Annotated in this window: 45 protein-coding genes, 1 tRNA gene and 1 pseudogene (2 of these 47 only partly in view); 27 read left to right on the top strand and 20 right to left on the bottom strand. The window is 54.5% G+C overall.

Annotated elements, in window-relative coordinates; translation table 11 throughout:
• The 6 genes and pseudogenes from ACH1XZ_RS01335 to ACH1XZ_RS01360 all read left to right on the top strand — a co-directional run.
• Positions 1–1108: the 3' portion of a diguanylate cyclase gene (locus ACH1XZ_RS01335; protein ID WP_395594019.1), read on the top strand. 674 nt of this gene lie to the left of the window's left edge; the window shows 1108 of its 1782 coding nt (coding positions 675–1782); its start codon lies beyond the left edge, outside the window; its stop codon occupies positions 1106–1108.
• 539 nt (positions 1109–1647) lie between these two features.
• Positions 1648–2568 carry an EamA family transporter gene (locus ACH1XZ_RS01340; RefSeq protein ID WP_395594020.1) on the top strand — a complete coding sequence of 307 codons (921 nt, stop codon included), beginning with the start codon at positions 1648–1650 and terminating at the stop codon, positions 2566–2568.
• Positions 2569–2705: 137 nt separating this feature from the next.
• Positions 2706–3956 carry an MFS transporter gene (locus ACH1XZ_RS01345; protein WP_395594021.1) on the top strand — a complete coding sequence of 417 codons (1251 nt, stop codon included), beginning with the start codon at positions 2706–2708 and terminating at the stop codon, positions 3954–3956.
• 514 nt (positions 3957–4470) lie between these two features.
• Positions 4471–5130, top strand: coding sequence for a DUF1345 domain-containing protein (locus tag ACH1XZ_RS01350; RefSeq protein WP_395594022.1), 660 nt, complete (start codon positions 4471–4473; stop codon positions 5128–5130).
• Positions 5131–5522: 392 nt separating this feature from the next.
• Positions 5523–5774, top strand: a pseudogene (locus ACH1XZ_RS01355) (SymE family type I addiction module toxin); the annotation flags it as partial.
• Between the two features lie 543 nt (positions 5775–6317).
• Positions 6318–6719: a hypothetical protein gene (locus ACH1XZ_RS01360; protein ID WP_395594023.1), complete on the top strand. Its 402-nt coding sequence runs from the start codon at positions 6318–6320 to the stop codon at positions 6717–6719.
• A gap of 26 nt (positions 6720–6745) precedes the next feature.
• Here ACH1XZ_RS01360 and ACH1XZ_RS01365 read toward each other — a convergent pair whose 3' ends face one another.
• The 3 genes from ACH1XZ_RS01365 to rbn form a co-directional block, all read right to left on the bottom strand.
• Entirely contained in the window at positions 6746–6874 is a 129-nt protein-coding gene (locus tag ACH1XZ_RS01365; RefSeq protein ID WP_395594024.1) for a hypothetical protein, read from the bottom strand.
• A gap of 55 nt (positions 6875–6929) precedes the next feature.
• Positions 6930–7925, bottom strand: coding sequence for a chemotaxis protein (locus ACH1XZ_RS01370; RefSeq protein ID WP_395594671.1), 996 nt, complete (start codon positions 7923–7925; stop codon positions 6930–6932).
• 65 nt (positions 7926–7990) lie between these two features.
• Positions 7991–8908: a ribonuclease BN gene (gene rbn / locus ACH1XZ_RS01375; RefSeq protein WP_395594025.1), complete on the bottom strand. Its 918-nt coding sequence runs from the start codon at positions 8906–8908 to the stop codon at positions 7991–7993.
• A gap of 46 nt (positions 8909–8954) precedes the next feature.
• Between rbn and ACH1XZ_RS01380 the strand changes: the two genes are divergently transcribed.
• The 9 genes from ACH1XZ_RS01380 (at position 8955) to ACH1XZ_RS01420 (ending at position 18574) form a co-directional block, all read left to right on the top strand.
• A complete protein-coding gene (locus ACH1XZ_RS01380; RefSeq protein ID WP_395594026.1) occupies positions 8955–9416 on the top strand; it encodes a GNAT family N-acetyltransferase in 462 nt (153 codons plus the stop codon).
• Positions 9417–9563: 147 nt separating this feature from the next.
• Complete coding sequence (menF, locus tag ACH1XZ_RS01385) at positions 9564–10856, top strand: isochorismate synthase MenF (protein ID WP_395594027.1); 1293 nt, start codon at positions 9564–9566, stop codon at positions 10854–10856.
• Positions 10857–10934: 78 nt separating this feature from the next.
• A complete protein-coding gene (menD, locus tag ACH1XZ_RS01390; RefSeq protein WP_395594028.1) occupies positions 10935–12605 on the top strand; it encodes a 2-succinyl-5-enolpyruvyl-6-hydroxy-3-cyclohexene-1-carboxylic-acid synthase in 1671 nt (556 codons plus the stop codon).
• Positions 12602–13366 (top strand): 2-succinyl-6-hydroxy-2,4-cyclohexadiene-1-carboxylate synthase, encoded by a 765-nt coding sequence (menH, locus tag ACH1XZ_RS01395; protein ID WP_395594029.1) that lies wholly within the window; start codon positions 12602–12604, stop codon positions 13364–13366. Before menD ends, menH begins: the two co-directional genes overlap by 4 nt.
• Before the next feature lie 8 nt (positions 13367–13374).
• Complete coding sequence (menB, locus tag ACH1XZ_RS01400) at positions 13375–14232, top strand: 1,4-dihydroxy-2-naphthoyl-CoA synthase (protein ID WP_395594030.1); 858 nt, start codon at positions 13375–13377, stop codon at positions 14230–14232.
• Complete coding sequence (menC, locus tag ACH1XZ_RS01405; protein WP_395594031.1) at positions 14232–15197, top strand: o-succinylbenzoate synthase; 966 nt, start codon at positions 14232–14234, stop codon at positions 15195–15197. The genes menB and menC overlap by 1 nt, the downstream gene beginning before the upstream one ends.
• Positions 15194–16555: an o-succinylbenzoate--CoA ligase gene (gene menE / locus ACH1XZ_RS01410; protein WP_395594032.1), complete on the top strand. Its 1362-nt coding sequence runs from the start codon at positions 15194–15196 to the stop codon at positions 16553–16555. Before menC ends, menE begins: the two co-directional genes overlap by 4 nt.
• A 176-nt stretch (positions 16556–16731) precedes the next feature.
• Positions 16732–17274 (top strand): YfaZ family outer membrane protein, encoded by a 543-nt coding sequence (locus tag ACH1XZ_RS01415; protein WP_395594033.1) that lies wholly within the window; start codon positions 16732–16734, stop codon positions 17272–17274.
• A 103-nt stretch (positions 17275–17377) separates the two neighbouring features.
• Entirely contained in the window at positions 17378–18574 is a 1197-nt protein-coding gene (locus tag ACH1XZ_RS01420) for a nicotinamide mononucleotide deamidase-related protein YfaY (RefSeq protein WP_395594034.1), read from the top strand.
• A gap of 84 nt (positions 18575–18658) precedes the next feature.
• Here ACH1XZ_RS01420 and glpC read toward each other — a convergent pair whose 3' ends face one another.
• The 7 genes from glpC to ubiG all read right to left on the bottom strand — a co-directional run bounded on the left by glpC (position 18659) and on the right by ubiG (position 28004).
• A complete protein-coding gene (gene glpC, locus ACH1XZ_RS01425; protein WP_395594035.1) occupies positions 18659–19855 on the bottom strand; it encodes an anaerobic glycerol-3-phosphate dehydrogenase subunit GlpC in 1197 nt (398 codons plus the stop codon).
• The gene (glpB, locus tag ACH1XZ_RS01430) at positions 19852–21111 is read right to left on the bottom strand and encodes a glycerol-3-phosphate dehydrogenase subunit GlpB (protein WP_395594036.1); all 1260 of its coding nucleotides are present in this window, start codon (positions 21109–21111) and stop codon (positions 19852–19854) included. Before glpB ends, glpC begins: the two co-directional genes overlap by 4 nt.
• Entirely contained in the window at positions 21101–22729 is a 1629-nt protein-coding gene (gene glpA, locus ACH1XZ_RS01435; RefSeq protein ID WP_395594037.1) for an anaerobic glycerol-3-phosphate dehydrogenase subunit A, read from the bottom strand. Before glpA ends, glpB begins: the two co-directional genes overlap by 11 nt.
• 262 nt (positions 22730–22991) lie before the next feature.
• On the bottom strand, positions 22992–23246 hold the full coding sequence (yfaE, locus tag ACH1XZ_RS01440; protein WP_035892620.1) for a class I ribonucleotide reductase maintenance protein YfaE: 255 nt from the start codon (positions 23244–23246) through the stop codon (positions 22992–22994).
• Entirely contained in the window at positions 23246–24376 is a 1131-nt protein-coding gene (gene nrdB / locus ACH1XZ_RS01445; RefSeq protein WP_035892621.1) for a class Ia ribonucleoside-diphosphate reductase subunit beta, read from the bottom strand. The genes yfaE and nrdB overlap by 1 nt, the downstream gene beginning before the upstream one ends.
• Positions 24377–24525: 149 nt before the next feature.
• Complete coding sequence (gene nrdA, locus ACH1XZ_RS01450) at positions 24526–26811, bottom strand: class 1a ribonucleoside-diphosphate reductase subunit alpha (RefSeq protein ID WP_035892622.1); 2286 nt, start codon at positions 26809–26811, stop codon at positions 24526–24528.
• 464 nt (positions 26812–27275) lie between these two features.
• The gene (gene ubiG / locus ACH1XZ_RS01455; protein ID WP_395594038.1) at positions 27276–28004 is read right to left on the bottom strand and encodes a bifunctional 2-polyprenyl-6-hydroxyphenol methylase/3-demethylubiquinol 3-O-methyltransferase UbiG; all 729 of its coding nucleotides are present in this window, start codon (positions 28002–28004) and stop codon (positions 27276–27278) included.
• 161 nt (positions 28005–28165) lie between these two features.
• On the opposite strand from ubiG, the gene gyrA reads away from it, so the two are divergent.
• Positions 28166–30802 (top strand): DNA topoisomerase (ATP-hydrolyzing) subunit A, encoded by a 2637-nt coding sequence (gene gyrA, locus ACH1XZ_RS01460; protein WP_395594039.1) that lies wholly within the window; start codon positions 28166–28168, stop codon positions 30800–30802.
• A gap of 204 nt (positions 30803–31006) precedes the next feature.
• A complete protein-coding gene (gene rcsC, locus ACH1XZ_RS01465; protein WP_395594040.1) occupies positions 31007–33850 on the top strand; it encodes a two-component system sensor histidine kinase RcsC in 2844 nt (947 codons plus the stop codon).
• A gap of 171 nt (positions 33851–34021) precedes the next feature.
• Here rcsC and rcsB read toward each other — a convergent pair whose 3' ends face one another.
• Both rcsB and rcsD read right to left on the bottom strand, forming a co-directional pair.
• Positions 34022–34672, bottom strand: coding sequence for a response regulator transcription factor RcsB (gene rcsB, locus ACH1XZ_RS01470; RefSeq protein ID WP_035892628.1), 651 nt, complete (start codon positions 34670–34672; stop codon positions 34022–34024).
• 15 nt (positions 34673–34687) lie between these two features.
• The gene (rcsD, locus tag ACH1XZ_RS01475; protein ID WP_395594041.1) at positions 34688–37363 is read right to left on the bottom strand and encodes a phosphotransferase RcsD; all 2676 of its coding nucleotides are present in this window, start codon (positions 37361–37363) and stop codon (positions 34688–34690) included.
• Between the two features lie 836 nt (positions 37364–38199).
• Here rcsD and ACH1XZ_RS01480 point away from each other — a divergent pair.
• From ACH1XZ_RS01480 to mgtE, 6 genes are all read left to right on the top strand, one after another.
• Positions 38200–39378 carry a porin OmpC gene (locus tag ACH1XZ_RS01480; protein ID WP_035892630.1) on the top strand — a complete coding sequence of 393 codons (1179 nt, stop codon included), beginning with the start codon at positions 38200–38202 and terminating at the stop codon, positions 39376–39378.
• 102 nt (positions 39379–39480) lie between these two features.
• Complete coding sequence (apbE, locus tag ACH1XZ_RS01485; RefSeq protein WP_395594042.1) at positions 39481–40533, top strand: FAD:protein FMN transferase ApbE; 1053 nt, start codon at positions 39481–39483, stop codon at positions 40531–40533.
• A 73-nt stretch (positions 40534–40606) separates the two neighbouring features.
• A complete protein-coding gene (gene ada, locus ACH1XZ_RS01490; protein WP_395594043.1) occupies positions 40607–41668 on the top strand; it encodes a bifunctional DNA-binding transcriptional regulator/O6-methylguanine-DNA methyltransferase Ada in 1062 nt (353 codons plus the stop codon).
• Positions 41668–42309 (top strand): DNA oxidative demethylase AlkB, encoded by a 642-nt coding sequence (gene alkB / locus ACH1XZ_RS01495; protein WP_395594044.1) that lies wholly within the window; start codon positions 41668–41670, stop codon positions 42307–42309. The genes ada and alkB overlap by 1 nt, the downstream gene beginning before the upstream one ends.
• 84 nt (positions 42310–42393) lie before the next feature.
• Positions 42394–44037 (top strand): multidrug ABC transporter permease/ATP-binding protein, encoded by a 1644-nt coding sequence (locus ACH1XZ_RS01500; RefSeq protein ID WP_395594045.1) that lies wholly within the window; start codon positions 42394–42396, stop codon positions 44035–44037.
• Positions 44038–44167: 130 nt separating this feature from the next.
• Positions 44168–45604: a magnesium transporter gene (mgtE, locus tag ACH1XZ_RS01505; RefSeq protein WP_395594046.1), complete on the top strand. Its 1437-nt coding sequence runs from the start codon at positions 44168–44170 to the stop codon at positions 45602–45604.
• On the opposite strand, the gene ACH1XZ_RS01510 is transcribed toward mgtE, so the two are convergent.
• Entirely contained in the window at positions 45567–46805 is a 1239-nt protein-coding gene (locus tag ACH1XZ_RS01510; protein WP_395594047.1) for a SulP family inorganic anion transporter, read from the bottom strand. The two genes, mgtE and ACH1XZ_RS01510, sit on opposite strands and share 38 nt — an antisense overlap.
• A 273-nt stretch (positions 46806–47078) precedes the next feature.
• Here ACH1XZ_RS01510 and mqo point away from each other — a divergent pair, with 273 nt between their 5' ends.
• Positions 47079–48731, top strand: coding sequence for a malate dehydrogenase (quinone) (gene mqo, locus ACH1XZ_RS01515; RefSeq protein ID WP_395594048.1), 1653 nt, complete (start codon positions 47079–47081; stop codon positions 48729–48731).
• A gap of 77 nt (positions 48732–48808) precedes the next feature.
• On the opposite strand, the gene eco is transcribed toward mqo, so the two are convergent.
• Complete coding sequence (gene eco / locus ACH1XZ_RS01520; RefSeq protein ID WP_395594049.1) at positions 48809–49300, bottom strand: serine protease inhibitor ecotin; 492 nt, start codon at positions 49298–49300, stop codon at positions 48809–48811.
• 172 nt (positions 49301–49472) lie between these two features.
• Between eco and ACH1XZ_RS01525 the strand changes: the two genes are divergently transcribed.
• The gene (locus tag ACH1XZ_RS01525) at positions 49473–49982 is read left to right on the top strand and encodes a phospholipase D family nuclease (protein ID WP_395594672.1); all 510 of its coding nucleotides are present in this window, start codon (positions 49473–49475) and stop codon (positions 49980–49982) included.
• Positions 49983–50019: 37 nt separating this feature from the next.
• On the opposite strand, the gene ACH1XZ_RS01530 is transcribed toward ACH1XZ_RS01525, so the two are convergent.
• From ACH1XZ_RS01530 to ACH1XZ_RS01555, 6 genes are all read right to left on the bottom strand, one after another.
• Positions 50020–51555 (bottom strand): DUF6056 family protein, encoded by a 1536-nt coding sequence (locus ACH1XZ_RS01530; RefSeq protein WP_395594050.1) that lies wholly within the window; start codon positions 51553–51555, stop codon positions 50020–50022.
• Positions 51556–51558: 3 nt separating this feature from the next.
• On the bottom strand, positions 51559–52506 hold the full coding sequence (locus ACH1XZ_RS01535) for a glycosyltransferase family 2 protein (protein WP_395594051.1): 948 nt from the start codon (positions 52504–52506) through the stop codon (positions 51559–51561).
• Positions 52506–52865: a GtrA family protein gene (locus ACH1XZ_RS01540; protein ID WP_395594052.1), complete on the bottom strand. Its 360-nt coding sequence runs from the start codon at positions 52863–52865 to the stop codon at positions 52506–52508. Before ACH1XZ_RS01540 ends, ACH1XZ_RS01535 begins: the two co-directional genes overlap by 1 nt.
• Before the next feature lie 417 nt (positions 52866–53282).
• Positions 53283–53359: transfer RNA gene (locus ACH1XZ_RS01545), tRNA-Pro, on the bottom strand.
• Positions 53360–53434: 75 nt separating this feature from the next.
• Positions 53435–55189, bottom strand: coding sequence for an LPS biosynthesis-modulating metalloenzyme YejM (gene yejM, locus ACH1XZ_RS01550; RefSeq protein WP_395594053.1), 1755 nt, complete (start codon positions 55187–55189; stop codon positions 53435–53437).
• A gap of 18 nt (positions 55190–55207) precedes the next feature.
• Positions 55208–55435: a YejL family protein gene (locus ACH1XZ_RS01555; protein ID WP_035892650.1), complete on the bottom strand. Its 228-nt coding sequence runs from the start codon at positions 55433–55435 to the stop codon at positions 55208–55210.
• 183 nt (positions 55436–55618) lie between these two features.
• On the opposite strand from ACH1XZ_RS01555, the gene yejK reads away from it, so the two are divergent.
• Positions 55619–56626: a nucleoid-associated protein YejK gene (yejK, locus tag ACH1XZ_RS01560; RefSeq protein WP_035892652.1), complete on the top strand. Its 1008-nt coding sequence runs from the start codon at positions 55619–55621 to the stop codon at positions 56624–56626.
• Positions 56627–56906: 280 nt separating this feature from the next.
• Positions 56907–57671: the start of a glycosyl hydrolase family 28 protein gene (locus ACH1XZ_RS01565; protein ID WP_395594054.1), read on the top strand. The gene runs 1203 nt beyond the window's last position; only the first 765 of its 1968 coding nucleotides appear in the window; the start codon lies at positions 56907–56909; its stop codon lies beyond the right edge, outside the window.

Raw genomic sequence — 57671 nt, forward strand, 5'->3', positions numbered from 1 at the left:
TCAGGACTACGCCGTGGATACGCCGAACTTTAAGCAGATTGATGAAATCGGCGACATGGCGCAGGCGATCCGCATCTTCCGCGAGAACGGCCTGGTGCGGCAGCAGCTTGAACGCCAGCGCGATGCCGACTGGGCGATACGTGAACTGCTGGCGCGCATGACCCAGCGTCTGCAGGGCTGCGAGTGCTTTGACGACGTGGTGAACGTGGCGGAACTCTTTGCCCCCAATATTGCGCCGGACGTCGCGGGAAGACTCTATATTCTCGACAAAGATCCGTGGCAGATGCGCTGCGTGGCTTCCTGGCTATCGCCCCAGGGCGAACCGACGCCGTTCCATCCGGACGAATGCTGGGCGGTGCGCCGTGGGCAGAGTCACCCGCCGGTTTACGGCGAGCCGGATATCGGCTGCTACCACCTCCCGGAATCGTGCCTCGACCATACGCTGTGCGTTCCGTTAATTGCCCAGGGCGAGGCCATCGGCCTGCTCTCCTTCCAGAACCTCAACGAAGAGACCACGCCTTCCCGGGCTTACCTGGAGCTAATGGCTGAAGCGCTCGGCCTGGCGTTAGCCAACCAGCGCCTGCGCGATGCATTACTGGAAAAAGCGCTCTACGACCCGCTGACCGGCCTGCGTAATCGTCACCATCTCGAAGATACCCTCAACACCCAAATGAGCCAGGCGATACGTAATGACGAGCCGATGAGCTGCCTGATGATCGATATCGATCACTTCAAAAACATTAACGATCGCTTTGGTCATGAGGCGGGGGACGGGGTTATCAAAAGCGTCGCCTCCACGATTCAACGCGTGGTGCAAGACCGCGGCCTGGCGTTCCGCTACGGCGGCGAAGAGTTTCTGGTGCTGCTGTACGATATGGATGACGAAGGCGCTAACCGCATCGCCCGCGAGATTTACGACGGCGTGCGCGAACTGGTGCTGCGCTTTAGCGGTGCGGAGATTGGCCATGTGGATGTTTCCATCGGCGTGGCAAGCTACCCGCAGCACGCCCAGAGCGACAGCCTGCTGCGCGCCGCCGACGTGGCGCTGTATCGGGCGAAGGAGTTGGGGAGGTCGCGGATTGTGAGCTTTGGGGCGCTGGCGGGGTAATGCATTTTTTACGATGAGAGTCATATTGGTAAAGCACGCTGAAACGCAATGGAATAATGCCGGGATGATTCAGGGAGTGCTGGCAATGGCTTAAGATGAGTTTTTCTCATCCATCCATGAAAATTATGTCTTTGATAATACTCTTATACCAGGGATATGCTTGTGCCATAACTTTTTCAGGATAAATTTTACAGTATTTTTTTTATCAACGGTCGAAATTTAATGGCATCACTAGCGACTACAACCAACCTCAAGGAGTTCGCAATTTCTTTTTTCAAAGCCTGGTTCTGCAGAATGTTGATTCAAACTGCTCTTATATCGGAATTTTCTATTGTAAAACTATCTATCTTCCTAAAATAATGAGTTGGTTATTTAATCGAAACCTCATAAGTGGTGCGTCAAGGTTGGGTTTTAATTACGCGAATGTACTGTATGGCATTTATTTTTTTAATGTGATTTTTAATTCATATCACTCATGCTGACTATTTTTTTTGCAGGACTGATAAAAGAATAACGAAGTGTATTTCTTAAGGTATTAGATGAGTAAGAAAATTGATTTATTCGTGGGTTTTTTAGTGACTGTGTTGTGGGGAGGTAACTTCGCTATTATTGATCTAGGTTTAAGAGACCTGGACCCCTTTGCCCTGACATTAATGCGATTTGTATTTTGTGCCTTTCCTCTGGTCTTTTTCATCAGAAGACCAAAAGATGTTCCATTGAAAAATATAGCTCTCTATGGCTGTGTTTTTGGTGTAGGTTTGTGGTGGATAGTCAATTATGCGATGTATAAGGGGTTGTCGGCTGGATTATCATCTGTTTTCCTTCAATTCAGTGCGTTTTTCACAATACTTTTTAGTTGCTTGTTCATGGGCGAGAAGATAAATAAAGTACATTTCTTGGGTATTATTTTAGCATCCTTTGGTTTACTGATGATCATTGCTTTCTCTGATGATACATCCACAATCAATGGAATAATACTCGTAATGGTCGCGGCAGTTGCATGGGCCATATGCAACATCATTATAAAGTTTACCAAACCCGCAGATATGGTAGCATTTATCGTTTGGTCAAGCTTATTCGCTGTACCAGCAATATTAATAATGACGGTATGTTTTAAAGGCTGGGGAGCGATAACAACAATACCGGCGAGCCTGACGATTAGCTCCGCATTTTCTGTGTTATTTCAGGCTTATATAACTACAATTATGGGATACATGATCTGGAATAACTTGATGAAAAAATACCCTGCCACACAAGTGGCCCCCTTATCACTTTTTGTTCCGATCTCAGGAGTCATAACGTCCTATTTATTTTTAGATGAAAAACTGAGTTCAGCTCAGACACTTTCAGTTGGTGTGGTTATTTTGGGTATCCTTATATTTTTGAATTCTGGTGCTTTCCTCAAATTTTTTAACTCAAAAAGCCAGCATATAAAAATTAAAAACAAAACTGAGCAATAATCAAATAAAATTATTTTCTATTATCGTTAAGATGACTGGTAATAAACGGTTTATAGAAGGTGAAAATATAACTTCGTTTGCAATAAGCTGTAATGCTGGCCTTTTTAGTATGTTAATAAATATAAAATAGGATGATCATGGCATCAAAAGACATCACTGAACGCGTTGTTGATTCGGGTTTGCTACCGGCATTAAAAACGTTCCCATTAATCGTTCACATTTTGCTATTTTTTACTTTTGTCATAAGGTTTAGCTATTTCATGGCATGGCCATTTATCGCAGTGATTATGACAAGAAATTATCATATGACACCGACCGAAATTGGCCTAACGATGACGAGCAGTGCATTAATTTCGGTGATCCTGGGTATGTACGGCGGGCAAATTTCAGACAGGCTTGGACGTCGTATTATTCTTTTGCTGGGTTGTGGGTTTTCAGCGGTAGGATACATTACTCTGGCGCTGGCCACAGGGTTCGGTCTGTTCGTAACAGGTCTGATGATTATAGGTATTTGTTTTGCATGGGTTGATCCACCTGTGCGAGCACTGATGAGTGACTTGCTTGTTGATCACCGCCGCCGCGCTCTTGCTCTTCAATTGCGCTATTACCTGATCAATGTTGCGGCGGTTTTCGGCCCGCTAATCGGTTTAGCATTTGGTCTGACATCACAGAAGGGGACGTTCCTGATAACCGGTTTGACCTATGTTCCTTTTTTCATCTATGTACTTTTTTATATACCGAGGGGCAGAATAATAGCCGGACAAGATGCCAGAGTTACCCAGACGCTTAAGTTGCATCAAATGGTATTACTTATTGCCAGAGACAGGATTTTCATTGCAGCGCTACTTTGCAGCATTCTGTGCAATATCGTATATATCCATTATGAAGCAATACTCCCCCAGTACCTGCTTTTACTTGACGGTAATGGTGCCGTTAAGCTCATTACCTTGGTTCTGGTCACAAACGCGTGCTCCGTACTTTTTTTTCAAACATTTATAATGCGTTTTCTTGCAACTGTGACTCTTTCTGGACGCATTATCCTCGGGGGGATCATTTTTGCGATTTCACAGTTTTGCTATTTTTCCATAAGTTCGACGGACATTTGGATATGGCTATCCGTTACCTGCTTATTTAGCATGGGTGAGGCAATCTTGATGCCGAATCTGAATATATTGCTCGACCAATTAGCACCACCTGAGCATCGAGGTGCTTATCTTGGAGCGTCGACGCTTTCAACGTTAGGCGTTGCCGTAGGACCGTTAATTGGAGGAATGTTACTTGCCATGACGGGAGCAGGCGTATTCATATTCACAGCTTTTCTCAGTATTCTTATATGCATCATCATATGCGCCTGTCGGTCGAATCTACTAATGCGTACACAGGCATAATCTACGCATCTCGCTCTCAGCGGGCCTGTAGTTCAAGATGAGAGTGTCAGGGAATTGACCCCAGCATATGTCAGCGGTTCACTTCAGGTTGGTATGCTAGAGATCAACTATTGTAGGGAGACGCCGAACCATTGCGCTGTATGTTACATATTCTGCTGGGAAAGGCTGATTCTCATATTTGAAAAAGCACCTACTTGATAGGTGCTTTGTTATTTGGGGCCTCATCAAATTCTAAATCGCCTAAGATTTTGCGGTCATATAACTTCCGCTCTTCGCTCAAAACGGGCCTTCAGCGTAGTCAGCTCGTCCGCTTCGTGCTGAAGCTAATGCCTCTTATTTCTAAAAGTGAGCCAACACCGGGTCTGGGAAACGATTCGTTTTGTGCTGATCCAACCTCGCTGTTACCACATCGGTAGCATCTACTTTCAAGGCCAACTCGCGAAGATTTGCAAGAATAGGGGCTGAATCTAGGTCTACAGTTAGTCTATCGTCCCTTTTTTAAGCTACTCATATCATGACCCTTTCTCTCGGAACTTACTTTCGCGCGCGTCTGCGTTTATTGGTCGCTATTCTGGCCGGGGTAATCTGCTTTTTCACCCTTCCACCCGGGCTGGGTTATCTGCAACGGCTGTTGATTAGCTGGAATATGCTGGCGTGGCTGTATCTGTTTTTTATGTGGTTTTTGATGCTACGTACCGATGTTCGGGATATTCCGCGTATTGCCAGAATGCAGGACGAGAGCGCGGGGTTGGTGCTGGGTATGGTGATCCTTGGCTGTCTGGTCAGCATCCTGGCAATCCTGATTGAGCTCACCTCGCTTAAGCACCTTTCCGGAACTCCGCGAGTGCTGCACCTGCTGCTAACCGGTGCCACGCTAACGGTATCCTGGGCCTTGCTTCCCACGTCATTTGCCATGCATTACGCTCATCACCACTACCTGCACCGGAGTGATGAGGTCACGCCGATGATCTTTCCGGAAAAGCCTGGGGAACCGGGTTACTGGGACTTCCTCTATTTTTCCTTCACCATCGCCGTCGCATCACAAACCGCCGATGTAGCGACGGGAACCACCGACATGCGGCAAATTACATTGCTTCATTCGGTTATCTCTTTTGTGTTCAATCTGGCGATTCTGGGGCTGTCGGTGAACGTTGGTGCGGGGTTGCTGAGCTAAACGCCGCGTCGTTATTTTCATTCAGTTTTGCGAGCGTCCTTCCAGTAGCCCGTATTGCTCAGCCCCGCGAAGCGCAGTATCCTGTTGTTGTACCTGCAAAATCAGGTGCCGGGATTGGAACCCTGAACTAACTTCATCGACGACATAAAAGCGAGTCAACGCAATTTCATGTCGTATGCACAGTCACCATCTCAATGGTGGGCTAGCGGGGGCATTGAAAGATGCGCCAGTATCGATGAGTCGGTCGTTCTAACCCCGTCTGGTTTAGCCACCAATGAGAGAGAAAATATCACTTATCGGAGGCTGCCACGATGGCGACACCCCTCACTCAAACTATCGTACCTGATTTTACCCACTGCGAGTTTTACTCCTTCGTTGAAGGCCGCACCGTCCACCTTGGTGGAGAATGGCTCTCTCAAGCCGGATTTATCGACGGCATGCCCGTTAAAGTCCGCGTGATGAAAGATTGCATCGTGATCACCCCGCAGAACACCCGAGAGCTATGGGGTTGCATCGAAGGTATGAGCGTCGTGAACATCAACCAGCGTAAAGTGAAGGTTTGGCTGAAAACCTTTCCGGGGGCGTTGAACGATAGTGGGGATATTCCGGCGATCAAGCGGAGTAAATTGGGCGGGAAATTCTAACGACAAGCGACAATGGTAGCCCGGCCGAGCGGAGCGACGGCCGGGGTTTGCGTGGCAAGTACATGAGGATTGCACGTCTGCTTTGTGCCAAGAGCGGAAGTGGCCTACATCATCTGACTTTCTCCCGGTTGATTATTACGCGCCAATGTTAGTTCTACATCCCTGCGGTTATAGCAAATGCGAACTTTCTCTCCTCGCTCACAGCGGATCGTCTGGCCCCTACCGCCTTTTGATTTGAAATTCTTCCTGCCGTATCTCCTTGACTCTTACTGAGAGTGGTCAGTTCCGATCCGACTTTCAGGATTTTAGAATCCGCGATGTAGAAGAGAAGTATTACTGCAGGATAATCACAAAAACAACGGACTGTTGTGATTCAAGGATTATTTTATTTTTGGAATAAATGGCACCAATTATCGTTTAATTGGCTCACATTATAGAAATGTTGAGCTTCAAAAGTATTGCCCACAGTTATACTATTTGATCTTCTAATCATTAAGAAAATATATAAGAATAGGCAGAGTGAATAACTATAAGGGTGATCATATGAGAACGACAATTGCGGTACTTCTGGCAAGTGGCCTGGCATTTAGCTTTAATGCTTGTGCAGCGGATAACACCTCTGAGTGGGTACAACTTACAGGAACAAAGAACAACTCTTCGACAAACCTGTTCCTCGGAAAAAAAGGATCGTTTCGGCATATGAAAGGTCAGTCTTCCTTTCTGTTACAGCAAATTCGCACAACCATTGCAGATGATCGCAAAGAGGTTAGGTACTATCAGGTCGCAATAAGCGATAAAGCGTGCGATAACGGTTATGGGAAACTATATTTTAACGATGTGGAAGGTAAGCCCGATTTCGATGCTGACTACATTGCCAAAGGTGAAAGTGCAGGATCAGCAATCGGAGATGCCCTCTGTGCTATCAAAGCAATGCCTGATAATTAAAATAGAATTATTTAATCAGTGGATCTTTAGAAATGTCCATATGGTGAGATGTCCTGTGCGAAAATATCTCCTGCAAGCAGCTCTTTTACATAACGTTGACCTGCTCCCCGTTGATTCACATGGAATGCTGTTAGCAATGTCCGCAGATCGTTCATAGCAGCCCCTTAAATCCGCCAGGAACTTTCCCCGTCCTGGCGGCTCCCCCGATCCTCACCTCACCGCATGCAACCCACTCTCCCCCCGCCCAGCCGCCTTATTCAGCACTCGCTCAATCACCGCCGCCAGCTCATTAATCTCAAACTTCGCCACATACCCATCAGCGTTAACCTTACGAATATGGTCCTCGTTAGCATTCCCAGAAAGCGAGGAGTGGATCACCACCGGAATATTGCGAAGCCGTGGGTCAGTTTTGATTTTGCGAGTCAGGGTAAAGCCATCCATCTCCGGCATTTCGAGGTCGGTCAGTACGAGGGCGATTTTATCGCTTACCGGCACGCCTTCTTTCGCCGCTTCCTGGGCGATAAGCTCGATTTTCTCCCACGCTTCTTTGCCAGTCACATGCAGCTGGGCGGGGATGTCCATCGCCTTCAGCCCTTTCTCCAGCATGGCGCGCGCTACCTTCGAGTCCTCGGCGACAATCGCCGTAGCACCCGGCTTAATATTGAATTTGCGCGGGTTCAGCGCTTTGGCGTGCAGGTCGTGGTTGGAAGGGGTGATGTCGTAAAGAATTTGCTCCACGTCGATAACCATCGCCAGGTTGTTGCTCTCCTGATGGTCGTCGAGGCAGGCGATGCTGGTGATGTACTTGCCGTTCACCGCTTTCTCGGCGGTGTGGATCTGCGTCCAGTCGAGGCGGGTAATGTTCTCGACGGATTCGACGGCGAAGGCCTGCACGCTGCGGGCATATTCGGTAATCAGCAGAATATTCAGGCCGGTGGCGGGTTTGCAGCCCGCGACGGCGGCGAGGTCGATAACCGGAATGATCTGGTCGCGAATATTCACCATGCCCATCAGCGGCGGCTTGATGCCGGCGGGGCGGGTGAAGCTCGGCATCGGGACAATTTCCCGCAGCTTGAAGACGTTAATGCCGTACAGTTCCGATGAATCGCTCTGCGATGACGCGCCGAGGCGGAAAAGCAGCAGCTCAAAACGGTTAGACAGGGTCAGGTTAGCCCTGTCGTCGATCTCTTTCTGGAAGTTATCCATCATGCCCTCAGCGTAAAAAGCGTTCTCTATTAGCTGAGTTATCGGCAGGCGCGGCTAAAACGTTATCACAGCGTGAAGGTGGCGAAATCCTCGGCCAGTTCGCACGCCGGAAAATAGGCCTGGCACTCGGCGAGCAGGCGGCGGCAGCCTTCGGCGTCGTAGCGCGAGCTGACGTGGGTGACGATAAGCCGCTTGGCGTTGGCGGCCCGCGCCAGTTGGGCGGTCTGCTCGGTGGATGAGTGTCCGCGGCTGTTGGCTTTCTCCGCCATGGCGGCTTCCAGCGTCGCTTCATGCACCATCACATCGACGTCGCGGGCCATCTCCAGCGCGGCGTCGCACGGCGCGGTGTCGCCAAAAATCGCCACTTTTTTACCGGGCGTGGCGGGGGAGAGGTAATCCGCGCCGTTAATCACGCGACCGTCCGCCAGTGTCACCCGTTCACCAGCTTTAAGCTGCTGGAACAGCGGGCCGGGCGCGACGCCTGCGGCAACCAGCCTACGCGCATCCAGCGCCCCCGGCTTATCGTGCTCTTCCACGCGAAAGCCGTAGCACTCGACCGGGTGATTCAGCGGGAAGGCGGTGACTTTACGCAGGCCGTCGTCAAGGATCTCTCCGCCGCTGATCTCGACCACCTCCAGCGGAAAATCAGTCCACGAACCGCTCAGGCGCAGGGTGGTTTCAACAAACTCTTTCAGCCCTTTTGGCCCGTACAGGGTGAGCGGCTGGGCGCTGCCCGACATTGAACGGCTGCAAATCAGTCCCGGTAGGCCAAACAGATGGTCGCCGTGCAGGTGGCTAATAAAGATGCGTTCGATTTTGCCCGGATGAAAAGCAGTGTGCAGCAGTTGGTGCTGGGTGCCTTCGCCACAGTCGAAAAGCCACAGCCCCGGCTGCGTCGGGTGTTGCAGATTCAGCAGCATTGCTGTTACGTTGCGAGTTCGGGTTGGCACGCCCGCGGATGTGCCTAAAAACGTCAATTGCATAGCGCCGCGCCCCTGGCGGTGAAAAATAAGGTTTAAGGAGCCTACCATGATTCGCTGGCAAGATTTGCACCATTCTGAATTAACCGTCCCGACGCTGTACGACCTGCTGAAGCTGCGCAGCGAAGTCTTCGTGGTGGAACAGGCCTGCGTGTATCTGGATATCGACGGCGACGATCTGGTGGGTGAAAACCGCCATCTGCTGGGCTGGAAAGACGACCAACTGGTGGCTTACGCGCGCATTCTGGTGAGCGAAGAGGATGTTGAACCGGTGGTGATTGGCCGGGTGATTGTCAGTTCAGCCGTGCGCGGCGAACGTCTGGGGTATCAGCTAATGGAACGCGCATTGGCAAGCTGTCAGCAGCATTGGCCGCAGCGGGCGCTGTATCTTGGTGCGCAGGCGCATCTGCGGGCGTTCTACGGCCATTTTGGGTTTATCACCGTCACCGACGTCTACGACGAAGATGGTATTCCGCACGTGGGGATGGCGCGCGAAGTGGCGCAGGCATAACCCTGAATCCCGGCTATAGTGAAAGGCAAAGAGCGTTGATTTTCAGTGCGATATTGCCTTGTTACGTTTCCGCTCCCTAATCGTGGGTACTGCATTTTATAACAAGTACCCCGTATACTATGTGGTTTTTATGATAGGGAGGTTTGCGTGCGATCCATTCTAGCGGCGTTGCAGAGCCTGTCAGGGCAGCTGACAGACGATTTTCCAGCGTTGCCCGGCACGCGAATCATCGAAGTCTCTTTCCCCCTGAGCTATGCCTTCGATCCGCTCGCCTGGCTTAGCGGGCAGGCGGTCTGGCCGCAGTTCTACTGGCAGCAGCGCAGCGGCAAAGAAGAGATTGCCGCGCTGGGTTCGGTCAAATCCTTTACCTCCCTGGCTCAGGCCAATGATTTTCTGTGCCCCCTTGAGCGTGACGACCTGCGCATCTGCGGCGTAAATGCTTTCGACCCGAAGGTCGGGCAGCTGTTTCTGCCACGCCTGGAGTGGCGACGTGAGGCCGGGCGCGCCACGCTTCGCATCAATCTGTGGAGTGACACTTCGCTCCAGCAGGATGCCGAACAGGCGCGGGCATGCCTGGCCTTACTTTCCGCCCATCACGCCTCGGCGGAGCTGGCGTTGCAGCAGGAAAGCGAAACCCATCGCCCCGGCAAAGAGGGCTGGTGTCGGCTGATTGAGCAGGCGACGCAAGCGATTCGCGACGGCGCCTTTAGCAAAGTGGTGCTGGCGCGGGCAACGGATCTGGTCTTTAGCGGCGCGCCGGACGCCGGTGCGCTGATGGCCGCCAGTCGCCGGGTCAATTTCTCTTGCTATCATTTCTATATGGCGTTCGACGCGCAGCAGACGTTTCTCGGTTCATCGCCGGAACGCTTATGGCGTCGGCGCGGTACGGCGCTGCGTACCGAAGCGCTGGCGGGCACCGTGGCGGCGCACGACGATACGGCAATCGCCAAGCGACTGGGCGACTGGCTGATGCGCGATGATAAAAACCAGCGGGAAAACAGTCTGGTGGTGGAAGATATCTGCCAGCGCCTGCAGGGGCTGACGGAAACGCTTGATGTTCTGCCAGCGGAGATCGTTCGTCTGCGCAAGGTGCAGCATCTTCGCCGCTGCATTCAGGCGGAGTTGACCGCGGCGGACGACACGCGCTGTCTGCTGCAACTGCAGCCCACGGCGGCGGTGGCGGGGCTACCTCGCGCGCTGGCGCTGGACTTTATCGACCGCTTTGAGCCGTTTACCCGCGAATGGTACGCCGGGTCGGCGGGCTATCTTTCTCGTCGCCAGAGCGAATTCTGCGTGACGCTGCGTTCGGCGAAGGTGGAAGGCAATACGGTGCGGCTGTATGCCGGTGCCGGCATCGTTGATGGCTCCGATCCTGAACAGGAATGGCAGGAAATCGAAAATAAAGCGGCGGGTCTGCGTTCTTTGCTGTTCCCTGAATAGAACATTACCGATTCATATCAAAATCCTACTGAGTCGTAGAATTTATACTGAGTCGATTATTTGATACCGGACAACTTCATGTCAGTAAGCGCATTTAACCGACGCTGGGCGGCGGTGATCCTCGAAGCATTAACCCGTCACGGCGTGCGGCACGTTTGCATTGCGCCCGGGTCTCGTTCAACGCCGCTGACGTTGGCAGCAGCGGAGAACCGCACCTTTATTCATCACACCCATTTTGATGAGCGCGGTCTCGGGCATCTGGCGCTGGGGCTGGCGAAGGTCAGCAAGCAGCCGGTGGCGGTGATTGTCACCTCCGGTACGGCGGTGGCGAACCTCTACCCGGCGCTGATTGAAGCAGGGTTGACCGGTGAAAAAATTATTCTGCTGACGGCGGACCGCCCGCCAGAGCTGATTGACTGTGGCGCGAATCAGGCCATTCGTCAGCCCGGTATGTTTGCCTCGCACCCTTCCAGCACCCTTTCGCTACCGCGCCCGAGCCAGGATATCCCGGCCCGCTGGCTGGTCTCCGTGGTGGATGACGCGCTGGGCTCGCTGCATTCCGGCGGCGTGCACATCAACTGCCCGTTTGCGGAACCGCTGTATGGCGATATGGACGACACCGGCCTTGCCTGGCAGCAGGCGCTGGGCGACTGGTGGCAGGGGGAAAAACCGTGGCTGCGCGAAGCGCTGCATCAGGAAAGCGCGGTTCAGCGCGACTGGTTCTTCTGGCGGCAAAAGCGCGGCGTGATTGTCGCTGGGCGCATGAGCGCGGAAGAGGGCAAAAAGGTTGCCGAATGGGCGAAAACCCTGGGTTGGCCGCTGATTGGCGACGTGCTGTCGCAAACCGGGCAGCCGCTGCCGTGCGCGGATCTCTGGCTCAGCAACCCGGCCGCCATCAGTGAGCTGGAGCAGGCTCAGATTGTGGTGCAGCTCGGCAGCAGCCTCACCGGCAAACGCGTGCTGCAATGGCAGCTGGCCTGTGAACCGGACGAATACTGGCTGGTCGACCCGCTCTCCGGTCGTCTCGACCCGGCGCACCATCGCGGTCGCCGACTGGTGAGCAATATCGGCCAGTGGCTGGAAAAACACCCGGCGGAAAAACGCGCGCCGTGGACCACGGTCATCCCTACACTCTCCGAGCAGGCATGGGATGCGGTCGCCGCGCAAAGCGAACGCTTCGGCGAAGCGCAGCTGGCGCACCGTATTCGTCGTTATCTTCCGGATCAGGGGCAACTGTTCGTCGGTAACAGCCTGGTGGTGCGCTTAATTGACGCCTTGGGCCAGCTTCCGGCGGGCTACCCGGTTTACAGCAACCGCGGCGCCAGCGGTATCGACGGCCTGATTTCTACGGCGGCTGGCGTGCAGCGCGCCAGCGCGCGGCCGACGCTTGCCATCGTTGGCGACCTGTCGGCGCTCTACGACCTCAACGCGCTGGCGCTGCTGCGTCAGGTGTCTGCGCCGCTGGTGCTGATTGTGGTCAACAACAACGGCGGGCAGATTTTTTCCTTGCTGCCAACGCCGGTGGAGGAGCGCGAGCGCTTCTACGCGATGCCGCAAAACGTTCACTTCGAGCACGCGGCGAAGATGTTTGGCCTGCGCTATCAGCAGCCAGAGGATTGGGCCTCGCTGGAAGCGGCGCTAAGCAACGCCTGGCGCACGCCAGCGACGACGGTGATTGAGCTGGTGGTCAACGACACCGACGGCGCACAAACGCTGCAGCACCTGCTGGCGCAGGTCAGCAAGTTATGATCCTGCACGCCGTCGCCGAGCGGGGCGACCCAACGCAGCCGTGGCTGGTTTTCCTGCACGGCTTTTCCGGCGACCACCGCGAGTGGCAGCCGGTGGGGCAGCGCTTTACGCGGGCGAATCGGCTGTATGTCGATCTTCCTGGCCACGGTGGTTCTTCGTCGGTGCGGGTCAATAACTTCACTGAGATGGACGCCGCACTCCAGGCGACGCTGCTTAGTTACAACATACTCAACCACTGGCTGGTGGGTTACTCGCTGGGCGGGCGGATTGCCATGCACTATGCCTGCTCGCGACCAGAAGGCCTCGCAGGGCTGATTGTCGAAGGCGGTCACCCTGGGCTGACGAACGGCGCTGAGCGGGAATCGCGCTGGCGCAACGACGAAACCTGGGCTAAGCGTTTTCGCGAGCTTCCGCTGGCGGACGTTTTCAGTGCCTGGTATCAACAGCCGGTATTCGCCAGCCTCACCGACGCACAGCGCGCCTCGCTGGTGGCGCTGCGCCAGCAAAACGACGGCAACGCGCTGGCGGCGATGCTGCTGGCCACCTCTTTAGCCGTGCAGGAAGACCTCCGTCCTGCGCTGCAAACGCTTTCACTGCCATTCTGGTATCTCTGTGGCGAACGCGACCGCAAGTTTCGGGCTATTGCCGAGGAACTCGCACGCCCTTGCCACCTTATTCATGATGCCGGGCACAACGCGCACCGGGAAAACCCCGCGGGCGTAGCCGCGTGCCTGGCTCAGATTCTGCCTGTTAACTTATAGGACTCGCTATGATCTATCCTGATGAAGCTATGCTGTACGCCCCCGCTGAGTGGCACGATTGTTCCGAAGGTTTTACCGACATTCGCTACGAAAAATCCGCTGACGGCATCGCCAAAATCACCATTAACCGCCCGCAGGTACGCAATGCGTTTCGTCCGCTGACGGTCAAAGAGATGATTCAGGCGCTGGCGGATGCCCGCTATGACGACAACGTCGGCGTGATTATCCTGACCGGTGCGGGCGACAAAGCCTTCTGCGCTGGCGGCGACCAGAAAGTGCGCGGCGACTACGGCGGATACCAGGACGACAGCGGCGTTCACCACCTGAACGTGCTGGACTTCCAGCGTCAGATCCGTACCTGCCCGAAACCGGTCGTGGCGATGGTCGCAGGTTTCTCCATCGGTGGCGGCCACGTGCTGCACATGATGTGTGACCTGACCATTGCGGCGGATAACGCCATCTTCGGCCAGACCGGCCCGAAAGTCGGCTCCTTCGACGGCGGCTGGGGCGCTTCCTATATGGCGCGCATCGTGGGTCAGAAAAAAGCGCGTGAAATCTGGTTCTTGTGCCGCCAGTACGACGCGAAAGCGGCGCTGGATATGGGGCTGGTGAACACCGTGGTACCGCTGGTTGACCTCGAAAAAGAGACCGTGCGCTGGTGCCGTGAAATGCTGCAAAACAGCCCGATGGCGCTGCGCTGCCTGAAAGCCGCGCTGAACGCCGACTGTGACGGTCAGGCAGGTCTGCAGGAGCTGGCGGGTAACGCCACCATGCTGTTCTACATGACCGAAGAAGGTCAGGAAGGCCGTAACGCCTTCAACCAGAAACGTCAGCCTGACTTCAGCAAATTCAAACGGAATCCGTAATGCGTAGTGCGCAGGTTTACCGCTGGCAGATACCGATGGACGCAGGTGTGGTTCTGCGCGAGCGGCGGCTGAAAACCCGTGATGGGTTATTCGTCTACCTGCGTGACGGCGAACGGGACGGGTGGGGAGAAATCTCCCCACTGCCGGGCTTTAGCCTGGAGTCGCTGGACGACGCGCAGTCGGCGCTGCTCGGCTGGGTTAACGCCTGGCGGCAGGGCGACGATGGCGCGTTGCCAGAGGTTCCTTCGGTGGCTTTCGGCATTAGCTGCGCGCTAGCGGAGCTGAACGATGCGCTGCCCGAGGCGGCGGATTATCGCGCCGCGCCGCTGTGCACCGGTGACCCGGACGATTTGGTTATCAAGCTGGCCGACATGTCCGGCGAGAAGGTGGCGAAGGTGAAGGTCGGCCTGTACGAAGCGGTCCGCGACGGCATGGTGGTGAACCTATTGCTGGAAGCCATTCCAGAGCTGACCCTGCGCCTTGACGCTAACCGCGCCTGGACGCCGCTGAAAGCGCAGCAGTTCGCCAAATACGTCAATCCGGACTATCGCTCGCGCATCGCTTTCCTTGAAGAACCGTGCAAAACCCGCGATGACTCCCGCGCCTTTGCGCGTGAAACGGGTATTGCTATTGCCTGGGACGAAAGCCTGCGCGAGGCGGATTTCCGCTTCGAGGCTGAACCCGGCCTGAAAGCCGTGGTGATTAAACCGACGCTCACCGGCAGCCTGCAACGTGTAAAAGCTCAGGTGGCGGCGGCGCATGCGCTCGGCCTGACGGCGGTGATTAGCTCCTCGCTGGAATCAAGCCTTGGCTTAACCCAGCTGGCGCGCATTGCGGCGTGGCTGACACCAGACACTATTCCGGGTCTGGATACCCTGAATCTAATGCAAACTCAGCTTATCCGCTGCTGGCCTGGAAGCTCCCTGCCGTGCGGCGCGATTGAGGATATGGAGCCGCTGCTGTGACCTTTTCAACCTGGCCGTGGCGGCACTGGCGCGAGGTGCGCGGCGGCGCCATCGCGCTGCGTCTCGATGACGAAACCCTGAGCTGGACGGTGCTGTGCGAACGTATTGACGCGCTGGCCGCCGGGTTTCAGGCGCAGGGGGTTAACCCTGAAGACGGCGTGGCGCTTTGCGCGCGCAATCGCCCGGAGGCGGTGCTGGCCTGGCTGGCGCTGTTGCAGTGCGGCGCGCGCATTCTGCCGCTGAACCCACGTCTGCCGTCGACGCTTATCAGCCAACTGCTGCCGGGGCTCAGCCTGCGTCACTTTTTAAATCTGGAAGCCGATGAGCACTATGGTCTTGCGCCATTGCAGCTGCGTTCCGCATCGCTGACAGCGCCCTGCGACTGGCGTGCTGAACGCCTGGCGTCGATGACGCTCACCTCGGGTTCAACCGGTCTGCCGAAAGCGGCGGTGCATACCTGCGCGGCGCATCTGGCGAGCGCGCACGGCGTGCTGAGCCTGATGCCGTTTGCAGAAAATGACGGCTGGCTGCTGTCGCTGCCGTTGTTCCACGTCTCCGGTCAGGGGATTTTCTGGCGCTGGCTGCTGGTGGGTGCACAGATGGCGGTGAGCGAGCGTCCGCTTGCACAGGCGCTACAGGGTTGCTCCCACGCGTCGCTGGTGCCGACGCAGCTCTGGCGACTGCTCAATGATAAACAACCACTTTCTCTGAAAACGGTGCTGCTGGGCGGCGCGGCTATTCCGGCGGTGCTGACCGAGCAGGCGGCAGCGCGGGGGATTCAAACCTTCTGTGGCTACGGCCTGACCGAGTTTGCCTCCACCGTTTGCGCGCGCGAAGCCAACGGCGGCGAGGATGTTGGCGTGCCGCTGCCGGGACGTGAACTGCGGCTGGTCGACGGTGAAATCTGGCTGCGCGCCAGCAGCATGGCTTCAGGGTACTGGCGCAATGGCGAACTGCTGCCGCTGACCAATGCCGAAGGTTGGTTTGCCACCCGCGATCGCGGTGAAATCCGTGACGGCAAGCTGCACGTGATTGGCCGGCTGGATAATCTGTTTTTCAGCGGCGGTGAGGGCATTCAACCAGAAGAAGTTGAGCGTGTACTGGTACAGCATCCGGCGGTGAATCAGGTCTTTATTGTCCCCGTTGACGATATCGAATTTGGTCAACGTCCGGTGGCAGTACTGGACGGCGAACCAACGTTAGATATAGCCGAACTGGCGCAGTGGGCGAAGGGGCGGCTGGCAGGATTTCAGCAGCCGTGCCAATGGCTGATGTTGCCGGAAGCGATGAAAGGGACGGGCATTAAGGTATCCCGCCATCCGTTGATCCAGTGGGTTAATGCGCAGTCAAAACCATGAATAATAGATGCGAGTTATTTCATTGGGGTGCATCATTATTCGTGGTGATGTATTAGTCGTAATTCGTTACAATCCCACTGATTATTGCCTGTTTCGTACATTGAATCCGCTGCGTATCGCAGTACAATTCAGCGGTTTAAGGGCGTTTATTTTTGCGTTTGCATGAAAGGATGAAGATGAAAAAGAGCGTGTTATTTGGTCTGGCGGGGCTGATGTTTGTCTCCGCGTCAGCGAGTGCAATCAGCTTTAACGGTCAAGCTGGTAAAGATTACACTAACCTGGGCTTTGGTGTCGGTACTGAGACCTCTGGCCTGGCGTTAACCGGTAACTGGACGCACAGCGACGACGATGGTGATGTGGCAGGTCTGGGCCTGGGGCTGAATATCCCTCTCGGTCCATTCATGGCAACCGTGGGTGGTAAAGCGGTGTATACCGATCCTAACGACAGCGATTCCGGCTATGCCGCAGCGGTCGGCGGCGGCCTGCAGTGGAAAATTGGTGACAGCCTGCGTCTGTTCGGCGAGTACTACTACTCCCCAGACTCACTCTCCAGCGGCATCGACAGTTACACCGAAGCGAACGCGGGCGCGCGTTATACCATTATGCGTCCAATCAGTATCGAAGCAGGTTATCGTTACCTGAACCTCGCGGGTAAAGACGGTCATCGCGACAACGCCGTGGCCGATGGCCCGTACGTTGGTGTGAGCGCATCCTTCTAATTCCCCCCCCCCCCGGCGCGGTGACACCGCCGCGCCAGTTTTTCTCTTCTTAAATCCTCTGCTTGCGTTATAGTGACTCGTCCTCTTTTTATTGGAGAAAGTGATGATAACGGTTGAGATGCTGTCCACCGGTGACGAAGTCTTATCGGGGCAGATCGTCGATACAAACGCTGCCTGGCTTGCCGATTTTTGTTTCCAGCAGGGTATTCCACTGACGCGACGTAACACCGTTGGCGATAACCTGGATGACCTGGTGGCGATTCTGCGTGAGCGCAGTACCCAGGCGGATATTCTGATTGTGAACGGCGGCCTCGGGCCGACCAGCGATGACCTTAGCGCGCTGGCGGCGGCAACGGCGAAAGGTGAATCGCTGATTATGCACGAAGAGTGGCTGGCGTTTATGGAGCGCTTCTTCAGCGAGCGTGGCCGCGTGATGGCGCCGAGCAACCGCAAACAGGCGGAGATCCCGGCCAGCGCCGAGCTTATCGACAACCCGGTTGGCACCGCCTGTGGCTTTGCCGTTAAGCTCAACCGCTGCCTGATGTTCTTTACGCCGGGCGTGCCGTCTGAATTTAAAGTGATGGTCGAAAAAGAGATCCTGCCGCGCATTCGTCAGCGTTATCCGGTCGGTGAACCGCCGCTGTGCCTGCGTTTGACCACTTTTGGCCGCTCGGAAAGCGATCTCGCCCAGAGCCTGCAGCACCTTGAACTGCCGCCGGGCGTGAGCATGGGCTATCGCTCCTCAATGCCGATTATCGAACTGAAGCTGACCGGGCCTGCGGAACATCGTGATGCGATGCTGGCGCTGTGGCCGGAAGTGCAGAAAGTTGCGGGTGAAAGCCTGATTTTTGAAGGCACTGAAGGGCTTCCTGCGCAGCTTGCTCGCGTACTGAAAGAAAAACAGCTTAGTCTTACGTTAAGTGAGCAGTTCACCAGCGGGCTGATTGCCCTGCAGCTTTCCCGCGCTCAGGCGCCACTGCTGGCAAGTGAAGTGGTACCGCCGCAGGATGAAACGCTGGCACAGACCGCCCGCTGGGCCGCCGAGCGCCGGGTGAACCATTTTGCGGGGTTAGCGCTGGCGGTAAGCGGTCTTGAGAGTGAGCACATTAACTTTGCGCTGGCGACACCGGAAGGGACGCATGCGCTGCAGGTGAAGTTCAGCAATACGCGTCATGGTCTGGCGGTGCGTCAGGAAGTGTGTGCGATGATGGCACTGAATATGCTGCGTCGGTGGCTGAATGGGCGTGCGGTTGCTAGCGAACATGGCTGGATTAACGTGGTAGATTCGCTGGTGTTGTAAATGCCCGATGGCGCTACGCTTATCGGGCCTACAATATGCAACCGAATGTAGGCCGGGTAAGCATAGCGCCACCCGGCATGATGCTTACTGCACAGCTAACGCTCGCGCCAACAGCGTAATCGGATGTTCACAACGTTTACTGGTGGACATCTCAATCTGCCATTTGCAGGTCTCGCAGTCGGTAATCACCAGGTCTGCTCCGCTCGCTTCAATTTGTTCGAAGAGCGGTGCGCCTATCGCCTGTGACGTTGGGTAGTTCTCCGTTTTAAAACCGTATGTTCCCGCAATTCCGCAGCATTGTGAATCCAGCACCTGCAGCTCTATACCCGGTATGCGGCGTATTAACTCCAGCGTGTACAGCGACCAGCCCATCTTCTCCATATGACACGGCGTGTGGTACACCACCTTCAGCGGCAGTGGCTGTAGCGGCAGCTCTGTGCCCGCGTCCAGCTTGCGCCACAGCCAGCGGGTCGCCAGCTCAATGTTGTCGCGTAGATCGTGGTTATCGACGTCCAGCAGGTGCGGGTACTCATCGCGCAGCGTAAAGGTGCAGGTGGATGAGGTGGCAATCACCGGCAGCTTTTTGCCGCCAATGGCTTCCCGCAGCGACTTGACGTTGCTCTGCGCCTGGCGGCGGGCTTTATCAAAGAAGCCGTTAGCAATCAGCGGTACGCCGCAGCACTTCTCTTTGCTCAGCAGCTGCACGCCAATGCCTATCGCATTCATCACCTTAATCAAATCCAGCCCGAGCTGTGGGTGATTGTAATTCACGTAGCAGCCGTGGAAAAACGCCACCTGCTCGGCAAACTGCGCTTGCTGGGCGGCGAGGCGCGCGTAGCGGCGGCGAAAAGTGCCAAAGGAATATTTCGGCAGGGCGCGGTGGTGGTCAATCTTGAGGGCGCTATCGAGAAGCTGACGCACGGGCTTAAGATCGGTGGCAGCGTTGACGATCGGGGCGAAGGGCGTAGAGAGCGTGCCCATCAGGTCGGTATGGCTAAGGATGGTATCGCGGATACCCGGCTTTTGCTGGCTATAGTTGGCGCGGGCGCGCTGGATAATATCGCCAATTTTCACATCCGATGGGCAGGCGACCTCGCAGCGTTTGCAGTTGATGCAGTATTTTAGCGCCTCGTCATACAGCCCCGCGTCTTTGCGGCGCAGGCGTTCGCCATCCGGCCCGGCCTGTTTTGGCCCCGGATAGCGCGGGTTAACGCGGCTGACGGGGCAGACGGTGGTGCAAACGGTGCATTTTATGCAGTTTTCGAAACTTTGCTGGCTCATGCTTCACCTCCCGCTAAACGGATAATCTGCGCGGCAGCGTGTAGCGCGGTGACGGCGCACACGCCCCCGCCGCAGCCCTGCGCTATCGGGTCGAAGCCCCCGAGCACCGAGCCGATGGCAAACAGGTTGCGCATCGGCAGGCCCCGGAGCGTTGGGTGTAGCGCGGCGTCGACCGTCGTGCCCGACTGCTGCCATGGCTGTGGGTCAAAGAAATCATCGCGGTAGCCCGCGCGACGTGAGGCGGGTTGCTGAATATCCAGCCCCATAATCGACTCGCGGATGCCGTCACGTCCGGCGGTCAGGCCGTTGCTGAAAAAGCTGCCGCTGGCCAGTACCGCATAGCGTGGGCGTAAGGGAATATCGCCGTGATTGCGCGTCCAGATTTCGCCAACGCCACCGCCGTCGTGGCTGACGCGCACAACTTCATCGCCCGCCATCCAGGTTCCGCCCAGCGCAACAAACCGCCGTTGCAGGGTGGCGTGGAGCCGCATACCCGGCACCGAAGGTGGCAGCGTTGGCAGCAACAACAGGGTGCAGGGAAGGTTGTGATTTAACCAGTCGAACAGCGCCGTGTCGCGCAGGCCGAAGCAGGCGGGCATCACCAGCGTGTCGCATCCTTCGCTGAGCGGCAATAGCGCCTGATGCAGCGTTGACCAGTGCGCTTTTTCATCCAGTACTCTGGCGATATTGACCGCGCGGAACTCGGTCGGGTTCTCTCGTAACACGTCCAGCTCCGGTAAATCGATTTCAGCGGTATCGGCATTAAGCCCCTGCTGCTGGAGGGATTCGGCGACCAGATGCGGTTGGAAATCGAGAAATCCACTAATGCCGACGACTCGAACACGCCCGTGCCTGAACGGGATAATCGGTACTTCCGACGGGCTTAGCCAGGCGGCGCGTTGGGTGCCCAGCGGGGTAATACGCTGATGCGGCTTCGCTATATCGCCATGCATTTTTATTCCGCACTCTGCCAGCAGCGCCTGCGTCTGCTGCGCGTAGCGCTGCACAAGGTCGGCGCCGATCTGGCTATAAGGATGCTGTGGGGATTGTTCGTGCAGCGCGGCCAGTCCGTCTGAAAGGTGGGTGACCGGCTGACCGTCGGGCAGGGCGCTGAGTAAGTCCAGCGAGCCGGAAGAGAAGTGCAGCGCGCTCTGGCCGCGGCTGACAATCACCGTGCGCAGGCCTGCTTTTTGCAGCTGAATGCCGCACAGCAGCCCGGCAAGCCCGCCGCCGATAATCACGCTATCAAATTTCATCTTCAGGCTCCTTTTTAAGGCCGCATAATCCCTGGTATACCCAGCGGGTCAGCTCGCTTTCGCGCAGCGCATCGCCCCATGCAATCGGCTGGACGCCTTTCCAGCGTTCATTCAGGAAGGCGGAAAGCTGGGTAAGTGATTGCGCTGAGGTGGCGACGCGATAACGCTGGAGCAGGCCAGCGGCGCGACAGGCGCACAGCTCGCCCTGACAGGTTCCCATGCCAACGCGGGTGCGGCGGCGTAAATCCAGCAGGTTATTGACCGCCAGATTTTCCACCGCGTACTGTACTTCGCCTGCGGTCACGGCTTCGCATTCGCAGACGACGCTTCGCTGTAACCGACTGTTGCCGAGCCACTCCGGCGTGCGGTCGCCGTGACGGTAGACCGCCGAACCACGTAGCGGCGCGGGCAGAGAAATCATGCGTTGCAGCGTTTTCTCTGCCGGCTCACGGGAGCCGGGCAGCGGCGTTTGGGCAGTGGTGCAGATGCCGTCGTGATGAAGCTTGCGGCAAACGGCATCGGTGGCCCATTCTGCCATCAGGCGATAGGTCATCAGCTTGCCGCCGGTAATGGTAATGAATCCTTCCAGCCCGTCGCGCTCAGCGTGATCCAGCAGAACAATGCCCCGGCTGACGTTGCGTCCGCTGGGGTCGTCATCGCTGGCAACCAGCGGACGCACGCCGCAGTAGGCGCGAAGAATGCGGGTATTCGCCATAACTGGCGCCAGCTTTTCACCTTCGCGCAGCAGAATATCCACTTCGTCGGCGGTGACGCGGCAGCGGTCAATATCGTCGTAATCGATATGCGTTGACGTGGTGCCAATCAGCGAAATCGTGTCGCCGGGTACCAGAATATCGGCATCGGCAGGCGGGCGGCAGCGGTTGATCACGTGCTGGTTGATACGGTTTTCAAATATCAGCAGCGAGCCTTTCGCCGGGAACATGCGAATGCGCAGGTCGGCGTATTCAGCGATGCGCTGGCCCCAGATCCCGGCGGCGTTGACGACGACCGGCGCGCGCAGTTCGCGCGGTTGTCCGCTGGTGTGGTTGAGCAGGCGAACGCCGTGGATGCGATCGTTGTGGCGAATCAGGCCGGTGACTTCATGGGCGGTAAAAATCGTCGCACCGTGTTCGCGGGCGTCGAGCATATTGGCGGCGGTCAGGCGGAAGGGGTCGACGGTGCCGTCGGGCACGCGCACTGCGCCAACCAGCGCGGGGTTTACCGCGGGCTCCATCCGCCGTGCGAGCGCAGGGTCGATAGCTTCAGCCTGAATTCCAGCCGCCTGGCAGGCGGTCATAAAAGTACGCTGATAGTTGAGGTCGTCTTCTGGCAGGGTGATAAACAGCCCGCTGGTGGGTTCAATGCAGTGGCGGGCGATGCGCCGCAGGATTTGGTTTTCGCTGATGCATTCGCGCGCGGATTCGCTGTCGGTCACCGCATAGCGTGCGCCGCTGTGCAGCAGGCCGTGGTTACGCCCCGTCGCGCCAGTGGCAATATCAAAACGCTCAACCAGCGCCACCTTCAGGCCGCGCAGGGAGCAGTCGCGGGCTATCCCGGCTCCGGTGGCGCCACCACCGATAATGATGGCGTCGTATTCAGTGACAGAGGCGCTGTCCATAATGTGTCCTCAATGTTCGTTTTAAAAACATTAAGTCATGTATATGGATTAATTTGTTTGATTTCGAACATATTCGCGCATTTATCGAAAAGGATAATGGTGAGAAATGTGTCACGCATCGCCTTTTGCTGAATATGCCTGTCGTTGGTCGGAACGTGCTGGCGATAGAGTGCAGGTTCAAGCGACAGCGGGGAAGAGGGGAAGTGAGCTATCGCGCCGTGGCGCGATGCCGGTAGTTAGCGCGCACCAAGCGCGCTAACCGTTACATCTCAATTTCTATATCACCCTTTGCCCGGCAGCAGCAGGGCAAAATTTCACCCGGCTGGATAAAGGCCAGCGGCTCGGTCAGCCAGTCGACCTGGCCCGATACTAGCCGCGTGCGGCAGGAGCCGCAGTAGCCTTCGCGGCACTGGTATTCGACCTCAACGTTGTGAGATTCCAGCGCCGCCAGCAGGGAAGGGTGTTCATCCTGGCACTGCAAACGCGTGCCAGAGATGCGCAGAAAAACGCGGCTCATTAGAGCTGGAAGTCGCTGAGATCGTCAGTATTGACTTCCGAGTCAATCTGGCCGACCAGATAAGAGCTGACTTCCACTTCCTGCGGGGCAACCTGCACGTTATCGGACACCAGCCAGGTGTTGATCCACGGGATTGGGTTGGATCGGGTCTGGAACGGCAGATCCAGGCCAACCGCCTGCATACGGATGTTGGTAATGTACTCAACGTACTGGCACAGAATATCTTTGTTCAGGCCAATCATTGAGCCGTCGCGGAACAGATAATCCGCCCACTCTTTTTCCTGCACGGCAGCCTGTACGAACAGGTCATAGCATTCCTGTTTGCACTCTTCCGCAATCTCCGCCATTTCCGGGTCATCCGCGCCGCTGCGCAGCAGGTTCAGCATGTGCTGGGTGCCGGTCAGGTGCAGCGCTTCATCGCGGGCGATCAGGCGAATAATTTTGGCGTTGCCTTCCATCAGTTCGCGCTCGGCGAAGGCGAAGGAGCAGGCGAAGCTGACGTAAAAGCGAATGGCTTCCAGCGCGTTCACGCTCATCAGGCAGATATAAAGTTTCTTTTTCAGTTCGCGCAGGTTCACGGTCACGGTTTTGCCGTTAACGGTGTGGGTACCTTCGCCCAGCAGGTGCCAGTAGCTGGTCATCTCGATCAGCTCGTCGTAATAGCTGGAGATGCCTTCGGCACGCTTCTGAATTTGTTCGTTGGTGACGATGTCATCAAACACAATCGCCGGATCGTTGACGATGTTGCGGATGATGTGGGTGTAAGAGCGCGAGTGGATGGTTTCAGAGAACGCCCACGTCTCAACCCAGGTTTCCAGTTCCGGAATGGAAATCAGCGGCAGCAGCGCGACGTTCGGGCTACGGCCCTGGATGGAGTCCAGCAGGGTTTGATACTTCAGGTTGCTGATGAAGATATGCTTTTCGTGTTCCGGCAGCGCCTGGTAGTCGATACGGTCGCGGGAAACGTCAACCTCTTCCGGACGCCAGAAGAAGGAGAGCTGTTTTTCAATCAGCTTTTCGAAGATGTCATATTTCTGCTGGTCGTAGCGTGCCACGTTGACCGGCTGGCCAAAGAACATCGGCTCTTTGAGCTGATCGTTTTTCGTCTGTGAAAAAGTGGTATATGCCATTGATGTCAATCCTGTCTGGAGAGTAATGCCGGATGGCGGTTACTTACCTGCTTACAATATCATCGCAAATAAATCCGTACACCGAATAAGGTTTTGGTCGCTACGGAAATCAAAGGCCGGGTCAGCGTATCGCTGCCCGGCAATCGTTATTAGATCTTACAAGCGCCGCTTTCGCAGCCGTCATCCTGAATGGAAGGGGCCAGATCGTCCTGCGCATCTTCCGCACCGTCACGGGTGTTCTGGTAGTACAGAGTCTTCACGCCAAATTTGTAGGCGGTGAGCAGGTCTTTCAGCAGCTGCTGCATCGGGACTTTGCCTGATGGGAAGCGCGTTGGGTCATAGTTGGTGTTGGCAGAGATCGACTGGTCGATGAATTTCTGCATGATACCCACCAGTTGCAGGTAGCCGTCATTGTTTGGCATTTCCCACAGCAGTTCGTAGGCGTTGTGCAGGTGTTCATAGTCCGGCACTACCTGGCGCAGGATACCGTCTTTCGACGCTTTGATGCTCACGTAGCCGCGCGGCGGCTCGATGCCGTTGGTGGCGTTGGAGATCTGCGAAGAGGTCTCGGACGGCATCAGGGCAGAGAGCGTGGAGTTACGCAGGCCGTGGGTCTTGATGGACTCACGAAGTGCTTCCCAATCCAGATGCAGCGGCTCGTTAGTAATCGCATCCAGGTCTTTCTTATAGGTGTCGATCGGCAGAATGCCCTGCGAGTAGGTGGTTTCGTTGAACCACGGGCACGCGCCTTGCTCTTTTGCCAGCTCGTTGGAGGCTTTCAGCAGGTAGTACTGAATAGCTTCAAAGGTCTGATGCGTCAGATTGTTGGCGCTGCCGTCGGAGTAGCGCTTGCCGTTTTTCGCCAGCCAGTAAGCGTAGTTGATAACGCCAATACCCAGCGTACGACGGCCCATTGCGCCACGTTCAGCGGCTTTAATTGGGTAGTCCTGGTAGTCCAGCAGGGCATCGAGTGCGCGCACTGCCAGCACCGCCAGCTCTTCCAGCTCGTCCAGGCTGTTGATTGCACCCAGGTTGAACGCGGACAGCGTACACAGGGCGATTTCGCCGTTTTCGTCGTTCACATCGTCCAGCGGTTTGGTCGGCAGGGCGATTTCCAGGCACAGGTTAGACTGGCGCACTGGGGCAACAACCGGGTCAAACGGGCTGTGGGTGTTGCAGTGGTCAACGTTCTGAATGTAGATGCGGCCGGTAGAAGCACGTTCCTGCATCATCAGGGAGAACAGTTCAACCGCTTTCACGCGCTGTTTGCGGATGCTGTCGTCGTTCTCATATTTTGTGTACAGACGTTCGAACTCGTCCTGGTCGGCGAAGAACGCGTCGTACAGGCCTGGGACGTCGGACGGGCTGAACAGGGTGATGTCGCCGCCTTTCAGCAGACGGGTGTACATCAGCTTGTTGATCTGTACGCCGTAGTCCATGTGACGCACGCGGTTGCCTTCAACGCCACGGTTGTTTTTCAGAACCAGCAGGCTTTCCACTTCCAGGTGCCACATTGGGTAGAACAGGGTGGCCGCACCGCCGCGCACGCCGCCCTGAGAGCAGGATTTAACCGCCGTCTGGAAGTGCTTGTAGAACGGAATACAGCCGGTGTGGAACGCTTCACCGCCGCGAATTGGGCTACCCAGCGCACGAATGCGGCCGGCGTTGATGCCGATACCGGCGCGCTGGGAAACGTATTTCACGATAGCGCTGGAGGTAGCGTTGATGGAATCCAGGCTGTCGCCGCACTCGATCAGTACGCAGGAGCTGAACTGACGCGTTGGGGTACGCACGCCGGACATAATCGGCGTAGGCAGAGAAATTTTGAACGTGGAAACCGCATCGTAGAAGCGCTTCACGTAGCTCAGACGGGTTTCACGCGGGTAGTTCGAGAACAGGCATGCAGCGACCAGAATATAGAGGAACTGGGCGCTCTCGTAGATTTCGCCGGTCACGCGGTTCTGGACCAGGTATTTCCCTTCCAGCTGCTTAACCGCCGCGTAGGAGAAGGTCATGTCACGGTCGTGAACAATGAACGAGTCCATCTGCTTGAACTCTTCTTCCGTATAGTCTTCCAGCAGATGATTGTCGTATTTACCCAGGTTAACCATGTGTTTGACATGGTCGAGCAGGACCGGTGGCTCAAACTGACCGTAGGCTTTTTTGCGCAGGTGGAACACCGCCAGGCGCGCGGCCAGATACTGGTAGTCTGGTGCTTCGCTGGAGATCAGGTCTGCGGCTGCTTTGATAATGGTTTCATGAATGTCGGACGTTTTAATCCCGTCGTAGAACTGGATGTGTGAACGCAGTTCGACCTGAGAAATCGAAACGTTGTGCAGCCCTTCGGCGGCCCAATCCAGCACGCGATGAATTTTGTCGAGGTTAATGCGTTCTGTGCGGCCGTCACGCTTAGTCACCAGCAGACTCTGATTCATGTGATTTTTACCTGTCCGTGAAAAGGAAAATATCCCCTGATTTATCCACAATTGCCGTTGTAGCAAAACCTGTGGATAAATACTACATGTAGGGGTTCGTTGATTAATTAAACGCTATATGGTGAGTATTCTAGTCTGGATTCTTTTGAGCACAAGGGTTGATTTTGGCGTTAACTTGAGGTTGATAAAGCGTAAAAAAGGCTAAGTCCACGGCGCATAAGGGCTGGCGGGAATGTCAATAATTTGCAAAAAAAAATGAAAATTTGATCGAGTGCTGATTTCTTCGTCGAAGGGGGAAATTGCGCAATATGATGTAGCGCAATTTTGCAGTAAACGCCTCCCATGATTGGTAGGGGACGCGTAGGCCTGATAAGCGCAGCGCCATCAGGCATTGGCGATGGGTGCCGGATAGCGCTGCGCTTATCCGGCCTACCATAGAGCGCCATCAGGCCATGAGCGCAGATTTATTCGCTTTTGGCGGTGGTGTGCAGCATATAGTTAACGTCGACGCCCGGCGCCAGCTTGAAGCTGTTGGTGATCGGGTTGTAGTGCAGGCCAATCATATGGCGCTCTTTCAATACGGTCTGATCAACCCAGCTCAGCAGCTCGGCCGGTTTGATGAATTTCTTAATGTCGTGGGTGCCTTTTGGCACCATGCGCAGAATGTATTCCGCGCCAACCACCGCCATCAGCCAGGATTTGCCGTTGCGGTTGAGTGTGGAGAAGAAGACCTGGCCGCCGGGTTTCACCAACTGGGCGCAGGCTTTCACTACCGACTGCGGGTCCGGCACGTGTTCCAGCATCTCCATGCAGGTCACCACGTCATACTGCCCGGTGTGCTTCGCCGCGTGTTCTTCTACCGTTTCCTGAACGTAATCGACGGGAATACCGGTTTCTAATGCGTGCAGCTTTGCCACCTGCAACGGCTCGAAGCCCATATCCAGACCGGTGACCGTCGCGCCTTCACGCGCCATGCTTTCGGCCAGAATGCCGCCGCCACAGCCGACATCCAGTACCTTTTTGCCAAACAGGCCGCCGGAACGTTCGGCGATGTAGCCCAGGCGCAGTGGGTTAATGCGGTGCAGAGGCTTAAATTCCCCTTCCAGATCCCACCAACGTGACGCGACCGCCTCGAATTTGGCGATCTCTTCGTGGTCTACGTTGTGCGCTACCGCAGCTTTTTCGGCATTCATGGCTGTTCCTGCTCCTTATTTCGTTATTGAGAGCGAGTATATCAGTACCACGGCGTGAATAAAGCGTTCGGCGGGTGCTAATGGGTTTACCTGTCTTTACGCTAATGTGTTATAATTTGCGACCTTTGAATCCGGGAATACAGTAGAGGGATAGCGGTTAGATGAGCGACCTTGCGAGAGAAATTACACCGGTCAACATTGAGGAAGAGCTTAAGAACTCTTATCTGGATTATGCGATGTCGGTCATTGTTGGCCGTGCGCTGCCGGATGTCCGAGATGGCCTGAAGCCGGTACACCGTCGCGTACTTTACGCCATGAACGTATTGGGCAATGACTGGAACAAAGCCTATAAAAAATCAGCCCGTGTCGTGGGTGACGTGATCGGTAAATATCACCCGCATGGTGATACTGCCGTCTATGACACTATCGTCCGTATGGCACAGCCATTCTCACTGCGATACATGCTGGTAGATGGTCAAGGTAACTTCGGTTCTGTCGATGGCGACTCCGCCGCAGCGATGCGTTATACGGAAATCCGTATGTCGAAAATCGCCCATGAGCTGATGGCCGATCTGGAAAAAGAGACGGTGGACTTCGTCGATAACTACGACGGCACCGAACGTATTCCAGATGTCATGCCGACTAAAATTCCTAACCTGCTGGTTAACGGTGCCTCTGGTATCGCCGTAGGTATGGCCACCAACATTCCACCGCACAACCTGACGGAAGTGATCAACGGCTGTCTGGCGTATGTCGACAACGAAGACATCACCATCGAAGGTTTGATGGAACACATCCCAGGCCCGGATTTCCCGACTGCCGCCATCATTAACGGCCGCCGCGGGATTGAAGAAGCCTATCGTACCGGTCGTGGCAAAGTGTACATTCGCGCCCGCGCGGAAGTCGAAGCCGACGCTAAAACCGGTCGTGAAACCATCATCGTGCACGAAATTCCGTATCAGGTGAACAAAGCGCGCCTGATCGAGAAAATCGCCGAGCTGGTAAAAGATAAACGCGTTGAAGGTATCAGCGCGCTGCGTGACGAGTCTGATAAAGACGGTATGCGCATCGTGATTGAAGTGAAACGCGACGCGGTCGGGGAAGTGGTGCTGAACAACCTCTACTCCCAGACCCAGCTGCAGGTTTCCTTCGGTATCAACATGGTTGCACTGCACCATGGTCAGCCGAAGATCATGAACCTGAAAGAAATTATTGCTGCGTTCGTGCGTCACCGCCGTGAAGTGGTGACTCGCCGTACCATTTTCGAACTGCGTAAAGCGCGCGATCGCGCGCACATCCTGGAAGCGCTGGCTGTTGCGCTGGCTAACATCGACCCGATCATTGAACTGATCCGTCGCGCACCAACCCCGGCTGAAGCGAAAGCAGGCCTGGTGGCGCAGTCGTGGGAACTGGGCAACGTTTCCGCGATGCTGGAACGTGCGGGTGATGACGCGGCGCGTCCAGAGTGGCTGGAACCTGAGTTTGGCGTTCGTGACGGTAAATACTACCTGACCGAACAGCAGGCGCAGGCGATTCTGGATCTGCGTCTGCAGAAACTGACCGGCCTTGAGCATGAAAAACTGCTCGACGAGTACAAAGAGCTGCTGGAACAGATTGCTGAACTGCTGCGCATTCTGGGCAGCGCCGAGCGTCTGATGGAAGTGATCCGCGAAGAGCTGGAGCTGGTTCGTGAACAGTTCGGCGACGAACGTCGTACTGAAATCACCGCCAACAGCGCCGATATTAATATCGAAGATCTGATAAGCCAGGAAGATGTTGTCGTCACGCTGTCTCACCAGGGTTACGTCAAATATCAGCCGCTTACCGATTACGAAGCTCAGCGTCGTGGCGGTAAAGGCAAGTCAGCTGCACGTATTAAAGAAGAAGACTTTATCGACCGCCTGCTGGTGGCCAACACCCACGACACGATCCTCTGCTTCTCCAGCCGCGGTCGTCTGTACTGGATGAAGGTCTATCAGTTGCCGGAAGCAAGCCGCGGCGCGCGTGGCCGTCCGATCGTCAACCTGCTGCCGCTGGAAGCGAACGAACGTATCACCGCCATCCTGCCGGTACGCGAGTACGAAGAGGGCGTGAACGTCTTTATGGCGACCGCCAGCGGTACGGTGAAGAAAACGGCGCTGACCGAGTTCAGCCGCCCACGTTCTGCCGGTATTATCGCGGTGAACCTGAACGAAGGCGACGAACTGATTGGCGTTGACCTGACCTCCGGTTCCGATGAAGTCATGCTGTTCTCTGCTGCCGGTAAAGTGGTGCGCTTTAAAGAAGATGCCGTTCGTGCCATGGGTCGTACTGCGACCGGCGTACGCGGTATCAAGCTCGCGGAAAAAGACAGCGTGGTATCGCTGATTGTTCCACGTGGCGAAGGCGCTATCCTGACCGTCACCCAGAACGGTTACGGTAAACGTACCGCTGCTGAAGAGTATCCGACCAAGTCGCGTGCGACGCAGGGCGTTATCTCTATCAAAGTCACCGAGCGTAACGGCTCCGTGGTGGGCGCGGTACAGGTCGACGACTGCGACCAGATCATGATGATCACCGATGCTGGTACGCTGGTGCGTACTCGCGTGTCGGAAGTCAGCGTGGTAGGGCGTAACACTCAGGGCGTTATCCTCATCCGTACTGCGGAAGACGAAAACGTGGTGGGTCTGCAGCGCGTGGCCGAGCCGGTTGATGACGAAGAGCTGGACGCTATCGACGGTAGCGTGGCGGAAGGCGACGACGATATCGCGCCGGAAACCGACAGCGATGACGACGTAGCGGACGATGCCGACGAGTAATCGTTGAGCAACGCTGTAAGAAGGGTCGGTGAAAACCGGCCCTTTTTTATGTTCGTAGCATTCCCGGCGTCGCTGCGCTCGGCCGGGCTACCGATTTTTCCCGGTGCCATGCCGCGGGTTAATCTACTCTCTGATTGCGGCTAACGGCTTTTCCCGCTACCTTAACCACATCCTGTTGACCCTCAACGGCGGAGTTTCGCCACTTTGAAATATCTTGTCTCCTTTCGCACAACGCTGAAAGTTTCACGTTACCTGTTTCGGGCGCTAGCGCTGCTGCTTTGGCTGCTTATCGCGCTGGTTTCCGTTTTCTATATCGTGAATGCCTTGCATCAAAAAGAGTCTGAAATCCGTCAGGAATTTAACCTCAACTCCGATCAGGCCCAGCGATACTTCCAGCGTACCTCCGATGTGATTAAGGAGCTCAAGTACATTGCCGAAAACCGGCTGACGGCGGCGAATGGCGCGCTCCCCGGTGGGCTGACGAAAGACAGTACCGATATTCCTGACTTTGAACCGCTGTTCCCCGACTCTGACTGCGGTACGCTCGATACCACCTGGCGCGGCCCTCTGGAATCGCTGGCCTGGTTCTTACGCTACTGGCGGGAAAACTTCTCGGCCGCCTACGATCTCAACCGCGTCTTTTTAATCGGCAGTGAGAATCTCTGCATGGCCAATTTTGGCCTGCGCGAAATGCCGGTTGATCGCAGCGAAGCCCTGAAGGCGCTGCATGAACGCATCATGGCTTACCGTAATGCGCCGCAGGACGATCGCGGCGGAAATCTGTTCTGGGTTGGGCAGGGGCCGCGACATAGCGTGGGTTATTTCTATGCGCTGACGCCGGTATACCTGGCAAACCGTCTACAGGCGCTGCTCGGCGTTGAGCAGACCATGCGGGCGGAAAACTTCTTTACCCCAGGCAGTATGCCGATGGGGGTATCCATTCTGGATGATAACGGCAACACGCTGATTTCGCTGGCGGGGCCGGACACCAAAATGCGTATCAGCCCACGGGGCTTGCAGGAACGGCTGTGGTTTGGCTACACCGCAGGTTATCGCGAACTGGTACTGAAAAAAACGCTGTCGCCTTCTTCACTCAGCATTGTCTATTCGGTGCCGCTGGATGTGGTGCTGGAGCGCATTCGCATTCTGGTGCTGAACGCGCTGCTGCTGAATTTGCTGACGGGGATTGCGCTGTTTACCATGGCGCGAATGTACGAGCGCCGCATCTTTTTACCCGCTGAATCTGACGCGCTGCGTCTGGAAGAGCACGAGCAGTTTAACCGTAAAATTGTCGCCTCTGCACCCGTGGGGATCTGTATTCTGCGTACCCAGGATGGTACCAATATTCTGAGTAACGAACTGGCGCACAACTACCTCAATATGCTGACGCACGAAGACCGTCAGCGTCTGACGCAGATTATCTGCGGCCAGCAGGTGAATTTCGTCGATGTGCTGACCAGTAACAATACCAACCTGCAAATCAGCTTCGTTCACTCGCGCTATCGTAACGAAAACGTGGCGATATGCGTGCTGGTAGACGTCAGTTCGCGCGTCAAAATGGAAGAGTCATTGCAGGAGATGGCGCAGGCCGCGGAGCAGGCGAGCCAGTCTAAGTCGATGTTCCTGGCAACGGTCAGTCACGAACTGCGTACGCCGCTGTACGGGATTATCGGTAACCTCGATCTGTTGCAAACCAAAGAGTTGCCGAAGGGCGTTGACCGTTTGGTGACGGCGATGAATAACTCGTCCGCGCTGCTGTTGAAGATTATCAGCGACATTCTCGACTTCTCGAAAATTGAATCCGAGCAGTTGAAAATTGAGCCACGCGAGTTCTCGCCGAAAGAGGTGATGAACCATATCACCGCCAACTACCTGCCGCTGGTGGTCAGAAAACAGCTTGGTATGTACTGCTTTATTGAGCCGGACGTACCGATGAAGCTGATGGGTGACCCGATGCGTCTTCAGCAGGTGATTTCTAACCTGCTGAGTAATGCCATCAAGTTTACCGATATCGGCTGTATCGTTTTACACCTGAAACGGGAAGGGTATTACCTGAGTATCAGCATTCGCGATACCGGCGTCGGTATTCCGGCGAAAGAGGTGGTGCGTCTGTTTGACCCATTCTTCCAGGTGGGAACTGGAGTTCAGCGTAACTTCCAGGGTACCGGGCTGGGGTTGGCGATATGCGAGAAGCTGGTCAACATGATGGACGGCGATATTGCGGTGGATACCGAGCCGGGTATGGGCAGCCAGTTTACGCTGCGTATTCCGCTCTATGGTGAGCAGGATTCCACGCCGCTGGCCATTGAAGGGCTGGCGAAAATTCGCTGCTGGCTGGCGGTGCGCAACGCTTCTCTTTCTGAATTTATTCATTCGCTGCTGAGCTGGCACGGCATTGACGTTCGTCTCTATGACGGCGAAACGCCTGAGCCGGATGATCTGCTTATCACCGATGATGAGCTGTCTCAGCCGTGGACGGGCAGGGCCGCCGTGGTCTTCTGCCGTCGACATATTGGTATTCCGCAGGAGTACGCGCCGGGGCAGTGGGTGCACAGCATTGTCTCTCCGCATGAGTTAATGACGCTGCTGGGACGAATCTATCGCGTTAAGGTTGAAACGGGCGATGCTGCGGAGCTGCCAGCGCATGAAGCACTGGCAGATAGTAACGACGATATGATGATCCTGGTGGTCGACGATCATCCTATCAACCGCCGATTGCTGGCCGATCAGTTAGGATCGCTGGGTTATCAGTGTAAAACCGCCAACGACGGCGTTGATGCGCTGAATGTGTTGAGCAAGAACCATATCGATATTGTGCTGAGTGATGTCAATATGCCAAATATGGACGGCTATCGCCTGACGCAGCGTATTCGCCAGCTGGGGCTGACGCTACCGGTCGTTGGCGTCACCGCCAATGCGCTGGCCGAAGAGAAGCAGCGCTGCCTGGAGTCCGGGATGGATAGCTGCCTGTCGAAGCCGGTTACGCTGGACGTGCTTAAGCAGACGTTAACAGTTTATGCCGCGCGAGTCCGTAAAGCGCGGGAATAAGGTATTTTATGGGTAGCCCGGCCAAGCGAAGCGCCGCCGGGATGAGCACCAGTGGTACAGATGTTGGTTGGCTGGATAAGACGATGCCGCTATCCGGCACTTTGTGCAGCGTTGCCCGATGGCGCTACGCTTATCGGGCCTACGTAATGCAGGCCCGACAGGCAACTAAGTTTAGTCTTTGTCTGACGGCGAAAGCGTCACGGAGGAGAGGTAATTCAGTAACGCGATGTCGTTTTCCACGCCGAGCTTCATCATCGCCGACTTCTTCTGGCTACTGATGGTTTTGATGCTGCGGTTCAGTTTCTTCGCGATTTCGGTCACCAGGAAACCTTCAGCAAAGAGACGCAGAACTTCGCTCTCTTTTGGTGACAGGCGCTTGTCGCCATAACCACCCGCGCTGATTTTCTCCAGTAGGCGAGAGACGCTCTCCGGGGTAAACTTCTTGCCTTTTTGCAGCGCAGCCAGCGCTTTTGGCAGGTCCGTTGGTGCCCCTTGTTTCAGCACGATCCCTTCAATATCCAGATCCAACACCGCGCTCAGAATCGCTGGGTTGTTGTTCATGGTCAGTACGATGATGGACAGACCAGGGAAATGGCGTTTGATGTACTTAATCAGCGTAATACCATCACCGTACTTGTCTCCAGGCATGGAGAGGTCGGTAATCAGTACGTGGGCATCAAGCTTCGGTAAGTTGTTAATTAGCGCAGTGGAGTCTTCAAATTCGCCAACAACATTAACCCATTCAATTTGCTCCAGAGATTTACGAATCCCGAACAGCACAATCGGATGGTCATCGGCAATAATTACGTTCATATTGTTCATGTAAAGGCTACCTTGCTACAGCAAGCTCTTGACGTAGGCGTCAATGTCGCTGATGTATTTTTCTATGCCTGAAGCATCTTTTTCACGAATCAGATGTTCAAGCGATTCACATAACTGCTTGCCAGGTACCAGATTTAGCATGGCAAACACACCCTTAAGGCGGTGAGCTGTCTGTGCCAGAGCGGCAAAGTCCTTTGCCGCAGACTCAGTATACAGCCTGCTAACATCTTCCGGTACCGTATCCACAAACAGAGCATAATAGCCACTGGCCTGAAGTTCGGCACTTTCATCTCCGCCCAGCGGCGATTCCGTCATTTCTTCCTGCGCCAGTTGCTCTTCAATAAGCTGGAGTACCGCATCCTGCATGGCGTTGCTCATGTTAAAGTTCACACGCAGCTGACCCGGGCCAATTTTGCGTATCCCAGCCTCATCATCGCTTAAAAGCAAGCCCGAAGCAGTAAGATTAGACGGATTATCTGTTAAAAACAGATCAAATTCTTGACTTGTCGCTCGCTCATCGGGGCTGATGCAGGTCGCGCCCCAGCTTTCGAGCTGACGGGTGACAATGTTGCGAATTTCGTTTGAAGTGATGTCGACCATCACCACAACATCATCCAGCAGCTGTTCCTCTGACGCCATATCTTCTTCGCGCACTGGCATTTTGACGTGCAGGGTGTAGCGAGTGCCCAGCGACTCTCGCGCCTTAATATTAAGATGACCGCCGAGCTTACGGGCTAGCTGATCGCAAAGCCAGAAGGTGAGGGCGTTAGCTTTGCCATAGCGATCGGACTGGGTGTCGTTCAGGTACGGGAAGTGCAGGTTGTCGACTTCACCGTGCGACACGCCGTTGCCTGTATCGAGAATACGGAAGGTTAAGCGTTCTTCGGCTGACTCATCGGCATTCACCTCAAGCGTGATTTTGCCTATCTGGGTAGTGGTTACGGCATACTGAATCAGCAGCAGCAGAATACGGCGTAGCGCATCGCGGTCGCCGTGGCGTTGCTCTTTGGCGGGAAGCTGGTTGTTAATCAGCAACTGTAGCCCTTTGCGTTTAATGGATGGCAGTACCTCGGGCACCACTTCATCAATCAGTTCCTGGAGAGAGAACTGTGTAGACGATCCTTTCCAGCTATCGTTTTCCAGTATATTGGCGAGCTGAATTTCATCCACCAGGCGTACCAGAAGATCGGCATGGTTCGCCAGTTTCTGGCTGTCTGGGGTATCGATAGCGCTGGCTTCGGCCGCTAGCGCTTTAATCGGCTGCTTCAGCGTATCACTGATATTCTGCATAAATGCCGCACGACCTTGCTGGTTCTTCTCATACAGACGTTGGGCCTGTTTGAGCTTCTTGTTCACCAGAATTTCCCGGTCCTGATCGCGAATAATAAAGATCTGCGTGCGCGGGGAGACCTGGCTGCGGAACTGACGAATCTCATACAGTTCATTGTTAATGGTGGCTTGAATCACCCCCTGATGCTGATCCGCCATGCTGGTAATGTTCTGCAAATTGAGATGCGGCAGCAGGTGATCGGCAATTTTGTTGCTGATCACCGTCCGGTTTGATTCCTGGTCATGCACCAGCAGCCCCAACGGCAGCAAAGAGACAATTTCTTCATTTATTGCACGTAGCACGCGCAGCTCATTATTGGTTCCGGCAGACGGCGTACTGGTGTTGCCGCCGCGTGTGGGTAAATTACGGAACGTGGAGTAACCAAACAGCGCCAGCGCCAGCAGGCCAATATTCAGCAGTAGCGGTAGCATGATGTTCTGGAAGGTATCGAGCAGCAGTGTGCCAAACGGGACTTGCCACACCAGACGCATACCGGTGCCATTCAACGCCGACGTGATTTCAATTCGCGAGCTATTAAAGTTGATGGAGACGCTATCGCTTGGATCTTTTTCCTGGGCGCGCTGCGCGTTCTGAACCGGATCGGGTTCCAGGCGGAAACTGTCCAGCGACATGGTTGGCGGCACCAGATCGTTTATCGGTAAATCAAAGGCGACGACGGTCGCCAGGTGTCCTGGCTGGTTGAACGTGGTACGCAGGGTAAAGTAGCGGCCATTTTGCCAGGCCAGGCGACGCAAGGATGAGAAGGTTTCACGCTCATCCAGCGTATTGGCCTGCTGCAGCATCTCGGCGCGGCGTGAATCAACAATGCTTCCTACCGTCGATTCTTTAAAACCGGAAGAGAGGTCTTTAAGCGGCAGGGTTGAGATAAGAATCAGGCTGTTGTCCTGACCATTGAGATAGTACATCGACCACGGGACGTTCTCCGCGCCCCACAGCGTATCGAGATAGGTCGACATACGCTGGGTAATATCGAGCGTCGCACTGTCGTGTGAGCCAAAAATCAGTGCTTCCGTTTTACGGCGCGGCTTTTCGAGATAGTAGACATCTTGCTTTAAGCGCGTTTCCTGCAGGCCGTCTACCGGGGTGGCATTGGTACTCGCCGCCGCAATATTGTCGTAGATCTGCCAGGTGGTGTAGCGCCAGGTATCGATACGCTTATGGACGGCATGCGTCATGTCGACAATCTGGTAGCTCTTATCTTTAAGCCACGCGTTAACCGCGCTTTGAATCATCACGCCCATCGTAACCAGCAGGACGATGATCATAAGAAGGAAGAAACGCGTAATGCTCCCGGGAAGTAGGGAGAATTTCGTCGGGCTCGTCTTGTCGGACTGACTCATTGGCGTGTGTAACCCATCATAACGGCATCTGAATGAGGATATGCTCAAGCCCGTAGCGGCATTGAGATGTGAAAACCCTGTTTTTGCACTGCTGGCAGTATATACAAAAAAACCGTTAGGTTGCATCAATGTGGCGAATTCTGCGCAAGCGTTGCGGTGGTGACAGTAATGAAGAAGGGGCGTTCTACTGCGGGGCGATGGGGAAATATTACGTTGCGGAATAATTGTACAATGTAACACTTATTGTACAATTATTTACGAATAATAGCTGAAAATAGCACTAAATAACAAGACATTATTAATAAACCAGTGTTCAGACAAAATAAATTGTATGCAATGTGATTAGTTAATAGTCGTTATAATTTGTGCCGAGTAGCACATTTTTGTTCAGTTTGCGTAAAGAAAGGTAAAAAAAACCGGATGCGAAGCATCCGGTTGAAATTGGGGTAAACAGACATTCAGAACTGAATGACGGTAATAAATAAAGTTAATGATGATAGCGATGACTATTTTAGTTGTAGGTGAAAGTTTTGTTTTACCATTCAGTGCTATACCTTATTTGTTTTTTAACTCATTGATTTTGTGAATTTATTTTTTCGCTCTTTGATTATTAGTGCTATTTTTCCAGGCTTTTTGTGCTTATAAAAGTTCCCTTAATATTACATTTTGAAACATCTATGTAGATAAATGAAACATTTCAGGGGTTTTCGTATCATATTCTTATTGGATTATTCTAATTTTTACAGCACAATGGGTCTGCCGACTGATTAATGAGGGTTAATCAGTAAGCAGTGGCATATATAAAGGCATATATATAACAACAGAGGGTTATTAACATGAAAGTTAAAGTACTGTCCCTCCTGGTACCAGCATTGCTGGTAGCGGGCGCAGCAAATGCGGCTGAAATTTATAACAAAGACGGCAACAAATTAGATCTGTACGGTAAAGTTGATGGTCTGCACTATTTCTCTAGTGACAACGGCAACGACGGCGACCAATCCTACGTTCGTCTGGGCTTCAAAGGCGAAACTCAGGTTAATGACCAACTGACCGGTTACGGCCAGTGGGAATACAACGTTCAGGCGAACAACACTGAAGGTTCTTCTGACCAGGCATGGACTCGTGTTGGCTTCGCGGGTCTGCGTTTTGCAGATGCAGGTTCTTTCGACTACGGTCGTAACTACGGCGTTGTTTACGACGTAACGTCCTGGACTGACGTTCTGCCAGAATTCGGCGGCGACACCTACGGTTCTGACAACTTCCTGCAATCCCGTGCTAACGGCGTTGCAACCTACCGTAACACCGACTTCTTCGGTCTGGTTGATGGTCTGAACTTCGCTCTGCAGTATCAGGGTAAAAACGGCAGCGCATCTGGTGAAGGCCAGACCGCTAACGGTCGTCAGCCTCTGAAACAGAACGGTGAAGGCTTCGGCGGCTCCCTGACCTATGATCTGGGTGCAGGCTTCAGCATTGGTGGTGCAATCGCCTCTTCTAAACGTACCTCCGATCAGAACAACAACGTTTACACCATCCGTGATGACAACGGTGTTGCAACTGGCGATACCAGCAAAATCTACGGCAGCGGTGACCGTGCTGAAACCTACTCTGCTGGCCTGAAATACGACGCTAACAACGTATACTTGGCAACTCAGTATACCCAGACCTACAACGCAACTCGTTTCGGCGGTTCCCCGAACGCTGACGTTTACGGTTTTGCTGACAAAGCACAGAACTTCGAAGTGGTTGCACAGTACCAGTTCGACTTCGGTCTGCGTCCATCCATCGCTTACCTGCAGTCTAAAGGTAAGGACATCAGCAACGGTGGCGTAGGCAAGAACTACGGCGACCAGGACCTGCTGAAATATATCGACCTGGGTGCGACTTACTACTTCAACAAAAACATGTCTACCTACGTTGATTACAAAATCAACCTGTTGGACAAAAACGACTTCACTCAGGCAGCCGGTATCTCTACCGACAACATCGTTGCACTGGGTATGGTTTACCAGTTCTAATTCGGTTAACTCCGAGACAAAAGGGGCCTTTGGCCCCTTTTTTAATGCCTGATTTTAGTGAATTAGTGTACTCTTGCGCCGATTGCAGGAGGGTAATAACGGATGGACATGACAATTTTACGCACGATGCTGCTGGGCATCGTTATTTTGCTGGCGGGCTGTGACAATACCAGCGCGCCAGCAACCCCGAAGGCACAGGTGACCGTGCTTGATGGTAAAACCATGGGCACGTTCTGGCGTGTGAGCGTGGTGGGTCTCGATCAAAACAGGGTGGAAGAGTTGCGTCAGAAGGTGCAGACGCTGCTCGATGGTGACGATCAGCTATTGTCGACCTGGAAGCACGATTCGGCGCTGATGCGCTTTAATCATTCTCAGAGTACGACGCCGTGGCCGGTGAGCGAAGGGATGGCCGATATCGTCACCGAATCTTTGCGTATTGGGCAGAAAACCCAGGGGGCAATGGATATTACCGTCGGGCCGTTGGTGAATCTGTGGGGCTTTGGCCCGGATAAACAGCCGGTGAAAACTCCGACCCAAGCGCAAATTGACGCCGCGAAGGCCCGTACCGGTCTGGAAAAGCTGACGGTTATCAACCGCGCGGGCCAGCAGTATCTGCAAAAATCGATTCCCGATCTTTACGTTGATCTCTCAACCGTCGGCGAAGGGTACGCGGCCGATCATCTGGCACGACTGATGACGGAAGAAGGGATCTCCCGCTACCTGGTTTCGGTAGGCGGTGCCCTGGTTAGCCGTGGAATGAATGGTGAAGGCCAGCCATGGCGCGTAGCGATCCAAAAACCGACCGATCGGGAAAATGCGGTGCAGGCCATCGTGGACATCAACGGTCACGGGATCAGTACCTCTGGCAGCTACCGTAATTATTACGAGCTGGACGGGCAGCGTATTTCGCACGTTATCGATCCGCAAACTGGACGCCCCATCACTCACAAGCTGGTTTCCGTTACCGTTATCGCGCCAACCGCGCTGGAAGCTGACGGCTGGGATACCGGTTTGATGGTGTTAGGCACGGAGAAAGCACAGCAGGTCGTCCGCGAGCAGGGGCTGGCGGTATACATGATAATGAAAGAGGGTGATGGTTTTACCACCTGGATGTCGCCGCAGTTCCGCGCCTTTCTGGTGAGCGGGAAAAATTAAAAAGCAAGATTGCGGGTTTTTTAATTCCTCCTTTTGGTCACAGTGACGGTTACACTAGAAGGAGGAGCCCGTTATGACATCTCAAACTCTACATACCGATGACGACCGCTGGCTGGCGGTGACAAATCGCGATGCAAACGCTGACGGTCAATTTGTTTTTGCCGTGCAGACCACCGGCATTTTCTGTCGCCCGTCCTGTCGTGCCCGCCATGCGCTACGCCAGAATGTCCGCTTTTATCCTGATGCCGAAGCCGCGCAGGCAGCCGGGTATCGCCCCTGTAAGCGTTGCCAGCCTGATAACCTTTCCCCAGAACAGCAGAAAATCGATAAAGTCGCCAAGGCCTGTCGCCTGCTCGAACAGGATAATCCCGTTACGCTGGAGACCCTGGCGGAAGCGGTGGCGGTCAGTCCGTATCATTTTCATCGCCTGTTTAAATCTGTCACCGGCGTCACGCCAAAAGCCTGGCAGCAGGCGTGGCGTGCGCGTCGCCTTCGTGATGCCTTAAGCGAGGGTGAATCCGTCACTCAGGCCGTTCTGGGGGCCGGGTTTCCCAGTAGCAGCAGCTACTATCGACAGGCCGACGAGGTACTGGGCATGACGGCTCGCGCCTACCGCCAGGGCGGAAAATCTACCCGCGTTGACTACGCGGTTGGGCGCTGCGAGCTCGGCCACTGTCTGGTGGCGCTGAGCGAGAGGGGGATCTGTGCGGTGTTGCTGGGAGATGAGCATGAGACGCTCGTGGCTGAACTGCAGCAAAGCTTCCCGTCCGCCCATTGTATGCCTGCGGCTGTTGAGCTCAGTGAGCAAATTCAGGCCGTTATGGTGAGCCTGAATCAGCAAGCAGCGCCGCTCACGCTGCCGCTGGATATTCGCGGTACGGCCTTCCAGCAGCAGGTCTGGCAGGCGCTGCGTAAAATCCCATCCGGTGAAACCCGCAGCTATCAGCAAATCGCTGATGACATCGGCAACCCGAAAGCGGTGCGGGCCGTTGCTGGCGCATGTGCGGCAAATCGTCTGGCGATTTTGATACCGTGCCACCGTGTGGTGTGCGGTGACGGTAGCCTGTCTGGTTATCGCTGGGGCGTGGCGCGTAAGGCTGCGCTGTTAGCGCGTGAAAAAGAACAGGAGCGCTGATGCTGGATCTGTTTGCTGATGAAGCGCCATGGTCAGAGCCGCTTGCCCCAGGAGCCGTGGTCCTGCGCCGTCTGGCGCGGGAAAGCAGCGATGCGTTGCTGGCCGGGATTGCGCAGGTCGCCACCGTCTCGCCGTTTCGCCATATGGTGACGCCGGGCGGGTACACCATGTCAGTGGCGATGACCAACTGCGGGCCGCTTGGCTGGAGCACGGACAACCGTGGCTACTGTTATGCAGCCATCGACCCGCTGACCGGGCAGCCCTGGCCGGCTATTCCGGAAGTTTTTCTGACGCTAGCGAAGACGGCGGCAAGCCAGGCCGGCTACCCGGAATTCACCCCCGACGCCTGTCTTATCAATCGCTATCAGCCCGGTGCAAAGCTGTCGCTGCATCAGGATAAAGACGAAGCACGGCTGGATGCCCCGATTGTTTCCGTCTCGCTGGGATTACCGGCTACCTTCCAGTTCGGTGGGCTACACCGCAGCGACCCCTTACAGCGTGTCTGGCTGGAACATGGCGACGTGGTGGTGTGGGGCGGGGAGTCCCGGCTGTTTTATCATGCCATTTTACCGCTTAAAGCGGGCAGCCATCCGCAGGTAGGTGCCTGGCGCTATAACCTTACTTTCCGCCATGCCGCATAATGACAAATAAAAATAAGAATTATTCTTGATGTCGTTGCTCAGCAGTTTACACTGCTGGCTGTTTTTCTTGCCCTGGTTGCTGTTATGGAACTTCTTTTACTCGTCTGGCGCCAGTACCGCTGGCCCTTCATTGGCGTTATCGCCCTGAGCCTGCTGAGCGCCGCGCTCGGTATTGGACTTATTGCCTTTATTAACGTACGTCTGATTGAAATGGTCGACACCACGGTGGCGGTGCTGCCGGAATTTCTCGGACTGTTGCTGCTGCTGATGGCCGTCACGCTGGGCTCTCAGCTGGCGCTGACCACGCTGGGGCACCACTTTGTCTATCGCCTGCGCCGTGAATTTATCAAACGTATTCTCGACACCCAGGTTGAACGCGTGGAAAAGCTCGGCAGCGCATCGCTGCTGGCGGGCCTGACCAGCGACATTCGAGCCATCACCATTGCCTTTGTGCGCCTGCCTGAGCTGGTTCAGGGCATTATCCTGACCGTGGGTTCCGCCGCCTATCTGGCGATGCTGTCGACCAAAATGCTGCTGATTACCGCGCTGTGGATGGCGTTGACCATTTGGGGCGGCTTTATGCTGGTGGCGCGCGTGTACAAACACATGGCGACGCTGCGTGAAACCGAAGATAGCCTTTATAACGACTACCAGACGGTGCTGGAAGGGCGCAAAGAGCTGACGCTCAACCGCGAGCGCGCGCAGTACGTCTTTGAACAACAGTTCACGCCGGACGCCAAAGCCTATCGTCACCATATTATTCGTGCCGATACCTTCCACCTGAGCGCCGTGAACTGGTCAAATATCATGATGCTGGGCGCTATCGGCCTGGTGTTCTGGATGGCAAACGGCCTGGGCTGGGCCGACACCAACGTGGCGGCAACCTATTCACTGACGCTGCTGTTCCTGCGCACGCCGCTACTGTCGGCGGTAGGGGCGCTGCCTACGCTTCTGAGCGCTCAGGTGGCCTTCAACAAGCTGAATAAATTCTCGCTGGCGCCGTTCCGCGAGCCGTTCCCACAACCAACGGCGCACCCGAACTGGCAGACGCTGGAACTGCGCGATGTGACCTTCCACTATGAAGACAACACCTTCGCGGTCGGCCCATTAAACCTGACGCTGAAACGCGGTGAAATGGTCTTTCTGATTGGCGGTAACGGCAGCGGTAAATCGACGCTGGCGATGCTGTTGACCGGTCTTTATCAGCCGATTTCCGGGCAGATTTTGCTGGATGGCCAGCCGCTGGCGGCGGATAAACCGGAAGACTATCGCAAGCTGTTCTCTGCGGTGTTTACCGACGTCTGGCTGTTCGAGCACCTGCTGGGGCCGGAAGGTAAACAGGCGAAGCCGGAGCTGGTTGAGAAATGGCTTGAGCAACTGCAAATGAGCCACAAGGTGAAACTTGAAGATGGCCGTATCCTCGACCTGAAGCTGTCAAAAGGGCAGAAAAAACGCGTGGCGCTATTGCTGGCGCTGGCGGAAGAGCGCGATATCATCATGCTCGATGAGTGGGCGGCCGATCAGGACCCTCACTTCCGCCGTGAGTTTTATCAGGTACTGCTGCCGTTGATGCAGCAAATGGGCAAAACGATTTTCGCCATCAGCCATGATGATCACTACTTCACCCATGCGGATCGCCTGCTGGAGATGCGTAACGGCCAGTTAAGTGAACTGGTTGGGGAAGAACGCGAACGGGCTTCCCGCGACGCGGTGGCGCGTACTGCCTGATTTTTTTTAGCCGCTCTGCTGATTTTTTCAGCGTACGAGCGGCTCGTTTAATTTTTTTTATATTTCTCCGCGCTATGCTTAATTCGCCTGACTATTCGGTTGGGCGAACTTTCCCGAATAAGGATTATTCATGTCTCTGTTGAAGAAGAACAGCGCCCGCGTGCGTGACGAAGAACGTCAGCGCCTGATCTGGCTGCTGACAACCGATAAGGCAGTCACCTCTGCGCTGCTGGGCAAACTGACGCTGGCCGAGCAGTACGATGAAGGCACGCTTGAGGACGACCTGGCGGAAGTGGGCGCGTTGGTAGCGCACCTGCCGCCGCCGGATCTTGCCGATACCCTTGAAGCGTTGCCGTCAGAAGAGCGTCACGCCCTGTGGAATTTGGTTGAAGACACTCGCCGCGGGAAAGTATTGCTCGAAGTATCGGAGAACGTCTGGGATGACCTCATTGAAGATATGAGCGACCGGGCGTTGCTCGATGCACTGCAAACGCTAGACATCGACGAACAGATTTACATGGTGCAGCATCTGCCGCGTGACCTGACTGGCCGCCTGCTCGCCTCGATGGACCCGACTGAGCGCGCGCGCGTACGCCAGGTGATGAACTATGCCCACGAGCAGGTGGGGTCCATCATGGAGTTCGAGGTGATTACCATTCGCCCGGACGTCACGCTGGCATCGGTACAACGCTTCTTACGCCGGTTGGGCAAGATGCCTGAGAACACCGATAAGCTTTTTGTGGTGAAGCGAGACCAGACTCTGATTGGCGAACTGGAGCTTAAAACCATTCTGCTGAACCCGGCGGAACGCTACGTGCATGAAGTGATGGAGGCCGATCCGGTCGCCTTCCATCCGGAAGAAAAGTCGGAAAGCGTGGCGCGTACCTTTGAACGTGACGACCTTATCAGTGCCGCGGTCATTGATGCTGACGGCAAGCTGATGGGGCGTTTGACTATCGATGAAATTGTGGATGTGGTCTACGAAGAGACCGACAGTGATTTACGTCGCATGGGCGGCCTGAGCAGCGAAGAAGACGTGTTTGCGCCAGTGACCAAAGCGGTTAAAACGCGCTGGGCGTGGCTGGCTATCAACCTCTGTACCGCGTTTATCGCCTCCCGCGTCATTGACGGTTTTGAACACACCATCTCTCAACTGGTGGCGCTGGCTTCGCTGATGCCTATCGTGGCGGGCATTGGCGGGAATACCGGTAACCAGACGATTACCATGATTGTGCGCGCGCTGGCGCTACAGAAAATTCAGCCGGGTAACTTCTCGTTTTTAATTGTGCGTGAAATGGGCGTGGCGCTGATTAACGGCATCGTCTGGGGCGGGATTATGGGCACGGTGACCTGGCTGCTGTATGACGACCCGCATCTGGGGGCCGTCATGACGCTGGCGATGATCCTGAACCTGCTGGTGGCTTCGGTGATGGGGGTACTGATCCCGATGATCATGGTAAAACTAGGGCATGACCCGGCGGTCGGATCCAGCGTCATGATCACCGCCATCACCGATACCGGCGGTTTCTTTATTTTTCTGGGGTTGGCGACCGTGTTTCTGCTTTAAGCTTTGCGCGGTGCTTCAGGCGGGCAGGCACAATGACCATCATGATAATGCCCGCCAGTACGCCAATCGCCAGATTACCGGTACTGACCGTCGCGCCGACGGTGACCAGCATCATCAGCGTTTCCGGCCACGGCGTACGTTTAAGCGTGCCGGGTTGCAGGCTGTGCCAGCTAAAGGTTTTGAAGGCGACAATCACCATAATGCCTGCCAGCACCGACATCGGGATTTTCGCCATCACTTCGCTTAATGCGGTGACCAGCAGCAGCAACACCAGCGCTGCCGCGACCGTTGATACCCGGCTGCGTCCTTTCCCCATCTCCACGTTCACGATGGTTTGACCAATCATCGCGCATCCGGCAATACCGCCGTAGCAGCCCGCCAGAATATTGGCGATGCCAAGCCCTGCGCTTTCACGCGTTTTATTAGATGGCGTGACGGTCAGATCGTCGACCAGCTTAGCGGTCAGCAACGATTCCATCAGCCCGACAAAAGCAATGCTCAGCGCGCACGGCCAAATGATTTGCAGCGTTTCAATATTCAGCGGCACCAGCAGTTGCGTCAGACCCGGCAGACCGCCGCTCATCGAGCCTTCATCACCGACGGTCGGTAAAATTTGCCCGCTGGTGGCGGTGTAGAGCGTTAACAGCACGACGGCGATAAGCGGCGATGGAATACTTTTCATCACGCGAGGAAGCCACAGCACGATGAGAATGGTGGCGGCAAACAGCGCGACAATCAGCGGACTACGGCTCCAGAAATGCGGAACCTGGGCGAAGAAAATCAGAATGCCCAGCGCGTTTACAAACCCGGTCATCACCGACTGCGGGATAAAGCGCATCAGCTTTGCCATGCCGCAGGCAGCAAATAAAATCTGAATAATCCCGGCCATCACCACGGCGGGCAGGATGTAGGCTACGCCGTGCTGATGTACCATCGGCCCGATAACCAGCGCGACGGAACCCGCAGCGGCGGTGACCATAGCCGGGCGGCCGCCGAGAAACGACATCGACAGGCATAGCACCACGGAGGCGATCAAACTGACTTTCGGGTCAACGCCTGCAATAACGGAAAACGAGATAACTTCAGGGATCAGCGCCAGCGCGGTAATCACGCCAGCCAGTATCTCACGCGTTAACATCGAAGGTGATGTCAGGACGGAGAACAGGGAGCCAGAAAGAGGAGAGGGAGAAGCGTTGGACATAGGGTATTCACAGGTTATCGATGGCGGGTTTTCTATAATCCCCAGCTTCCGTGCGTACCATCACAAAGGGGAGAATAATACCGCTTTACGTCACATTCTACTAGTACCAAATCTCATTTTCTGTACACATTTATTAAACATTTTAATAACAGATCTCAAAACTCAACTTAAATTTTAAACAATATTTAATTTTATCTTCCTGGGTGGTAACGTAACCGCACGGATGTTTTTACCTGCATGTAACAAATCGCAAGTCAAGTAAGGCCCCCTACGATGAAAAAAAAGATAGCTGTACCCAACTCACAGAAATCGGGTACCGAGAAGGTTTCTGTGGCGACTAAGGCGAAGACTCGTGTGGTTCATGAGACAGATGTATTGCTGATCGGTGGCGGCATTATGAGCGCTACGCTGGGTACGTGGCTGCAGGAGCTGGAACCAGACTGGTCGATTACCATGGTTGAGCAAATGGAAAGCGTAGCCGAAGAGAGCTCAAACGGCTGGAACAACGCAGGCACCGGGCACTCGGCGCTGATGGAACTCAACTATACCCCGCAGAAAGCTGATGGCTCCGTCAGCATCGAAAAAGCGATTGATATTAACGAAGCCTTCCAGATTTCCCGTCAGTTCTGGGCGCATCAGGTCACGCGCGGCGTACTGACGCAGCCGAAAAGCTTTATTAACACCGTGCCGCACATGAGCTTTGTGTGGGGCGATGATAACGTCAACTTCCTGCGCGCCCGTTACCGTGCGTTGCAACAGAGCCCGCTGTTTAACGGCATGCGCTACTCTGAAGACCACGAACAGATTAAAGACTGGGCGCCGCTGGTGATGGAAGGACGCGATCCGCAGCAGAAGATTGCGGCGACTCGTACCGAAGCGGGCACTGACGTGAACTATGGCGAGATTACTCGTCAGCTCATTCAGGGCCTTAAAAAGCGCGATCGTTTCTCGCTGCAGCTTAACACCGTGGTGCGCCGTTTCCGCCGCAACGCAGATAACAGCTGGAATGTCACCGTTTCTGATGCCAACGGTAGCCACGAAAAACGCACCATCAAAGCGAAATTCATTTTTATCGGTGCGGGCGGCGCGGCGCTGAAACTGCTTCAGCAAACCAAAATCCCTCAGGCTAAAGAGTACGCGGGCTTCCCGGTTGGCGGCCAGTTCCTGGTATGTGAAAACCCTGAAGTGGTTAACCATCACCTGGCGAAAGTTTACGGTCAGGCTTCCGTGGGCGCACCACCGATGTCCGTTCCGCACATCGACACCCGTATTATCGACGGCAAGCGCGTGGTGCTGTTTGGGCCATTCGCTACTTTCTCTACACGTTTCCTGAAAAACGGTTCGCTGTGGGACCTGCTGGCATCCACCAACAAATCCAACATTCTGCCAATGCTGAACGTTGGGCTGGATAACTTTGATCTGGTGAAATATCTGGTAAGCCAGGTACTGCAGAAAGATAAAGACCGTCATGCGGCGCTGCGTGCCTACTACCCGATGGCGAAAAAGCAGGACTGGCGTTTGTGGCAGGCGGGCCAGCGCGTGCAGATAATCAAACGTGATGCGCGTATCGGTGGCGTATTGCGTCTGGGCACCGAAGTGGTCAGCGATGATGAAGGTACCGTTGCCGCGCTGCTGGGGGCATCTCCGGGGGCATCAACCGCTGCGCCTATCATGCTGGAGCTGATGGAGAAGGTCTTCAAGGACAAAATGCAGACGGCTGAATGGCAGCAAAAAATCCGCGCCGTGGTTCCAACCTACGGCTCAACGCTGACCGAAAACCCGCATCTGATTGAGAAAACGCTGGCGTACACCAGTGAAGTGTTGGGGCTGCGCCATGAAGCGACCCGTGAAGCGGATCCTACGCCGGCAGTGCAGGTGACATCAAAACCGATAGAAGCCAAAGAGATGGCGGATATCGCGCTCTGACAAAGAAAAAATCCCGGAGTGACCGGGATTTTACGAATTGGTAGCCCGGGCGAGCGCAAGCGACCCCGGGTTTTTTATTAACGCGCGACGGCGCTTTGTACCGTTTCCTGCGCTTCCCAGATACGGTATTTCACTTCTACGTTCTCTGGCGCATAGATAACGATCGGCAGCTTGCTGTTGTAACGGAGCATGCCATCATCACCCAGTGACGCAGTGACAAATTTCTTGGTTTTCTTCTGGTCAGGGCAGGCCATCATAGTCGACACCGGGCCGGAGATTTTCTCAACGACATAGTAATCGTAGCCCCAGCCTTCCAGCGTTTTGCTCTCCAGTTCACCGCCCAGGCGGTGGTGGTTGCAATCAACCTCCAGCGTTTTGCCAATTAATAACTCTACCTTAAAGGCAGACTCATCTTTCTGTTCCGGCAACTGAATCACCTGACGCGTCATACCTTTCTCCGCTTTCGGGAAAGGCGCAACCTTTTCCAGCGGCTGTTCTGCGGCCCAGGCGAAGCTGGTGGTGCAGGCGATGGCAAGTAACGATGCGGCAAGTTTATGTGTGTTTTTCACTGTTCATCCTTTTTATCAGTTTGCAACGAGAGGAGAATATCATTCCTGACATCAATGGTAATCGTATTTTACTGAATTTTGCATTAGGACTAGTTCTAAATGTTGCTTTAATGAATAAAAATAGCGATTAAGACTGCCTTGATCGCTGAGTGGCGTACGGATGTTCTGGGTAATGATGATGATGGCACGATTTCTTATTATAGCTGCACTTCTGGGGGTTCTCCCTGTCGCACAGGCCTCAATCCAGGTTGGGTTCTCACCTGAAGGTTCTGCCCGTGGGTTGGTGCTGAATACTATCGATGGCGCACAGCGCTCCATTGATATGATGGCCTACTCGTTTCAGGCTAAAGACATTGTTGACGCGCTGATTCGCGCCCAAAAACGCGGCGTGAAGGTGAGGGCGGTAATCGATAAGCGACGAAATCAGGGAGAGGTCAGCCAGAAGGCTATTGCCCGGGCGCAAGAAAACGGTATCGACGTTCGCATCGACGGCCACTATCACATTCAGCACGATAAGGTGATGATTGTTGATGGCGATACGCTGGCGACCGGGTCATTTAACTTTGCCAAATCAGCAGAAACGGAAAACTCAGAGAACGTACTGGTGATACGCGATGAGCCGGAGGTTATTCGCCAGTATCAGGGGCATTTTGACAGCCGCTGGGTGATTGCCGGGAAATAAATTAACCTCCAGCGCGTACGGCGCTGGAGGTTATGGGTTACGGTTGTGATATCGCCGTAACGTTGCCGTCAGGAATTTGCGTGTGGTACCAGTACATTTCGTTAATTTGTACGGCCTCAAACTGGCTGAGTGGAACATTGATGTCTTTACCGTCCACAGAGATGTTTAGCGATCCACTTAACGGCTCAGCACCTACGAGCAGCAGCGTCCCCTTGCCGTTGGACCATGCATTGGTCCTTTCATTAAGCTTCAGTGGCTTGCTGGAGACCATAAGCGAGTAATCTACTCCGGTCGATTTACGCGCAATGCTCTGTACGCCGAAGTAATTGCCATAGGTTGAGTCTTGATGCCAGAAGTCAAACTCACCGCCACGATTCTGCATTTTCGTGAAAACGAAATCAGGGATCACAAATTCTTGCTTATGTTGTTTTATCTGCGTGTTGATGATGTCCAATCGGACAAGATTTTGCTGATAGACATGAATGTAGGCAGTACACATCAGTGTATACGACCAAATAAAGACGCCTGCGAGTAAGACATTGATGGCAGCAACGGCGCAGGAGACGCTTTTATCCAACGTATTGAGCAGTTCTCGCGCCAGGAATGAGATGGCAAACAAGAAGAATACGAAGGTCGACATGACCACCCGATCAGGGTAGGACGGTGAAGCGAACATGATAAAAGACGTGCCGATACCGATGAGCATCGAAAAAATAACAAGACGTAGATTGAATTTGTTGAATCGGAAGCCTTTTTTCTGTGCATGCAGCAGAATCAGCGCCAGCAGCGCTAGCACTACATAGCTTATCCAAATTAGCGCAAGATGGCCGGGCATGCGTTCTTTGAGGTGAATGAGCACCTGTTCAAAAAGGGAAGCGTTGTACCACTCCTCACCTTTTGCTCGCTGATAGTTCCCCGGACAGAAAATCAGAATACTTGCCCCCACGAGCGTGGTGACAAAATAGAGGCATTTATTGAGCTGGAGCTTTCTGTATTGCCAGAGGTCGTGAACGATTGCCAGGGCGGCAAGGCCAACGACAAATGGCGCGATACTTTCATTAGAGCACCCGGCAAGTAGCCCTAAAATCAGCATGACGATTTGGGTATGTTCTTCGCGCTGGGTTTGAATGCGATAAAGGTTCCAGATCCAAGCGACGACAAACAGATTAGTCCACAGGTAATTTGCGCTGCCTACAACCCAGAAAACCACCTGTCCGATATTAGGGTTAGCCAGCCAGAACGTGAGAAATACCAGTACAAAGATAGAGGTGTCGTGTTTTTTCCAGCGCAGCGTTCCCGTGGGGGTTTTGACGATAAAATAACAAAATGCAACGATCATTAGGCCGGTCATCGACGAGATGATGAAACGAGACTCTGATGCCAGCAATAGAGTACTGACATAGTCTGCGACTATGCGACCGCTCCAGGTTTGGTAGTGCTGCAGATGGGCTGCGAATGCGTTACCCATCATAGCGTAACCATAATCATCAGAGTGGAGTGGGGTGTACCATTCGATGATAAATATGGCAATAAAGGCAACAAACATCGTCGCCCAGTTAATAGCTATACGCATCAATTATTCCTTTCCGCAGTCACGGCGATTTTCACTCGCGTTACTCTTAACGATATATCTTGGGCGTTTTTTGGTTTCGATGTAGATACGGCCAATGTACTCACCTAGGACACCGATGCCGATAAGCTGTACTCCGCCTAAAAACAGAATGGATACGATAAGTGAAGGGTACCCGTGAACCTCGTTACCCCAGACAATTTTGGCAATGATCATCCAGAATCCGTAGGTGAATGAGAGTAAAGCAACGGCTAACCCGATGTATGTCCAGACTCTTAGCGGGAAGGTTGAAAACGAGGTGATGCCTTCCAGCGCTAGGTTCCATAATTTCCAGCCGTTGAATTTGCTTTGCCCAGCCACGCGTTCAGCGCGTGAGTAGTAAACCACTTCAGTTTTTCCGCCCACCCAAGAGAGAATCCCTTTCATGAAGAGATTTCGTTCCTGCAGTTGCTTGATATTTTCCACAACTTCCCGGCTCATCAAACGGAAATCACCAACGTTCTCTTCGATACGCGGCGTGCTGATTTTGTTATGTAGTTTGTAGAACCATTCGGCCGTTTTTCGCTTCAGGTGTCCGTCGACAGTGCGATCGATGCGTTTGGCTAGCACCACGTCGGCGCCGGTCTGCCATTTCGCAATCAGCTCTGGAATGACTTCTATCGGGTCTTGAAGGTCAACGTCAATGGGGATTACAGCATCACCGCTGGCGTGATCTAATCCGGCGAAGAGTGCTGGCTCTTTACCAAAGTTGCGGGTTAACGGTAATGAAATGACGAGCGGATCGGCCGTGGCAAGCGCTTCAACAATCGACTCTGTGGCATCGGTACTGCCATCATTGATAAAGATAATTTCAACGTCGTAAGGCTTAAGCCCGGCATACTCACGCACCGTTTTATAGAAAATACCAATGGTTTCTTCTTCGTTAAAAACAGGAACGACCAGTGAAATCTTCATTATGCACTCTTGAATACGATTAATTTTGAGTAGATAAAGCCGGCTACCAGACTAAACCCGGAGAACACAGCAAGAGTAATCAGCGGGGGGATGGTGAGCTTGTCCGCGATATAGCCGACTACACCTGCCATCACACCCATAAAGAGAACGAAGGCAATATAGCGTCCCAGTGTGGCCTGAGAGCTAAAGGTCCATTTCGCATTTGCGAAGAAGCTGAAGGTGACGGCGACGCAAAACGCAGAAATGTTCGAAAAAGCCTGCGAAGCGCCGATAAAATGAAACAGGATACCAAAGCAAACCCAGTGGATTGCTGTGTTCAGTACACCTACAGAGACATAACGGCTAAATAACTTTAACATTATAAAAGTACTGAAATTTAACAGGCCGACAGTGTAATGCCAACAGGTTATTCAATCAACTATCAAGGTAGAATGTTCAATGTGATGCATTAATTATTAAATGGATTCGGCTGAGAGAATAGATGCCCTGGTTTTTTATTTTTATTTTTTATGTTAACTAACAAAGGGTTGAATTATTTTTATTGCTAGTAGTTTTATTCCAATGTGGTATTTATGGCATTCCAGAGATTGGGGGAATGTAGTCTTCAGATAGGCTTTAATCGTGGAAGAATTAAGAACAGCGATAGTCATTCGCACTTTATGCAGGTAATGCCGCGTGGGGATATAGGGTGGGGATCTGATACTGCGATTTTTGTGTAAGTGAGCCTATTGGAGAATTAAAAACAAGGTCAGCACCTTGCTTTTAATTAATATTTTTGGTCGGCACGAGAGGATTTGAACCTCCGACCCCCGACACCCCATGACGGTGCGCTACCAGGCTGCGCTACGTGCCGACGCATGACAAAAATAGTACCGCTTTTATCCCCGATTGCAAGTCAGGGTTTATCAATTGATTTAAAATTAATCAATCAGTTAGCGATAAAGCGTTTTTCATCCGTCAGCACCTGCAGCAGTAAACTGAGCTGGGCTTTTTGATCCCGTTCCTTCTCGCCAGCCGCGTTCCAGGTTTTATAGTGACCGTTATGACTGAGCACGACGGTTATCGACGGCGTGGTGATCGCCAGCGTCTCGTTATCTGCTGACGTTACCCAGTTATGGCGGCGCGTGGCGCTGAACAGATCCTGACCCTGTGAGTATTCATTGGCTGGCGTACTGACGTGCAGCAGTCTTTGCATCAGGGTGGTCATAATATCTTTATGATCGGTCAGCAGGTCGATGCGCTGAGCAGGGGTTCCCGGCCAGTGGATCACCAGCGGTACCTGGAGCTGAGCGCGTGACCAGTTAAAGGTACTGTTCTGACTACTGAGCGGCACACCGTGACCGGCGGTAATAATCACCACGGTGTCATCAAGCTTGCCGGAGTCGCGCAGCGCGTCCAGTACTTTGGCAATTTGTGAATCTACATCCGCTGCTGCACGAGCATATTGACGGTCGTTGGCCTGTGTGTTGTTGATAGTGGTTCCGTTAAACGACACCCACGAGAACCAGCGGTTTTCGTCCTGAGCATTGTTTTTGAGCCAGTTAGTCCACTGGCTTGCTGTCTGGGCATCGTTCTGCGATTTGCCCGGCGGCAGTGAGAAATCTGACAGTAGCGCCTGACGATAAATCGGACTGGTGAAGCCGTCAGAAGAGAACAGACCCAGCTGATAGCCCTGTTGGTTGAGGGCGCTAATCAGTGCTGCCGGAATGCGCGCCGACAGTACGCCATCCATATAGGACGGAGAAATGCCGTAGAACAGGCCAAAGATGCCGTTATCGGCGGTGTTGCCCGCGCTCATATGTTGCGTAAAGTTGACGTTCTCACTCGCAAAGCGCGCCAGCGACGGCATCTGTTGTTCGAAGCGTGAGTAGTTCAGGCCATCTACGGTAATCAGCAGGACGTTTTTGCCGACGCCCATATCCCGATAGCGCAGGTCGCTGAGCGGATACTGGACGGTCACGGCTTCCGGGTCGCCTTGTTCTACCAGACGACGCTGGTAATCCTGCGCGTCCAGCAGACCGTGCTTCTCAAGGAAGCGGCGAGCGGTCATTGGATACGACAACGGCAGGTTGGCACGCTGCATGGTTATCGGACGATAGAAGTTCGCATCGGCCCAGATGTACATCACGTGTGAAGCGATAAACGACGCAAAGAAGAACCAGGCAACCGGGCGAGCATAGTGACGGCGGCGCGTCAGGCTACGCAGCTTCTGCCAACTCCAGGTGGCAAACAGCATCTCAACCAGCAGAATAACCGGCACGCTGATAAACATTAGTTGCCAGTCGCGCGCGGTCTCATTTTGATCGGGGTTGATAACCAGCTCCCACACCACCGGGTTAAGGTGCAGGTGGAAGCGGGTAAAGACCTCGCTGTCGATAAGCAGCAGCGTCATGCCGGCCGTCGCCAGAATGGCGGACAGGAAGCGCATCAGGCGCTGGGACATGACGATAAAGGTCAGCGGGAACAGAATCAGCAGATAGGCGGAGAACACCAGAAAGCTGAAATGCCCGACAAGGCTGATATAGGAGAAAACGCGTCCAGTCAGCGTCGTCGGCCAGTCGGCGACAAACAGATAGCGGCTACCGAGCACCATGGCCAACAGCATGTTGAACAGGGCGAACCAGTGCCCCCAGCTAACCATCTGGGAGACTTTTTCTCGGTAAGGCTGACGATGAGTCACCATAAACTGTTGCTTGTACCCTTAGTGCGCAGGATCGCTGTTAATAGAAGACTGAAGCGCCTGGGCAAAAGAACGCGCGATAGCCTGGCGTTGAGCCGGAGCCACGCTGCTGTTAATCAGGTTGGTTACCATATTGCCCAGCACCATCAAAGAAAGGTCGGTTGGGGCTTTATGTTCTTCCAGCACGTTGGCGAGCTCGCTCAGCAGCTTTTCAACGTGTTCATCACTATAGCGGGATTGTTGTGGCATAAATCGAAATCTGTCTATTCATTAAAGGGCAGTATATTACCGTAGCAGCAGCATTTTTTCCGCTTTTTTTCAGCGTAACGCGTTATCCTTTCGCCATTATGCTGCCGCGAGGGCGGTAATGTGTGAGTTGCACTGTCGCATCGGGGGTGGTTGAATACACCCGATCTTAAAGGAGAGTTTAACATGAGTCTGGATATCGACCAGATTGCTTTGCATCAGCTTATCAAACGCGATGAGCAAAACCTGGATGTGGTCCTGCGCGACACGCTGCTGGAGCCGACTGCACCGGTTGAAGAAATGATGGCCGAGCTGCATCGGGTGTACAGCGCGAAGAACAAAGCCTACGGCCTGTTTACCGAAGAGAGCGAACTGGCGCAGGCGTTAAAGCTACAGCGTCAGGGCGAAGAGGATTTCCTCGCCTTCAGCCGTGCGGCCACCGGTCGTCTGCGCGACGAGCTGGCGAAATATCCGTTTGCTGATGGCGGCATTGTGTTGTTCTGTCACTATCGCTACCTGGCGGTGGAATACCTGCTGGTGGCGGTGCTGAATAACCTCAGCAGCATGCGCGTCAACGAAGAGCTGGATATCAGCGCGACCCATTATCTCGACATTAACCATGCCGATATTGTCGCGCGTATCGATTTGACCGAGTGGGAGACTAACCCGGAATCGACCCGCTACCTGACCTTCCTGAAAGGGCGCGTCGGACGCAAGGTTGCTGATTTCTTCATGGACTTCCTCGGCGCGAGCGAAGGCCTGAACGCGAAGGTACAAAACCGTGGCCTGCTGCAGGCGCTGGACGACTTTGCCGCCGAAGCGCAGCTCGACAAAAACGAGCGTCAGAACGTGCGTCAGCAGGTTTACTCCTACTGCAACGAACAGCTGCAAGCCGGTGAAGAGATTGAGCTGGAATCGCTGTCGAAAGAACTGTCTGGCGTGAGCGAAGTGAGCTTCAGCGAATTTACCGCAGAAAAAGGCTACGAGCTGGAAGAGAGCTTCCCGGCGGATCGCAGCACGCTGCGCCAGCTGACGAAGTTTGCCGGTAGCGGCGGTGGCTTAACCATTAACTTCGATGCCATGCTGCTTGGGGAGCGTATTTACTGGGACCCAGCGACCGATACGCTGACCATTAAAGGCACGCCGCCAAACCTGCGTGACCAGCTACAGCGCCGGACCTCCGGAAAAAGCTAAGCCGTCCACCTTAAAGCCCGCTCATCCCCGAGCGGGCTTTGTCTATCCGTATCCCCGCCTGTTTTGAGTGACGCTCCTCTCATTTTCGGTATCGATGTTTTTTCATCCCGGTTAAAACTTGAGCTGACTCTCAGTTAATACTCAATGAAATAAATGAAAATACGTTTCATTTTAAATGCAAAAATATTTTGATTTTATAAATGGAGAGCCATCCTGACACAGGAGGGCTCAAGGACGCGGCAGCTGGGTGCCGCGAATCACTGAGAGGAATAATAACAAGATGCACAATACCTTCAGACACTCCCGACTGGCGCTGGCCACCACAATGATACTCGCGGGCGGCGCATTAAGCGGCTGTGACAATAGCGAAGCCGCTCAGGCGAAGGCGTCAGCGGCACCGCAAAACGTCCAGTCGCCGGTGCTCTCCGTTGATGATGACAGCGTAGTGCTGGTGTGGGAAAAACCGCTTCTGGAGGCGGACAAGGTGGTGGACTATCACGTCTATCGCGGCGGTGAGTTGCTAGGCAGCGCGCGCGACAATCAGGACACATTCTCCCCCGCTAAACCTTATATCGATAACTTCTACCAGACGCTGGATAACGACCATTGGCAGCAGAAGGTCTCCCTACGAAGCTTTACCGTCGATGGGTTGAAAGCCGATACCGACTATCAGTTTACCGTCCGCGCCGTCTATTCGGACGGTAACGAGTCCGCCGATAGCGCGCCGATTTCCCTGCGCACCACCAAAGTGCCGCACGTGGTGGACGCTAAAGCCGCAGGTGCCGTCGGCGACGGGGCAACGCTTGATACCGCCGCGCTGCAAAAAGCGATTGATAGCTGTTCGCTGGCGCAGTATCCGCAAGGCTGTAAGGTCAGCGTGCGTGGCGGCGTGTTTAAAACCGGCGCGCTGTTCTTACACAGCGATATGACGCTGGAGATTGCCGAAGACGCGACGCTGCTGGGCTCGGACGACCCGGCGCAATACCCGATGAACAAAGGCTATTTTCTTTACCCCTATACTGATAATCCGCTGCCGAAGCGCCCG

Source organism: Kluyvera chengduensis, from assembly GCF_044197065.1.
GTDB lineage: Bacteria > Pseudomonadota > Gammaproteobacteria > Enterobacterales > Enterobacteriaceae > Kluyvera > Kluyvera ascorbata_C.

Coding starts and splice junctions, on each gene's coding strand:
- ACH1XZ_RS01345 (WP_395594021.1), top strand. CDS start 2,706: ATGGCATCAAAAGACATCACTGAACGCGTTGTTGATTCGGGTTTGCTA.
- ACH1XZ_RS01365 (WP_395594024.1), bottom strand. CDS start 6,874: ATGAACGATCTGCGGACATTGCTAACAGCATTCCATGTGAATCAACGG.
- ACH1XZ_RS01535 (WP_395594051.1), bottom strand. CDS start 52,506: ATGAAGATTTCACTGGTCGTTCCTGTTTTTAACGAAGAAGAAACCATT.
- ACH1XZ_RS01380 (WP_395594026.1), top strand. CDS start 8,955: ATGATTCGCTGGCAAGATTTGCACCATTCTGAATTAACCGTCCCGACG.
- ACH1XZ_RS01555 (WP_035892650.1), bottom strand. CDS start 55,435: ATGCCACAACAATCCCGCTATAGTGATGAACACGTTGAAAAGCTGCTG.
- rbn (WP_395594025.1), bottom strand. CDS start 8,908: ATGCAATTGACGTTTTTAGGCACATCCGCGGGCGTGCCAACCCGAACT.
- menB (WP_395594030.1), top strand. CDS start 13,375: ATGATCTATCCTGATGAAGCTATGCTGTACGCCCCCGCTGAGTGGCAC.
- nrdA (WP_035892622.1), bottom strand. CDS start 26,811: ATGAATCAGAGTCTGCTGGTGACTAAGCGTGACGGCCGCACAGAACGC.
- yfaE (WP_035892620.1), bottom strand. CDS start 23,246: ATGAGCCGCGTTTTTCTGCGCATCTCTGGCACGCGTTTGCAGTGCCAG.
- ACH1XZ_RS01530 (WP_395594050.1), bottom strand. CDS start 51,555: ATGCGTATAGCTATTAACTGGGCGACGATGTTTGTTGCCTTTATTGCC.
- alkB (WP_395594044.1), top strand. CDS start 41,668: ATGCTGGATCTGTTTGCTGATGAAGCGCCATGGTCAGAGCCGCTTGCC.
- ACH1XZ_RS01370 (WP_395594671.1), bottom strand. CDS start 7,925: ATGGATAACTTCCAGAAAGAGATCGACGACAGGGCTAACCTGACCCTG.
- glpA (WP_395594037.1), bottom strand. CDS start 22,729: ATGGACAGCGCCTCTGTCACTGAATACGACGCCATCATTATCGGTGGT.
- ACH1XZ_RS01480 (WP_035892630.1), top strand. CDS start 38,200: ATGAAAGTTAAAGTACTGTCCCTCCTGGTACCAGCATTGCTGGTAGCG.
- mqo (WP_395594048.1), top strand. CDS start 47,079: ATGAAAAAAAAGATAGCTGTACCCAACTCACAGAAATCGGGTACCGAG.
- ACH1XZ_RS01525 (WP_395594672.1), top strand. CDS start 49,473: ATGATGATGATGGCACGATTTCTTATTATAGCTGCACTTCTGGGGGTT.
- apbE (WP_395594042.1), top strand. CDS start 39,481: ATGGACATGACAATTTTACGCACGATGCTGCTGGGCATCGTTATTTTG.
- ada (WP_395594043.1), top strand. CDS start 40,607: ATGACATCTCAAACTCTACATACCGATGACGACCGCTGGCTGGCGGTG.
- yejM (WP_395594053.1), bottom strand. CDS start 55,189: ATGGTGACTCATCGTCAGCCTTACCGAGAAAAAGTCTCCCAGATGGTT.
- rcsB (WP_035892628.1), bottom strand. CDS start 34,672: ATGAACAATATGAACGTAATTATTGCCGATGACCATCCGATTGTGCTG.
- glpC (WP_395594035.1), bottom strand. CDS start 19,855: ATGAGCCAGCAAAGTTTCGAAAACTGCATAAAATGCACCGTTTGCACC.
- ACH1XZ_RS01540 (WP_395594052.1), bottom strand. CDS start 52,865: ATGTTAAAGTTATTTAGCCGTTATGTCTCTGTAGGTGTACTGAACACA.
- ACH1XZ_RS01420 (WP_395594034.1), top strand. CDS start 17,378: ATGATAACGGTTGAGATGCTGTCCACCGGTGACGAAGTCTTATCGGGG.
- rcsD (WP_395594041.1), bottom strand. CDS start 37,363: ATGAGTCAGTCCGACAAGACGAGCCCGACGAAATTCTCCCTACTTCCC.
- yejK (WP_035892652.1), top strand. CDS start 55,619: ATGAGTCTGGATATCGACCAGATTGCTTTGCATCAGCTTATCAAACGC.
- gyrA (WP_395594039.1), top strand. CDS start 28,166: ATGAGCGACCTTGCGAGAGAAATTACACCGGTCAACATTGAGGAAGAG.
- menD (WP_395594028.1), top strand. CDS start 10,935: ATGTCAGTAAGCGCATTTAACCGACGCTGGGCGGCGGTGATCCTCGAA.
- ubiG (WP_395594038.1), bottom strand. CDS start 28,004: ATGAATGCCGAAAAAGCTGCGGTAGCGCACAACGTAGACCACGAAGAG.
- mgtE (WP_395594046.1), top strand. CDS start 44,168: ATGTCTCTGTTGAAGAAGAACAGCGCCCGCGTGCGTGACGAAGAACGT.
- menC (WP_395594031.1), top strand. CDS start 14,232: ATGCGTAGTGCGCAGGTTTACCGCTGGCAGATACCGATGGACGCAGGT.
- glpB (WP_395594036.1), bottom strand. CDS start 21,111: ATGAAATTTGATAGCGTGATTATCGGCGGCGGGCTTGCCGGGCTGCTG.
- ACH1XZ_RS01350 (WP_395594022.1), top strand. CDS start 4,471: ATGACCCTTTCTCTCGGAACTTACTTTCGCGCGCGTCTGCGTTTATTG.
- ACH1XZ_RS01360 (WP_395594023.1), top strand. CDS start 6,318: ATGAGAACGACAATTGCGGTACTTCTGGCAAGTGGCCTGGCATTTAGC.
- ACH1XZ_RS01510 (WP_395594047.1), bottom strand. CDS start 46,805: ATGTCCAACGCTTCTCCCTCTCCTCTTTCTGGCTCCCTGTTCTCCGTC.
- ACH1XZ_RS01340 (WP_395594020.1), top strand. CDS start 1,648: ATGAGTAAGAAAATTGATTTATTCGTGGGTTTTTTAGTGACTGTGTTG.
- menH (WP_395594029.1), top strand. CDS start 12,602: ATGATCCTGCACGCCGTCGCCGAGCGGGGCGACCCAACGCAGCCGTGG.
- ACH1XZ_RS01500 (WP_395594045.1), top strand. CDS start 42,394: ATGGAACTTCTTTTACTCGTCTGGCGCCAGTACCGCTGGCCCTTCATT.
- ACH1XZ_RS01415 (WP_395594033.1), top strand. CDS start 16,732: ATGAAAAAGAGCGTGTTATTTGGTCTGGCGGGGCTGATGTTTGTCTCC.
- nrdB (WP_035892621.1), bottom strand. CDS start 24,376: ATGGCATATACCACTTTTTCACAGACGAAAAACGATCAGCTCAAAGAG.